The following is a 51,240-nucleotide window of genomic DNA, read 5'->3' as shown; positions in this document are numbered from 1 at the left end:
TGCCCGGAGGTGGCGGTGTCGGTGCCGGACGGGTCGACGGTCCAGCCGGTCGCCGTCTCGAAGTCGTCGGCGTAGACCGTCGTCGCCGGCGGGCCGCCCGCCGAGCAGTACTGCGAGTCCTTGCCGATGATCCGGTAGACGCAGTCGGAGTACTCCAGGAAGCGCAGGACCGCCTCCTTGTTACGGCTGGTCTGCGGGCCGATCTGCTCGTCCGGCGGGTAGAAGCCGGGCGAGCCGGTCGGGTACATCTCGAAGGTGTAGCTGAAGATCTTGTGGACGCCCCACATCCAGTCGTCGATCGAGCCGTCGGTGATGTACAGGTCGCTCGCCTGCTGGGGGGTGTAGCCGTTGGTGGAGGCCATGTCCCGGCCCAGGGCCTCGAAGGCGTCGTGGTCGTCCTGGGTGAGCCCGGGTGCGGTGTCGCTGTAGGTGTAGCCGTACGGCCACAGGATCAGCTCGCCGTAGGTGTGCCAGTCGATGTGCGACCTGATCTGCTGCTCGCCGCCGACGACCCTGCTGTTCACCCAGTTCGCCACCGCCCTGACCTCGGGCGCCGAGGCGGCCGAGGGGCCGCGGTAGGTGTCGCTGGAGGCCGAGCCGGACGAGCCGCCGCAGCAGCCCCACTGGTAGGCCCAGTTCCGGTTCAGGTCGGTGCCGACGTAGGAGGAGCCGGAGTTGGGCTGCCGGTTCTTCCGCCAGGAGCGGTAGGAGCCGGTCGCGATGTCGTACTCGCCGCCGTCGGGGTTGAGGTCCGGCATGATCCAGATCTCGCGGCCGTCCACCAGGCCGGTGATCCGGCTGTCGGTGCCGTAGCCGTCGGTGAGCATGTTCATGATGTAGATCGCCATCTCGACGGTCAGGTGCTCCCGGGCGTGCTGGTGGTGGGTGAACAGCACCTCCGGCTCGTCCTCGTCGACGGCGGCGTTGTCGCTGATCTTCACGGCGATCAGGTCGCGCCCCTCGTGCGAGGTGCCGTAGCTGATCTTCCGGGCGATGGCCGGATGGTCCGCGATGATCTTGTTCACCGCGGCGGTCATCTCGGCGTAGTTGTGGTAGGCGGAGTCGGCCGGCGGGAAGTCCGCCAGCGACGACGGCGCCGACGAGGGGTCGGCGATCTTCGTGACCGCGTACCCGAGCTTCTCGATCTCGGCGATCTCGGCTTCCGTGGCGGTGACCACGACCGAGGTCCGGTCCACCTGGTCGATCGCGGCCCCGGTGGCCGCGACCGCGCTGCGCTGCCGGGCGTCACTGGGGCCCTCGACCTTGTAGCGGCCACCGGGCGGCGGCTCGGCCGAGGCTGCCACTCCGGTCGCGCCCAGGCACAGCAGCGCCAGGGCGGCGATTCCGACGATCAGACGGCGTCTCACCCGTGTCCTCCTCAGACGCGCTGTCGGGGGGCGCGCGTCTGAACCGAGGGTCGGGCAGGCGGATCGATCGGCAAAGAGCCCAGATGACCCATCATGGAGGAGGTATGGCCTCCGCCGGAGGCCCTCCGGCGGGCCCCGCGGGCCCGCCGGCGTCAGAAGGGGACCTCGAACCAGAGCGTCCTGAGCCCGCGGGGGCCGTCCTCCCGGACCCCCCAGCGGCTGGCGAGCAGGTCCACCAGGAACATGCCGCGCCCGTTCTCGGCGTCGGGCTCGTGGCGCACGTGCGGCGCGCTGCGCCCCGACCCGGCGTCGTGCACCTCCACCAGCACGACCCCCGCGCCCACCGCCACGGTCATCGCCACCTGGCCGCCGCCGCCGGAGCCGGAGTGCACCACGGAGTTGGTGACGACCTCGCTGACCAGCAGGGTCACGTCGTCGCAGGCGGGGTGGGCCTCACCCAGCAGCTCCCTGACCCGGCGCCGGGCCACCGCGACGGACTCCGGCACGCCGCGGAGGGTGACCGTCGATCGTGGTGGAACGGTCTGCTGCCCGGTCGTCATGATCGCCTCGTTCCCCGGTGAATGCATTCCCATGCGGATGGCGCTCCGAGATGGCACACTCACTCACGGTGAACCTTTCTACCAAGGACTGCAATAGCTCATATTGAAATTCCACAGTTTCCTTTGCCTGACGATCGGAGGTACCGGTGTGGCGTCCCGGCGCAGTCCCACCGCCCGGCATCGCCGTCTGATGGCCGAGCTGAACCGTCTGCGGGAGAGCAGCGGCCTGTCGCGGCTGGAGGTGGCGGAGCGGATCGGCTCCACCGACACCACCATCTGGAGGTACGAGACGGGTCTGAGCCGTCCCAAGCCCTCCGACGTGGCGGCCCTCACCGAGGTGTACGGCGTGACCGGGCAGGAGCGCGCCTCCCTGATCGAGATGGCCAAGGAGGCCCGGAAAAGGGGGTGGTGGCACCGCCACCGCCAGGCGCTCAAACCCGGGTTCGACTCCTACATCGGGCTGGAGGCCGAGGCCTCCGTCGTGCGGTGCTACGAGCCGCTCGTCGTTCCCGGCCTGATGCAGACCCAGCCGTACGCGCGCGCCGTCATCGAGGCGACCTCCGTCACCCACACCCCTTCCGAGGTCGACGAGAAGGTCGCCGTGCGCATCTCGCGCCAGCGGTTGCTGCACGGCACCGGCGGCGGCGATCCCATCCACCTCGTCGCGGTGCTCGACGAGGCGGTCCTCCGGCGGCAGGTGGGCGGCCGCGAGGTGATGCGCGAGCAGTTGGAGCACCTCGTCGGCCTGGCCGCGCTGCCCAACGTGGAGATCCGGGTGATCCCGTTCTCCGCGGGGGCGCACGCCGCGGTCGACGGCAAGTTCTGCCTGCTCGGCTTCCCCGAGCCCGACGCCGCCGACCTGGTCTACCTGGAGCAGGCCGCGAGCGGGCTCGTCCTGGAGGACCCCGAGGAGGTGCGCCGGTACACGCTGATGTTCGGAAGCCTGACGGCACTGGCCTTCGGCACGGAGGCGTCGGCCGCCCTCGTCGCCCAGGTGGCGAAAGAGTTGTGACAACCGACACGAAGAGGAGAAATGCGGGTGTCCATCGTGGATCCGTCCCGCGTCATGTGGCGCAAGAGCAGTCTCAGCACCGGAGGCGACTGCGTGGAGGTGGCCGTCGTGCCCGGTGACCCGGCTCTGGCCCGGCACAAGGCCGGCGCCGACGAGCTCTACCTCGTGCGCGACTCCAAGGACCCCGACGGTCCGGCGCTGGCGTTCACCCGGAGCGAGTGGGCCGCCTTCGTCGGAGGGGTCAAGGCCGGCGAGTTCGGCTGACGTGCCGGGAGATCCCGGGGGCCGGCCACCGGCCCCCGGGGGCTCCCTCCCCGGGTCCTCAGCGACCCGCACGGTCGTCCCCGTGGTAGCCCAGCACGCGCATCGCGAGCTCCGGGTCCATCACGGCGGCCAGGAACTGGGCCCGCTCCACCGCGCGGTCGCGCTCCGCCTCCGCCCTGGCCCGGGCGGCCTGGACGCTCCGGAGCGCCAGGAAGGCCAGGACCGCCAGCACGCAGGCGACCACCGCGACGGCGAAGACGGCCACCGACGCACCCGCGGCCCCGCCGGTCGGACCGGTCCCGGCGGTGCCCCTCCCCCCGGTCAGCACGTCCGCCCCGAGCAGTGTGAACGCCGCCAGCGCGGCCAGGCCGGCCGCGACCGCTCCGGCCGAGCGCAGCGCCCCGCGGAACCGCCCGCCCGCGCGGGCCCCCGATGACCCGGCCGCGCCGTGCCGCTCCCCGGGCGTGCCGTCCGCACCCGCTCCGGGGGCCGTTCCGGGGCGCCGCCCTCCGGCGGGTCCTCCGTACGCTCCCGCCGCCACGGCACGATGCCCGGCCCGCCCGCGGCCGCCGACCCGGGCGGCGCGAAGCCCGGCGCCGGCACGACGTCCGGACCGCCCGGCGGCACGGCGGGCGGGGGCCGGAGGGCCCCGGCGGGGACGGGCAGCGCGCGCGCCACCCGGTCGTGCTCGCGGTGCGCCCGGGCCGCCTCCCGGTGATACTCCTCGATCTCGGCGTAGAAGCCGTCCGAGGCGTAGACCGAGCCGTCGACCAGCGGCCCCCGGCGCAGCTCGATGACCGCCACCACGTCGTCGCCGTTGAGCGTCTTGTGCGTCTCCAGCGCGTGGGCCAGGCAGAGGACCTCCCTGCGGTGCTCCCGCAGCAGCGCCTCGGTCCGCTCCAGCAGCCGCACCAGGTTGTACTCGATGCGCTCGCCGAGCACGTCGGGGGCGGGGACCGCCCCGCCAGGGGGCTGCGCCGTACCGGCGGCGCCGCCGGAGCGGGGCAGCGCCTTGCCGCCCATGATCTCCAGCTCCTGGAGCGCGGCGACCGAGGTCACGCCGCGGCCCATCCCCCAGTGCGCCGGGGTCGACGAAGACGTACGGCTTGCCGGTCTCGCCGGCCACCGCCTCGGCCATCAGGGTCTTGCCGGTGCCCGGCGGCCCCCACAGCAGCAGGCCGCCGGGCACGTAGCCGCCGCGGTCCTCGATCTCGTCCGGCCGCTCCAGGAAGACGATGTTCTCCTTGACCCGCTCGACCACGTGGTCCTGGCCCCACACGTCGGAGAAGCGGGTCCTGATGTCGTCGGGGAAGTAGGTCTCGATCCCGCCGCGGGACAGGAACCAGAACAGCCCCACGAACTGGAAGACGCTGAAGAAGAACGCGAAGGCCAGCTGCGCCGCGTACGGCAGCGCCCGCCAGAGCAGCGCAGGGGCCTGGAACAGGGCGAGGGCGGGCGAGGTGTCCAGCACCTCGCCGAGGACGAGCGCCAGCAGCGCGATCCAGAGCAGCCACTTGAGCGCGCGGGCCAGCCGGAAGCGGGTCCAGTCGGAGAATCGGCGGTGGCTCCAGCGCTCGAAGCCGCCGAACACCTGCCGGGTCCAGAAGCGGTGGTAGCCGGCGGAGCGCTCGCTGACGAGGAAGTGGGCCTGCCGGACCAGCTCGGCGCCGAGCAGCCAGAAGACCCACGGCGCCTCGGCCGCCGTGATGATCACCGCGTCCCGGAGCGTGATGACGCCCTCGTAGGAGGCCATCCGGCTCCAGACCAGGACGGCGTGGACGAGCGCCAGGGCGAGCACGAACTTGGCCCGGTCCCACAGCGGCATGCGCTTGCGGGTCAGGGCGCGGAGGTCGTCCGGGCCGCTGCCCGGCGGGCGCAGGCCCTCCGGGTGGCCGCGGAGGGGGACGTGGCGTCCGCAGTGTCCACAGACGGGCTCCTTCTCACCCGAAGGCTTTTCTGACCGTGAAGGACCGGGTGACCCCGTCGAGTTCGGCGGCGCGCTCGCGGTAGCACGCCGCCGAGCGGCGGACCAGGATCGTGGACAGGCGCCGGGCGTCCTCACTCAGGTAGGAGGTGAGGTCGAAGGTCTGCACCCCGGCGCCCTTGACGGCGTAGTTGAACCGGACGTGCACTCCGCGCACCCCGTCGCCGGGATGGAGCACCTCGTCGGCGAGCAGCTCGAAGCCGGTCAGCGGGTAGCCGGGCAGTTGCGCCACCCGGGCGCGCAGCCCCTCGCTGACCGGCAGGATCGCGTCGCGCATGCCGTTCAGGGAGAGCGCGTCGCGCTCGGAGGGCAGGAGCGTGACGACCCGGGCGAAGAGGAACGGCTCGTCGGTGGTGCCGAGGCCGTACAGGTGGCGGGCCGCCGGGCGGGCGTGGGCGTCGTAGGCGACCGCCCAGACGAGCCGTCTGCGCAGCCGCGCGGTGGCCGACTCGGGGTCGCCGGCCGACATCGCCTGGTCCAGGGCCTTCTGGTCGACCTGGTGCCAGGCGGCCGGCACCTTGAAGTAGGTGTTCCCGTCGTCGTTGCGGACGTAGGTGAACTCGGGACTCGCGCATCCGGCCGCACCGGCGGCGAGCACCGCCGTCACCGCGGCGAGCCGCACCCTCGATCTCCGCACCAGGGCTGCACCTCCGCTTCGCGGACGGACAAGAGGTTGGTGCCCGTTTTCGAGTATCCCTCCCGTTTCTTTACGTGACCATCCTGGAAATCCCGCTCGAACCCCGCCGGGAGACCGGCTCCGCCCGGTACGGACGGACGGGGACGGTCACGCTCTGTGAACGCACCACCCCGGACGCCCCGGTCACGGGCACCTCGAACGGGACGGGCAACGTGGATGCAACCCCGGACATGCGATCTTGGGGGAGACCGGGCGCCCGGGGGCCCGTACGGCGCCGCGCCCGCGACGGGGCCCCACCATGAGACGATCTTGGTGTGGAGCGCCCATCCGTGTCATGACTACTGGCGGGAAGGAGCTATCGCTCGTGCCGCAATCGGCCAAGGATGGGAGAAGGCGGCTCCGCCCGTCGTGTTCACCCCTGACCGGTCGACCCGGAGTTGCCATGAACGAGCACGCTGACGACACCACCCCCGACCGCCGGATCCGTGGATTGGAGATCATGAGGCAGGTCAACGGCGAGGGCGGCGACGACGGTCCCGGCGACTTCTTCGGCATGACCGTCGAGCACCTGTTCGCCGACATCTGGTCACGCGACGGGCTGAGCCTGCGCGACCGGCGGCTGCTCCTGCTCGGCCTGCTCGTCGGGCAGGGGATGGGCGAGGAGATCGAGCTCCAGCTCGACGCGGCGCTGCGGACCGGGGAGCTGACCCCCGACGAGCTCCGCGAGATCGTCATCTTCCTGACCCACTACGCGGGCTGGCCGCGCGGCGCCCGGCTCAACACGCAGGTCGAGGAGCTGATCGCCCGGTTCATGAAGGACTAGGGCCTCCCCGGCCGGGCGGCGGGGCCCCCGGCCGGGGAGGCGGCGGGACGGGGCGTGTCAGAGCCGGTGCCCGCGGAGCCGGTCCAGCAGGCCGGCCGCCTCCCGGCGGCCGGTGCGGATCCGCGTCAGGAGCTCGTGCCGCGCGGCGTCGGCCACCGACCACGGCAGCGCGGCGAGGCGGGGGACGCCCAGCGCGGAGCCGAGCACCGAGGCCCCCACCGCCAGGGCCCGGCCCGCGGTGGCGAGGAACAGCGGCGTGCCGATCTCGTCGGCGAAGCGCTCCTGCCCGGTCCCCGCACCGGCGAAGGCGGCGAACAGGTACTCCGCCGACGGCCGGGACGGCCTGTCCCGCCAGATCTCCAGGAAGCGGTGGCCGACGGAGTCGCGGCGGGCACCCGCCTCCAGGTCCTCCCGGACGGCCTCGGCCAGCCCGGCCAGCTCCTCGGCGAGGATCTCCGCGTGCAGCCGGCGCACGACCGCGAGCACGGTGGCCGTCAGCTCCGCCGGGACCTCCGTCTCCGGCCCCTCCCCTGCGTCCAGGAAGGCGAGCTCCCGTTCGATCCGCTCGCGGTCGCCGTCGAAGCGCTCCCCCAGCTCCCCGGCGAACGCGCCGCCCACCGCGGCACGGCGCAGCCGCCGCAGGACCTCCGGCGAGGAGAGCCCGAGCTGGAGCAGGCGCGCCGGGTCGAGCACCGCCTGGACCATGCGGGTCGCCCCGTCCAGGCGGCCCCAGATCCAGTCGCCGACCCGCCAGGACTTCTTGTAGAAGGCGCCGAACTGGCCGAGCCGGATCCCCGCGAGCTTGCCCGGCTCCGCAGGGCCTCCGAAGGGGTTCGGGGTGCGGGCGCTGATCTGCTGGAGCACGACCTCCTGCTCGACCTCCGGCGGTTCGCCGCCGGCGGCGAGCCTGCAGACGTCGGCGGCGAGCATCCGGCGGAGCACCGCGGCGGGCGGCCGTTCCCCGTCCCGGGGCACCAGCGCGCGCAGCAGGGCGCGCAGGCGCGCGGCCTCGCGGGCCGCGGCCGGGACGGTGGTCCGCGGCGGGCCGTCCGGGTGCCCTGCGCCCTGTGGGACGCCTCCGCCCGCCGGGGCGTCCCCGCCCGCCGGAAGGGCCGCGTCCGCCGGAGGGGTCCCGCCGTCCGGAGGGGCCGCGTCCGCGGCACGCCAGAGATCGTCGCGGGCCCCGGCCAGCAGGGCCGCGATCCGCAGCGCGATCCGGCCCCGGCGCGCCGCCTCCGCCGCGGGCGCCGACGGCCCGCCGTCCGGAGCCGTCCTGGCCAGCGCCCCGGTCAGCAGATCGCGCAGCGCCCGCCGCCGGTGCGCTCCGGGCGGCGGGGCGGGGAGCGGCACGGTCCCCCAGAACGCCTCCTCCACCCGGCGGGAGTCCCGCAGCTCCGCGAGCGCCTCGTGGAGCTCGCCTCTGCGCTTCCGGAGCCGCCGGCGGAGCCCCCCGTCGGCGGGGGGAGCCAGCCAGACGGCGCGCTTGAGGACGTCGACGGCCGCCCTGCCGAGCTGCTCGACGGCTTCGAGGCCCCAGTCCCAGTCCGCGGCGGCCTGCCCGTCACCCGGCAGCCCGGCGGGCACGTAGCGGACCACGTCCTCACCCGGGAACCCCTCGGCGAGCAGCTCCGCGATCTCCTCCGGGCGCCAGCCGCCCGGGGGCGGGGGCTCGTTGGCCCAGCGCCCCGCCCGGTCCTGCGGACCCTGGGCCGCGCGCCCCGCGGCGTCCCCGGGCTCCTGGCCGCTCCGGCCCGCCGTCCGGAGCCCCGTACGGCCGACCGGCTCGGTGCCGCTCCGGGCGGTGAGGGCGGCGTGGATCCGGGCGGCCTCCCGGTGCGCCCGGGCCCGCGCGTACCCGGGCATGAGCCGTACGGCCAGCTCCTCGTCCAGCGCGCCCGCCTGGTCCGGCCGCCGCGCCCGGTACGCGCGCACCCGCGCGTTGTTCTCCCGGATGCGCCGGAACTCCTCGGCGGCCGACTGCTCGAAGGGCAGCCGGAACAGCGTCTCCAGGACGTCCCCCAGCGGCGGCGGGTCACCGGGGTCGGCGGCCTCCTCGGGGACGGCGCCGGCGGGGTTCGGGTCGACGTACATCAGCAGCCGCCGCACCTGGCGCTCCGCGGGCTGCCGGTAGACCGCCTCGAGGGCCGGTTCCACGGGCCGGTTCCGCAGGATGGCGCCGTCCAGCACGTGGCGGCTGGGGGCGAAGGAGGCGACCGCCGGCCGCCGGCCGGACCCGCCCAGGTCGGGGTGGAGGCCGTCCGGCCCGTCGGCGCCGACCGGGGCGAAGGCCGGCTCGAAGGCGACGGGGAAGGAGGAGGTGCACCGGCCGGCGAGCGCCAGGCGGCGGGCGACGTCGTGGGAGAAATGGAACGGGTCCTCCTCCGGGGGCGTGTCCGCCTCGCGGGTGAAGCGGAACACGGCCGCGGAGGAGGTCTCGGTGATGCTGTTGCCGAAGTCGTCGTGGAACGTCTCCTGCTCGCCGGCCATCAGGGTCGCCGTGATCATCAGATCGAGGGGCCGCCGCCGGGGCGGGACGTACCGGCCCGGCCGCAGGGAGGCGGGGACCAGCCGGTCGAACGCGCCGGCCAGCTCGGGCAGGAGGTGGCCGTCGCCGCGCAGCAGGGAGGGCGCCGGCGGGCCCAGGGGGCTGCGCAGCAGCTTCGCGAACGACCCCGTCTCGGCCCACACCCGGCCCAGCGGCCGCAGGTCGGCCCGGTACACCTGGGCGTAGGCCAGCGCGGCTCCGTTGACGCCCCCGGCGGAGGTGCCCGCGATCACGTCCACCCGGACCGTCGCGCCCACGGTCTCCAGCAGCTCCCGGTAGACCTCGCAGCGCCCGGCGGAGTCGTCGGGCCCGTCGGGCGAGCTCCCCGCCAGCCGGTTGATCTCGGTGGTCACCCCGCCCATCCACACGGCGAGGCTGACGCCCCCGTTCATCACGACGGCGATCCGGATGTCCTCGCGGTCGTCGTCGGGAACGGCGGCGGGCGTGTCCCGTTCTTCCATGGCGCTCCCCCGGGTCGAGGCCGCCCTGACCCGCGGCCGGTTCCCATGACAGCCGACCCGCGGGGGGCTCCTCCGCCGGTCGCGGTGCCCGTCCCCGAAAGCTGACCGGTCCGGGAGGCGGATTTCACCTCTCCTTTGCCGCCCCGGGCGCTCCGGGAGCCGGGCGGCGCGGGAACCGGCGTCCGGGAGCCGAGCGCGCGAGAGCCGGGCGGCGCGCGAGCCGCCGTCCGGGAGCCGGGCGGCGCGCGGGGAGCCCTGCGCGGCCGCGGGCCGGGCCTTCAATAGACTCCGGGCATGCCTTCCGCACTGATCACCGGCGCGACCGTCGGCATCGGCGCCGCGTTCGCCCGCCGCCTGGCCGCCGACGGCTTCTCCCTCGTCCTGGTCGCCCGCGACGAGAAGCGCCTCACCGAGCGCGCCGAGGAGCTGCGCCTGCGCTACGGCGTCACGTCCGAGGTGCTCCCCGCCGACCTGGCCGACCCCGAGGGCCTGGCCGCGGTCGAGCGCCGGCTCCACGAGGGCGTCGACCTGCTGGTCAACAACGCCGGGTTCGGCCTGGCCGGCTCCTTTCCCGACGCCCCGGTCGACGAGGAGGTGCGCATGCTCCGGGTGCACTGCGAGGCGGTGCTGCGGCTGACCCTGGCCGCGCTGCCGGGGATGCGGGAGCGCGGCCGGGGCGCGGTGGTCAACGTGGCCTCGGTGGCCGCGTTCTTCGCCCGGGGCACCTACAGCGCCTCCAAGGCGTGGGTGGTCAACTTCAGCGAGTCCGCGGCGCTGGAGACGGCCGGGAGCGGGGTCCGGGTGATGGCACTCTGCCCGGGGTTCGTCCGCACCGAGTTCCACCGGCGCGCCTCGATGAACACCTCCGGCATCCCCGGCTTCCTGTGGCTGTCGGCGGACGACGTCGTCGCCGAGGCCATGCGCGACCTGGCCCGCGGCGTGCGGGTGAGCGTGCCCGACCTGCGCTACAAGGCGATCGTCGCGGTCGGGCGGCGCCTGCCGCTCAACCTGACCGCCCGCGTCTCCCAGCGCATCGGCCGCCGGTAGCGGCCCGGCCCGCCGTACGGCGCCGCTCCCGCCGGCCGGGCGGCGGGGCGCGCGGAAGGGCCCGTGCCACGGGAGGGGGTCGTGGCACGGGCCCGTCCGGTCCTACCGGGTTGGTCAGACGCCGACGTTGGCCTTGTGGCCGATCGCCAGGCCGGAGGCCGAGTCGAAGAAGTGCAGGTTGTGGGTGTCCACGACCAGCTCGATGTTCTGGCCGGGGCGGACGTGGCTGCGGGCGTTCACCCGGGCGGTCCACAGCGACTTGTCGCCGACCAGCGGGAGGGTGGCGTCCTCGTCGTCACCGGCGTCGGCGGCGGCCACGGTGTCCTGGTGCTGGACCGGCGGGGCGTCGATCAGGAACAGGACGTTGATCTCGGAGCCCAGCTCCTCGGTGACCTCGGCGCGGACCGGCAGGCGGACCCAGCCGCCGGCGTGGCCGTTGGCGGCCACGGAGTCCTCGAAGTCGGACGGGCGGATGCCCAGGATGATCTTCTTGCCGATGTACTGGTCGAGGCCCGGCTTCTCGGTGAAGGTCGCGTCCGGGACCGGCAGCTTGTAGCCGGCGAAGGCCACGGCGGCGCCGCCGTCGGCGCGGACCAGCTCGGCGTTGACGAAGTTCATGGACGGGGAGCCCATGAAGCCCGCGACGAAGAGGTTCACCGGGTTGTCGAAGAGGTTCTGCGGGGTGTCGACCTGCTGGAGCAGGCCGTCGCGCAGGACGCAGACCCGGTCGCCGAGGGTCATCGCCTCGACCTGGTCGTGGGTGACGTAGACGGTGGTCACGCCGAGGCGCTCGTGCATCGTGTTGAGCGAGGCGCGCATGGAGACGCGGAGCTTGGCGTCCAGGTTGGACAGCGGCTCGTCCATGAGGAAGGCCTGCGGCTCGCGCACGATGGCGCGGCCCATCGCGACACGCTGGCGCTGACCACCGGAGAGGGCGGCCGGCTTGCGCTTGAGGTACTGCTCCAGGCCGAGCATCTTGGCGGCCTCGTTGACGCGCTTGGCGATCTCCGTCTTCGGCATCTTGCGGAGCTTCAGACCGAAGGCGAGGTTCTCCTCGACGGTCATGTGCGGGTAGAGCGCGTAGTTCTGGAAGACCATGGCGATGTCGCGGTCCTTCGGCGGCAGGTGGTTGACCACCCGGTCGCCGATCAGGATCTCGCCCCCGCTGATGTCCTCAAGGCCGGCGATCATCCGCAGCGCGGTGGACTTACCGCACCCGGACGGGCCGACCAGCACCATGAACTCGCCGTCCTTGATCTCAAGGTTCAGGCCGTTCACGGCTTTCACGCCGCCCGCGTAGATCTTGTCGACGTTGTTGAGAACGATGGATGCCATGGATGATCCTTAGCGCCTCGGGCCAACCCCGCGTTCGCCCGAAAGTGGATACGTTTTCACGAATCTCACCTGACACCGACCCTCGATGTCAAGCAAAAGGACCATTTTCTCCATCAACCAGGACTTTCGTGACCCCTCTGCGCTGTACGCGGAACGGAAAGCATGATGGAATCGTTTCCATGAACATGCGCAGGGCGACCATCAAGGACGTGGCGGAGGCGGCGGGCGTCGGGGTGGCGACGGTCTCGCGGGTCCTGTCCGGCGGCTCGGCCAGCCCCGAGACCAGGGAGCGGGTGCTGACCGTCGCCGCCCAGCTCGACTACCGGCCCAGCGCGCTCGGGCGCAACCTGCGCCAGCAGCGCGCGGGCGGGATCGGGCTGCTGCTCCCCGACGTCACCGACAGCTTCTACGGCCGGCTGGCCGACGGCGTGCTCTCCTGCGCGCGCGCCGCGGGGGAGCCGGTGATCCTGGGCACCACCGGCGACGACGCCGAGCGCGAGGCCGACCAGATCGGCATCCTGCTGGAGCAGGGCGTGGAGCGGGTGGTCGCGGTCCCCTCCGGGGACGCGGAGGTCTGGGCGCCGGCCCGGCGGACCGGTCTCACCGCGGTGTTCGCCCACCGCTCCGCCCCGGGGCACGGCGACGTGCCGGCCGTGCTCGCCGACGACCGGGGCGGGGTGCGGACCGCGGTGGACTATCTGACGGGCCTGGGCCACCGGCGCATCGCCTATCTCGGCGGCCCCGGCCAGGAGCAGCGCGTGGCGGCCTTCCGGCAGGCGCTGGGCGCGCTCGTGGACGAGGAGCTCGTCGTCTTCGCCCGGGGCAGCCGCGACTCCGCCTACGCCGCGGCGGCCGGGCTCTTCCAGCGCCGCCCCGACCTGACGGCCGTGCTGGCCGGCGGCAACCTGCTGGGCGAGGCGGCGGTGCTGGCCGCCCGGGAGCTGGACCTGCGGGTGCCCAAGGACCTGTCGCTGATCATGTTCGACGACGTGCCCTGGGCGGAGCTGTGCGCTCCCCCGCTGACCGTGGTCGCCCAGCCGGCCGAGGACATCGGCTACCGCGCGGCCGAGCTGGTGCTGCGCGCGGGCGGGCGCCGCCCGCGCGGCGTGCTGCTGCCCACCGAGCTGATCGTCAGGGGCAGCTGCGGCCCCCGGCGCGCCTCCTGACGGTCAGGAGGCGCGCCGGGGGCCCTCAGGTGCGGGCGGCTCAGAGGGACTTCTCGATGGCGGCCGTCACGGCCTCGTCCTCGGGCTCGATCCGCGGGCGGAACCGCGCCAGCACCTCGCCCTCCCGGGAGACCAGGAACTTCTCGAAGTTCCACTGCACGTCCCCGGCCTCGCCCTCGGCGTCGGCGGCCCGCGTCAATTCGGCGTAGAGCGGGTGCCGCCCCTCGCCGTTGACCTCGCTCTTGGCCAGCAGCGGGAAGTCCACCCCGTAGTTGGCCGCGCAGAACTCCTGGATCTCCTCGGCCGTGCCCGGCTCCTGGCCCATGAACTGGTTGCAGGGCACGCCGACGACCGTGAACCCGCGCTCGCCGTAGGTCTGCTGGAGGCGGACCAGGCCCGCGTACTGCGGCGTGAGACCGCATCTGGAGGCCACGTTCACGACGAGGACGGATTTGTCGCCCGCCAGCTCGGCCAAGGTGGTGGGCGTGCCGTCGAGGGTCTCCACCGGGATGTCACGAATGCTCATGGAAGGCAGCCTAACCGGCCCGTTCCGGTGGGAGGACGGGCGTTCCCGCGGCGTACGGCGGGGGACGCGGGAGGCGGGCCGGAGCGCCCGGCGAGGGCACGGCAGCGGCACGGCAGCGGCACGGCAGTGGCACGGCGGAGGTGGTGCCGGGGCACGGCGCAGGGCGGCAGCGGGGGCCTGCCGGGGGTGCGGCGGGGGTGCGGCGGGGCGCGACGCGCCGGGGCGGAGGCGCCCGCCGGGCTCCGCTCCCACGGACGGGGGCGATCCAAACCCCATACCGGGGTGATCTTTGCGCCAGTCCCCCGCCTCGGTGCCCGCCCGCCGGTCAGCCCGGTCCCCTCGAACCGCCCCTCAACCGAGAAGATCGCGCAAACAGCCTTCCGTGCCGTGTCGCAGCGGCCGTCCGGCGTCTCCCCCGCGTACTAGAAACCGCGTAGGAAGACCGCCGCGGCGTCCTGCCGGAACCAGGCCGGTGAGGACCAGCGGGCATCCTTCGTGCGAGCCACGGACGCGGGATCGACAAGCACGCCGGGTGTCACGGCGCCCTCGCGTGCCTCCCGCGCGCGGCCCTACGAAAGGACGGTTTTGGACAGTAACCGCGCTTTACGCGCCGCAGCCGTGACCGTGGTCGCCGTCTCCGCCGTGGTGGGTTCCACGGCGACGGGGACGACCGAGACGATCCTCACGACGGCCGTGGAGGACACGGCCCCGGAGGACCCGACCGTGGAGGGGACGGCGGAGAGGGTCTACCTGGCCACCTGGTCCACCGGTGCCAGACCCAGGCCGAAGTCCCTCGCGAGGACCGCCAAGGGCAGGAACAGGGCGATCGCGTTCCGCCTCGTCTCCCGCCGCGCGTGGTCCCACGACCAGTTCCGCTGCCTGGACAGCCTCTGGACCAGGGAGAGCAACTGGAACCACCGGGCGCACAACCGTCACACGGGTGCCTACGGCATCCCCCAGGCGCTGCCGGGCTCGAAGATGAGCGACAGCGGCAGGGACTGGCGGTCCAGCCCGGTCACGCAGATCCGCTGGGGTCTGCGGTACATCAAGCAGCGCTACGGCTCGCCGTGCGGTGCATGGGGTCATTTCCGGTCGGCGAACTGGTACTGACCCCTTCGTCCGGGAGTGTCCAGGGGAAGGGCACACTCCCGGCGGACGCCCGGGGCGGCCGGCCCCGGGCGTCGCCCTCCGTCCCGACACCCTCCGTCCCGACGCCCTCCGTCCCGACGCCCTCCGTCCCGACGCCCTCCGTCCCGACGCCCTCCCCCGCACCGCCCGGCCCGCTCCCCGCTCCCGTGCCGCCGTCCCCGCCGCACCGCCGTACGGCCGCTCCGCCCCACCGGCCGCGGCGTCCGCGCTGGACGGGCCCGCTCCGCCCTACCGGCCGCGGCGTCCGCGCTGGACGGCGACCGCCTGGATGAGCATCTCCAGCCCGAACTCGAACTCGGCCTCGTGGTCGCACGCGGCCAGCTCCGGAAGCAGCGAACTCGTCTCGGGGAACAGCACCGGGTCCACCTTCGCGGTGTCCACCTCGGACCGGTGGACCGGGGCGAAGGTCGGGGTGACGCCGACCTCGCGCAGCAGCGAGCCCACGATGTAGGCGATGAACATGCGCAGGACGCGCACCGCCTCCGCGCCGTCGAACCCTGCGCCGCGCAGCGTGGCGAGCGCCCGCTCGACCGGGAGCAGCCCGGCGGTCGACCGGAGCTGGCGGCTGACCACCACCATCGTGCAGCGGGGGTAGTGGTGGGCGATCTGCCGGAACGCCCGTGCCTGCATGCGCACCCGGTCGGTCCAGTCGGCGTCGGGGTCGTCGGTGAACTCGATCTCCGACAGCACGCTCTCGGCCACCGCGTCGAGCAGCGCCGCCTTGCTGGGCACGTGGTTGTACAGGGACATGACGCCCACGCCCAGGTCGGCCGCGATCCTGCGCATGGAGACCGCGTCGGCGCCCTCGCGCTCGATCAGGTCGATGGCGGCGGCGACGATGCGGGGGCGGGACAGCGGCTCGGCGGGCATGACCCCATTCTCCTTCAGGCCATTGACGGACGTACACCGTACGTGCGACGCTCCGAGCGTATACGTACGGTGTACGTCCCCGGGAGGCCGCATGTCGACGCACGATCTGTACACGATCCCGGCCGGGCTCTCCACGTGGGACGTGGAGGCCTCCGGCGCCGCCCGCTTCACCTGGGAGTACGACGAGGGCCGCGACCGCATGCTGGCCCTCTACCAGAAGGGCAAGGACAAGCAGTGGGACTCGGTCAAGCGCATCGACTGGGACCTCGAGGTCGACCCGTACGACGTGCTCGGCATCCCCGACACCACCATCGCCATCTACGGCACCCCGCTGTGGGAGCGGATGGACGACAGGCAGCGCGCCGAGGTACGGCGGCACGGCGCGGCCTGGCAGTTCTCCCAGTTCCTCCACGGCGAGCAGGGCGCGATGATCTGCTCGGCCCGGATCGTCGAGTCGGTGCCGGACCTGGACTCCAAGTTCTACGCGGCCACGCAGACCATGGACGAGGCCCGGCACGCCGAGACCTACGCCCGCTTCCTGCAGGAGAAGGTCGGCCTCGCCTACCCCATCAACGAGCACCTCAAGGCGCTGCTGGACAGCACGCTGAGCGACTCCCGCTGGGACATGCCCTACCTCGGCATGCAGGTGCTCATCGAGGGCCTGGCCCTGGCCGCCTTCGGCGTGATGCGCGACATCACCACCAAGCCGCTGCCCAAGCAGATCCTCGCCTACGTGATGCAGGACGAGGCCAGGCACGTCGCCTTCGGCCGCATGGCGCTGCGCGACCACTACCGCGGCCTCAGCGAGAGCGAGCTGCGCGAACGCGAGGACTTCGTCATCGAGGGCTGCTACCTGATGCGCGACCGCCTGCGCGGCAGGGAGACCTGGGAGAACCTCGGCCTGAGCAGGGCGGAGGTCGCCGAGGCCATGGAGGCCGTCGACCGCTCCGAGTACCTGCGGCTCTTCCGCTCCCTGCTGTTCAGCCGCATCGTGCCCTGCGTCAAGGACATCGGACTGTGGAGCCCCCGCCTGCAGCAGGCCTACGCCGACATGGGCGTGCTGGAGATGGCCGGGCAGAGCCTGGACGCGCTGATGCGGCAGGACGAGGAGATCGCCGACAGGCTCGACGCCGAGCGCTTCGCCGCCGAGGAGGCCGAGCGCCACGCCGAGGTCACCGAGACCATCGCCCTCGGCACCGCCGACTCCTGACCCCGCCTCGGCGGACGGCCTCCGGGACCGGACCGCGCCTCCGGGACCGGACCGCGCCTCCGCCCCGCACGTGGGCTCCGGGCCGGAGGCCACGGGCCTGCGCTCCCCTCCCTCCGGCGGGGACCGCCGGGCCGCGGCGGGGTGCACGGCGCGCTCCATACGCCCCGGCCGCGGCACGACGGCCGAAGACCCGGGCGGCCCCCCTCCTTGACATGCAAGTGGCGGCTTGCCTATAACGGTGTCCATGGACGCCGACCCCGAGCTGTTCAAGGCCATCGGCGACGCGACACGGCGCATCATCCTGGACGAGCTGACCGACAAGGACGGCCAGACGCTGTTCGAGATCTGCGGCCGACTGACCATGAAGCACGGCCTGGCCTCCTCCCGCCAGGCCATCTCGCAGCACCTCGCGGTGCTCGAGCAGGCCGGCCTGGTGCACACCCGGCGGCAGGGCCGGTACAAGTTCCACCACATCGACACGAGTCCGCTGCGCTCGATCGTCGAGCGGTGGCCCATCGACCGAGAGGGAACGAACCCGTGATCCGCATCAACATCACCAGCGTGCTCGTCGACGACCAGGCCAAGGCGCTGGCCTTCTACACCGAGAAGCTGGGGTTCGTCAAGAAGACCGACGTGCCCGCCGGTGAGGCCCGATGGCTCACCGTGGTCTCCCCCGCCGACCCGGACGGCGTCGAGCTGCTCCTGGAGCCGGACGGCCACCCGGCGGCGGGCCCGTTCAAGGAGGCCCTGGTCGCCGACGGCATCCCGTTCACCCAGTTCGCCGTCGACGACGTGTACGCCGAGGTCGAGCGGCTCAAAGGGCTGGGCGTCGAGTTCACCCAGGACGCGACCGACCTCGGCCCGGTGGTCACCGCCGTCTTCGACGACACCTGCGGCAACCTGATCCAGATCGCCGCCATGAAGTAGTCGCCCGCCCCGCCGGCGGACGCCGTCAGGCCTTGCCACTGGGCTGGACCGGGCGTACCGTCCGGCCATGGGTGTCGTTCACCGGCCCCGCACGGCCTGGGACAGTGCGCGCGTGTTCGTCGCCGCGGCGGAGTGCGACGTCTACTGGTGGCTCACCGGTGAGGTCGGGCGCCGCCTCGGCCTCGCCTACCAGGAGAGCCTGGCCCGGACCCGCCTGCGTGTCCAGCGGCGCGGGGACGCGGTGCCCGCCGAGGCCGGCGCCTGGCGGGCGCGGCTGGAGGACCTGCTCCACGACCGCCCGGATCTCACCCCGGTCCTGCTCCGGCTGACCGAGGAGACCGCCGCCCGCCTGTCCCGCTGAGCGCCCCGCCCCGGCCGCCTTCCGCGCACTCGGAGGGGATCACACCGGCGGCGTCCCCGGAGAGCCCGGCCCCAGGAAGGCGCGCAGTTCGGCTGCGAGCCGTTCCGGGGCCTCCTCGGCCATGTGGTGCCCGCTCTCGATCGGGCCGCCGCGCACGTCGCCGGCCCAGTCCCGCCAGATCGCGAGCACGTCGCCGTAGAGGTCCTCCATGTCGTCGCGGGCCGCCCAGAGCACGAGGAGGGGGCAGCCGATCCGGCGGCCCGCCGCGCGGTCGGCGTCGTCGGCGGCGCGGTCGACGCCCAGCCCCGCCCGGTAGTCCTCGCACATCGCGTGCACGGTCTCCGGGTCGTGAAGCGCCCTTCCGCCGTGCCGCACCCGCAGTCGCGCCTCTCCCGCATCGACGCGCGCATCGGCGAAGTCCTCGAACATCCCGTCCGCGCTTCCCCGGATCCGGCCGTTCAGTACAGCGGGCACGGACGCCTGCCGCCGTACCGCCGGGCCGGTGGAGCTACCGCGACAGGACGAAGACGAGGGAGCCGGCGACGGCGGCGAGGGTGGCGGACCAGGCGAGGAGGGCGTCGGTGCGCTCGTCGAGGGGGCGTCCGGCGTGCAGGGCCTCCTGGACGCGGCGGTAGCGCACACCGGTGCGGGCCAGCAGGACGGCCCCGCCCAGGGCCGCCAGCGCGAACAGGACGGCGACGGCCGGACCGGCCCCGGCGCGCAGGGCCATCCCGCCCAGCCCCAGGCCGCCGGCGGCCAGCACGGTGGCGGTGCGGACCCAGGCCAGCCGGGTCCGCTCGCTCTGCAGGCCCTCGTCCCAGAGCACGGTCACCGCCCGCTCCGCCGCGCCCTGTCTCCCGGCGCTCCGGTCCCGCGGGCCCCGGCCGGGTCCGGCCGGGCTCCTCCGGGGAGCCGTCACCGGGCCGTCAGGATGAGCACGAGCGCCAGTACGGCCACGGCCGCCACGCCGTACCCGAACAGGGCGGCCAGGGCGGGCGGCGGGAGGGGCGCGCCGGTGCGCAGGGCCCGCTGGACCCTGCGCCAGCGCGGGTAGGCCAGCGCGGCGGCCAGCGCGGACAGGGAGACCAGGACGACGGCGAGCAGCGTGCGCATCCAGGGCACGAAGACGTCGGGCGAGACGGCCGCCATGGCGACCCCGCCCGCCGTCAGCGCGAGGGACGTGCTCAGCCAGGTCAGGAAGGTGCGTTCGTTCGCCAGTGTGAACCGGGGATCCGGTTCCTTCTCGGGGGCCTCCATGGAACCGACGCTAGTTCAGCGACATTTCCCCTGGAGAAGGCGGGATTGCGGGAACGCCCCGCCCTTTCCGGAAGGGCTCCGGCGCGGCCGGGCGAAGGGCCGCGGAGGGCCGGATCAGCCGCAGGCGCTGGTGAGGTCCTGGGTCCACTTCACGCCGTCGGCGGCGACCTTCTGCGCCGCGTCGACGGCGTCGTTGGCGTTCTGCACGTCGAAGCCGGCCAGGGTGCCCGACACCCCGTCGGCGGCCTCCTTCAGGGAGGTGTTGGCGGCCTTGTCCGCCAGGTCCCCGAGCTTGGCGGCCCCGTCGTTCAGCGCCTGCTCCATCGCGGCGGGGTCCTGGATCGTGCTCGCGACCTTCGACATGGTGTCGGTCACGATGCCGGCGGCCTCGATGCACTGCTGGGCCTTGTCGACGCCGTCGCTCACCTGCTGGAGCTCGGCGCAGCCGGTGGTCAGGAGGGCGGCGGCCAGGGCGGAGGCGGCGAGGGGGAGAACCCGTCGCGGAAGGAGACGCATGTCCCGACTCTACCCAACGGGTACGGCCCCGCGGCGGCCGCGACGGCGCGGGGCCGTACGCTCGTTCTCGGGTGCCCGGGAACGCGCCGGTCGAGGGGCCGTCCCCGCGCCCGTGGACGACAGCGGCGCCTCGGAGCGCCGGCGGAGGGAGGACCATGACGACCTGCAGGCACCTCGGTGAGGCGCAGGACCCGCCGGCGCGCACGCCCGAGGGCTGCGAGGAGTGCCTGGCGGAAGGGCGCGGCTGGGTGCACCTGCGCCGCTGCCTGACCTGCGGGCACATCGGCTGCTGCGACTCCTCGCCGGGCAGGCACGCCACCGCCCACTACGACCGGGAGGGCCACCCGGTCATCTCCTCCTTCCAGCCCGGCGAGAGCTGGCGCTGGTGCTACGTCGACCAGCTCCTCGGCTGAGGCCGGGCCCCGGCCGCCCCTCGCGGCGCGTCCGGTCCGCCCGTACGGCCCGCCGCCCCGGACCACGCCCGGCCCGCGCGCCGGGCGGGGTCAGTCGCGTCCCAGGGTGGCCTCCTCGAAGTCGATCTCGATCATCGCCCTGCGGAGCACCTCGTCGTCGATGCGCCGCTCGTCGCGGAACCGGACGAGCACCTCGCGCTCGGCCGCCAGCATCTCCCGGCGGAGCCGCCGGTAGACGGTGCCCGGCGTCTCCTCGCCGCCGGAGCCGGTGCCGCCGCCGAGGCGCTCCCAGGCGGTGAGCGCGCGGCGCTCGGCCCGCATCCTCAGCTGCTCCACGACCTCCTCGTGCACGTCGACGATCCCGTCGGCGACCAGCTCGTCCAGGCGGGCGAGCGCGGCCGAGGCAGCCGCCTGCTGCGCGGCGGCCTCGGCCAGGTCGTCGGCGAACGCCTCCTGCTCGTTGGAGATCCGCAGCCTCCTGATCAGCGCCGGGAACGACAGCCCCTGGAGCAGGAGCGTGCCGATCACCGCCGTGAAGGTGAGGAAGAGCAGCGTGGGCCGTTCGGGGAAGTCCTCCGGGATGGCGAAGGCCGCGGCGAGGGAGACCACGCCGCGCATCCCGGCCCAGGAGATGACGGCGACGTTCCGCCAGGAGGGCGGGTCGGCCTCGTGCCGGCGGACCGCGCGGGACAGCAGGCGCGGCAGGTGGAGGGCGGGCACCACCCAGACGACCCGGGCCGCGACGGCGGTGGCGAAGACGGCCAGCGCCATGCCGGCCGGCTCCAGCGGGTGCGCCCAGTCGATCGCCTCGACGATCGGCCACATCTGCAGGCCGATCAGCGCGAAGACGATCGACTCCAGGAAGAAGTCGATGATCTTCCAGACCGTGCGGGACATCAGCCGGGTGCCGAAGCCGCTGCGCGGCATGCGGTGGCCGATGTAGAGGCCGGCGACCACCACGGAGACCACTCCGGAGGCGTGCACGAGCTCGGCCGCGAGGTAGGCCCCGAACGGGGTGAGCAGCAGGACGGTGTTCTCCACGAGCGCGTCCCGCAGCGCCCGCAGCCCCTTCGACAGCAGCCACGCGAGCGCCAGGCCGATCACCGCGCCGCCCGCGGCGGCGTAGAGGAACTGGCCGAGCACGCCCAGCCAGGTGATCCCCTCCCCCACCACCGCGGCGACCGCCACCCGGTAGGCGGTGAGCGCGGTGGCGTCGTTGAACAGGCTCTCCCCCACCAGGATGGTGATCACCTTGCGGGGCAGTCCCAGCCTGCGGGCCACCGCGACCGCGGCGACCGCGTCGGGCGGGGCCACGACCGCGCCCAGCGCGAAGGCCGCGGCGAGCGGCAGGCCGGGCAGGAGCAGGTGGGTGACCCAGCCGATCGCCAGCGTGCTGAACAGCACCAGCCCGACCGAGAGCAGCAGGACGGGCCTGCGGACGACCCGGAGCCCCAGGTAGGAGCTGTCGACCGCGGCGGAGTACAGCAGCGGCGGGAGGAGGACCAGCAGGACGATCTCGGGGTCCAGCGCGTACCCCGGCACGAACGGGGAGAGCACCAGCCCGGCCAGCACGAGGATCAGCGGCGAGGGCCACCCCCGGCGCCGGGACACGGCCGCCACCGCGACCGCCACGGCCGGGACGATCAGCAGGTGCAGCGCGGTCGACCGGTCCATCCCGCCCCGCCCTCAGGAAGGTCCCGCGGAGCGGCCCGGGCGGCACCCGGCGGGACCCGGGAGCGGGGCGGGGCACCCCGTGGGGCACCCGGGTCCGGCGGGCCGCGCGGACGTCACGGATCCGGCGGCCTGGAACACCGCCCGGCGGGCACGGGTCACGCGGCGGTCACCAGTCGCGGCGCTCGCCCCGTTCGTCGTAGGCCTGCTCGGGGCGGAGCCGCTCGCCGGTGGAGTGCGGGTGGTCCTGGACGTACGGGCGGGACATGCGCTGCTCGGGCTGCTGCCCGCGGAGGTTCAGCGGGTCGTTGGGGTCCAGCCCGCCCTGCTGGTCGTAGGCCGGCGGGGTGCCGTACAGGTCGCGCGGGTCGGCCGGATGACCGGGCGCCGGGGCCTGCCGGTTGCCGAAGGCGTAGGGGTCGGGCTGGGCCGGGGCCGGGTAACCGTAGGGCTCGCGGTCCACGGGCGGGATGCCGTAGGGGTCGGTGGACTGCGCCTGGGCGGGGTAGCCGTCGGAGTGCCCGGGGGTGAACGCGTCGGCCTGCCGGGTCTGCGCGTACGGGTCGGCCTGCCGGTGCGCCCCGGCCGCGAACGGATCCGCCCCCTGCGGGCCCGCCGGGGTGAACAGGTCGGACGCCGGCCCGCCCGGCCGGCCGCCGTAGGCGTCGGGCTGCGGGGCCGCCGGGGTGAACAGGTCGGCCTGCTGGGGCTGGGCGTAGGGATCGGCCTGCTGGGGCTGGGCGTACGGGTCGGCCTGCCGGTGCGCCCCGGCCGCGAACGGATCCGCCCCCTGCGGGCCCGCCGGGGCGAACGGGTCGGACACCGGCCCGCCCGCGCCCGGCCGCCCGGCGTAGGGGTCCTCCGGCGTCTGGTTCTGGTACGGCTGCTCGCCCGGCGGCCCGGCGGAGGGCAGGGAGTCGCCCACGATCATGTTCTCGGGCGGGACCACGTCGGCCGTGCCGTACCCCGGCATGCGGCCGGGGCCGGCGGTGTCCTGCGGGGGCACGCCGCCCCGCGCCACGAGCACGTCGTTGGGGCCGAGCGCGGGAGCCGGGCGCGGCTCCTCCACCGGGGGCGTGACCTGGGTGGCCGCGGGGTCGGCGTAGTGCTGCGGCTGGGCGGGCGGCGCGTAGTCCTCGGGCCGGGGCCGGGCGTACTGCCCGGTGCCGGGGAACGACGAGGGGTCGGCGTGCTCCGGGTGCCCGGCGGGACCGGCGGCGGGGGCGCCGCCCTCCTCGTCCACCTCGTCGGGGTAGCGTCCGCCGGCCTCGACGAAGCCCTCGTCGAGGGTGTCGACCAGACGGGCGACGTCGTCCAGGGGCATGCGGAAACTCGCGGTGCACATCTCACCGCGCCACAGGCTCAGCACCAGCGTGCCGTCGTGCCAGGTGACCCGGAGCACCCGCTCCTGGCCACGCTCGTCAAAGAACACTTCGCCGAACGACGGCAGCGGGACAACTTCCGACATGGAGGACATAGTGCTTTAACCAGCCTTTATTCGTCCACTCGACCTCAGGAAACCCTACCGAACCCGTCTTTCCATCCCCATCCTCAACCCCGGGAACACCCACGGAAAAATCTTGGATGATCTCTCACGTGCGCAGCGGATGGTCCCGCCAGTTTGCCATGGGACGCGAACGGGAGCTCCCCGAATCCCAGGACGAGTCCGCGCGATGACTCTCCGGAGCCGGGCACGTCTGTCGGACCGAGCGGGTACGGTTGGCTGTCGTGCCGACCGACTCCCTCACCCCCGCCGAGACCCCGCCCGGGAGCCCTCCGGAGGCCCCGTCCGGGACCTTGTCCGAGCGCCCGACCGCGTCCCCGGCGTCTCCGCCGCCCGCGGCCCCGCCCGCCGGGCGCCGCGCCGGGGAGCGTGCGGGTGAGCGTGCGGGGGGCCGCGCCCGGACCCGCTCCGGGTCCGCGGAGGCGGCGCCCCCGGTCGAGGAGCTGCTCGCCCTGGCGGTCAAGGCCGTCGGCGGCGTCGAGCGCCCCGGCCAGCTCGCGATGGCCCGCGCCGTCCAGCACGCGATCGACTCCGGCGACCACCTGGCCGTCCAGGCGGGCACCGGCACCGGCAAGTCCCTGGCCTACCTCGTCCCGTCGATCCGGCACGCGATGACCTCCGAGGGCTCCGTCGTCGTCTCGACCGCGACGATCGCCCTCCAGCGCCAGCTCGTCGACCGCGACCTGCCCCGCCTGGCCGAGGCGCTGGCCCCCCTGCTCCCGCGCGAGCCGACCTTCGCGATCCTCAAGGGCCGGCGCAACTACCTGTGCCGCTACAAGGCCAGCGCCGGCTGGCCCGACGACGAGCAGGAGCAGCTGTTCGACCCGGGCGAGGTGAGCGTCACCGGGCGGATGGTCCAGCGCATCCAGGAGTGGGCGGACGAGACCGAGACCGGCGACCGCGACGAGCTGGTGCCCGGCGTCAACGAGCAGGCCTGGCGGCAGTTCTCGGTGAGCGCCCGCGAGTGCCTGGGCGCGCAGCGCTGCCCCAGCGGCACGGACTGCTTCGCCGAGCTGGCCCGTGCCCGCGCCGCCGAGTCGGACATCGTGGTGACCAACCACGCACTGCTGGCGATCGACGCGATGGAGGACATCCCGCTCCTGCCCGAGCATGACGTCGTCGTGGTGGACGAGGCCCACGAGCTGGTCGACCGGGTCACCTCCGTGGCGGCGGGCGAGCTGTCGGAGAGCGGCATCGCGATGGCGGTGCGCCGGGTCGGCCGCCTGGTCGAGCAGGGCATCGCCGACCGGCTCCTGCAGGCGGGCGAGGACCTCAAGGCCCTGCTCGCGGTCGCGCCGCCGGGACGGATCGACGAGCTGCCGCAGGTGCTCGGCCTGACGCTCGCGCTGATCCGCGACGCGGCCTCGGCCTGCGTCACCGCCCTGGGTCCCCGCACCGGGGGCGACAAGGACGATCCGGAGGGCGCGGGCCTGCGCAAGGCCGCCTTCACCGCCCTGGACGAGGTGCGCGACACCGCCCAGCGCATGCTGGACGCCTTCGGCCACGCCGAGGAGGTCGACCGGGCCGAGGTGGTCTGGCTGGACGCGGGCACCGAGCGCCGCCCGCCGACCCTGCGGATCGCCCCGCTGACCGTCGCCGGCATGCTCCGCGAGAAGCTCTTCGGCGACCGCACGGTCGTGCTGACGTCGGCGACGCTCGCCCTGGGCGGCGCCTTCGACGGCCTGGCCCGCCAGTGGGGGCTGAGCGCCGCCCCCGGCGACCGGTCCGGCTGGTCCGGTCTGGACGTCGGCTCCCCCTTCGACCACCCGCGCAGCGGCATCCTCTACGTCGCCGAGCACCTGCCCCAGCCGGGCCGCGACGGCCTGCCCGAGGCCTACCTGGAGGAGATCACCGAGCTGATCGAGGCGGCCGGGGGCCGGACCCTCGGCCTGTTCTCCTCGATGCGCGCGGCCAAGGCCGCCACCGAGGCGCTGCGCGAGCGGCTGAGCGTGCCGCTGCTCTGCCAGGGCGACGACTCCACGATGCAGCTGGTCAAGCGGTTCGCCGAGGACGAGCCGACCTGCCTGTTCGGCACGCTCTCGCTCTGGCAGGGCGTGGACGTGCCGGGCCCGTCGCTCCGGCTGGTCATCATCGACCGCATCCCCTTCCCCCGGCCCGACGACCCGCTGAGCTCCGCCCGCCAGCGCCACGTCGCCGCCAAGGGCGGCAACGGCTTCATGGCGGTGGCCGCCACGCACGCCGCGCTGCTGCTCGCGCAGGGCGCGGGCCGGCTGCTGCGCAGCCAGCACGACAAGGGCGTGGTCGCGGTCCTCGACCCCCGGCTGGCCACCGCCCGCTACGCGGGGTTCCTTCGCGCCTCGCTGCCGCCCTTCTGGCCGACGAACGACCCGGCCAAGGTCCGCGACGCGCTGCGCCGCCTGGCGGCGTCCTAGCCTCCCCGGTCAGGCGAGGGGCTGGAGGTCCGGGCGCTTGGGGTCGAGGTCGTCCCCGGAGGAACGGCCGCGCAGGCGGCGCACCACCCACGGGCCGAGGTGCGCGCGGGCCCACTGGAGGTCCTCGCGGCGCTTGGCCCGCGGGTCGATCCGCTCCCGGGGCGGCCAGGTCACCCGCCAGTCGTCGTCGCACGGGACGCCGAGCACCTCGCACACCTTGGCGGCCACCATCCGGTGCCCGGCCTCGTTCATGTGCAGGCGGTCGTCGCTCCACGCCCGCCAGTCGCGCAGGCCCTGCATCGACCACTGGTCGACCAGGCGGCAGCCGTACAGGTCGGCGATGGAGCGCACGTGCATGTAGAAGATCGCGAAGGTGCCGCGGGCGCGGCGCATGATCGGGGTGTCGCGCGGGTCCACGCCGGTGAACAGCAGCACCTCCGCCCCGGTGGCCCGCAGCTCCCGTACGGCTCCGGCGAGCTTCTTGGCCATGCGGTCCGGGTCGCTGCCGGGGCGCAGCAGGTCGTTGCCGCCCGCGCAGAGGCTGACCAGGTCGGGCCGCATCCGCACGGCGAGCGGCACCTGGTCGGCGACGATCTGGTCGATGAGCTTGCCCCGCACGGCCAGGTTGGCGTAGCGGAAGTCCTCATCGAGCGCGGCCAGGCGTTCGGCCACCCGGTCGGCCCAGCCGCGGAAGCGCCCGCCCGGGACGGGCGGCCCGCCGTCGACGGCGGGGTCGTTCAGGCCTTCGGTGAAGCTGTCGCCGAGCGCGACGAACGAGCGGTAGCGGCTCACCGCGCCTCCTCCTTGCGGAGCATGCCGGCCAGGGCGTGCAGCGCCAGCGTGTAGGAGCCGAGGCCGAAGCCGGCGATGGTGCCGGTGGCGACGGCGGCGACCACCGAGGTGTGCCGGAACTCCTCACGCGCGGCCGGGTTGGAGATGTGCACCTCGATCAGGGGCGCGGTCCGCTGGGCGATGGCGTCGCGCAGCGCGTAGGAGTAGTGGGTGAAGGCCAAGTCGGATCGTAGCCATGTCGTTCTGTGAGCCAAGGAGTTGGATTCCGTCCTTGTCTTCCTAAGACCGCTTGGCCTCCGACTTGGCCCAGCTCCCGGCCGGTCTGCCGGCACAGCGCGGCCAGGTCGGCGAAGGTCTCGGCACCGTAGACGTCCGGCTCCCTGGTGCCGAGCCGGGACAGGTTGGGGCCGTTGAGAACGTGGACGGTCCTCATCGCGTCGTGTCACTCCTCACTCACCGCAGCGGCGGGCGCGCCGCCCGCCGTACCGGGCCCGTCCTCGGGCCCTGCCGCCGGGCCCGCGCCCGGCCGTGCCATCCCGTCCGGCTCACCTGGCGATCTCGCCGTAGGCGGCCTCCAGCAGCGCCTCCGGCGGGTCCTCCAGCGCGGACACCTGCGCCAGGCCGTCCAGGACGACGAAGCGCAGCGTGGCGCCCCGGCTCTTCTTGTCCAGCCGCATGTGGTCGCGGAGCGCCGGCCAGGCGTCCCTGCGGTAGGACGTGGGCAGTCCGACCGAGGTCAGGATGGCGCGGGTCCGGTCCACCAGGTCGATGCCGATCCTGCCGTCCAGGCGGGACAGCTCGGCGGCGTAGACCATGCCGATGGCGACGGCCTCGCCGTGGCGCATGCGGTAGTCCTCGGCCCGCTCGATGGCGTGCGCCAGCGTGTGCCCGTAGTTGAGGATCTCCCGCAGGCCGCTCTCCCGCAGGTCGGCGCCGACGACCCGGGCCTTGACCCGGATCTTCCGCTCGATCAGCTCGCGGGTGTGCCGCCCCTCCGGGTGGCGGGCCCCCTCCGGGTCCTCCTCGATGAGCCGCAGGATCTCCGGATCGGCGATGAAACCGCCCTTGACGATCTCCGCGAGCCCGCCGACGTAGTCGTCGCGGGGCACCGACATCAGCGTGGCCAGGTCGCACAGGACCCCGGCGGGCGGGTGGAAGGCGCCGACGAGGTTCTTGCCCTCGGGGGTGTTGATGCCGGTCTTGCCGCCGACCGCGGCGTCCACCATGCCGAGCAGGGTGGTGGGGACCTGCACGACCTTGACGCCGCGCAGCCAGGTCGCGGCGGCGAACCCGGCCAGGTCGGTGGTGGCGCCGCCGCCGACGCCGACCACCGCGTCGGAGCGGGTCATGCCGTGGCGGCCGAAGGCCGACCAGAGCCCGGCGGCGACCTCCGCCGTCTTGGCCTGCTCGGCGTCGGGCACCGGGAGCCGGACGACCTCGTAGCCGGCCGACTCGACCGCGCCGCAGACCGGCCGCGCGATCTCCGGCAGTCCCTCCGGGTGCACGACCGCGACGGTCCGCACCCGGGGCCCGAGCAGGCCGGGCAGCTCGCCGAGGACGCCGGTGCCGACCACGACCTCGTAGGGGGACTCCCCGCCGACGTCGATCCTGGTGACGCTCACGGGGCCTCCTCCGTCTCGCGCGTGGGCGGCTCCGCCGTGCCCGTGGTCCGGCTCACGCTCCCAGCCCCTTCACGATCTCGTCGGCGACCTGCTCGGCGTCGCGCTCGTCGGTCTTGACCGTCAGGACGGCCAGCGCCTCGTAGATCGGGCGGCGGGCGTCCATGAGCTTCTTCAGCTGGCTGCGCGGGTTGAGCACCAGCAGCGGGCGGGCCGAGGCCAGGCCCACCCGGGAGACGGCCTGGGAGAGGCCGACCTCCAGGTAGACGACGGTGTGGCCGTCCAGCAGCCGCCGCGTCTCCTCGTCGAGGACCGCGCCGCCGCCGAGCGAGAGCACGCCGTCGTGCTCGTCCAGCGCCCGCCGTACGGCGCCGGCCTCCAGCTCGCGGAAGCGCTCCTCGCCGTCCTCGATGAAGATGTCGCTGACGGCCTTGCCCGCCACGGACTCCACGTCGTCGTCGGTGTCGCGGAACCCGACGCCGAGCCGCTCGGCCAGCAGCCTGCCCACGGTCGACTTGCCCGACCCGGGAGCACCGATCAGTACGGCGCGCGGTCTCATCACAACCCCCGATCCGCTCATTGCTCGATCGATCCGGTCAACTACTTGATCACCAGGGAGGAGAGGTATCCCGACAGGTTGCGGGCGACCTCCTCCACGGAGTCTCCGCCGAACTTCTCCACCGCGGCGTCGGCCAGGACGAGCGCGACCATCGCCTCGGCGACGATCGCGGCGGCCGGGACGGCGCAGACGTCGGAGCGCTCGTGGTGGGCCTTGGCGGGCTCGCCGGTCAGCACGTCGACGGTGGCCAGCGCCCGGGGCACGGTGGAGATCGGCTTCATCGCGGCGCTGACGCGCAGCGCCTCGCCGTTGGTCATGCCGCCCTCGACGCCGCCGGCCCGGTTGGTGGTCCGGCGCACGCCGTCGGGGGTGTTCTCGATCTCGTCGTGGGCGCGGGAGCCGGGGCGGCGCGCGGTCTCGAAGCCGTCGCCGACGGCGACGCCCTTGATCGCCTGGATGCCCATCAGCGCGGCGGCGAGGCGGGCGTCGAGGCGGCGGTCCCAGTGGGTGTAGCTGCCCAGGCCCGGCGGGAGCCCGTAGGCGACGACCTCGACGACGCCGCCGAGGGTGTCGCCGTCCTTGTGGGCCCTGTCGATCTCGGCGACCATCGCGGCGCTGCCGGCCGGGTCGGCGCAGCGGACCGGGTCGGCGTCGACGGCGTCCATGTCGCCGGGGCCGGGGACGACGCCGGCCGCGGCCTGGGCCGAGCCGATGGACAGCACGTGGCTGACGATGTCGACGCCGAGCGCCTGCTTGAGGAAGTTCTTGGCGACCTGGCCGAGGGCGACGCGGGCGGCGGTCTCGCGGGCGCTGGCCCGGTCGAGCACCGGGCGGGCGTCGTCGAAGCCGTACTTCTGCATGCCGGCGAGGTCGGCGTGGCCGGGGCGGGGGCGCGAGCGCGGCGCGTTGCGGGCCTGGCCCTCCAGCACCGCCGGGTCGACCGGGTCGGCCGCCATCACGGTCTCCCACTTGGGCCACTCGGTGTTGCCGACGCGGATGGCGACGGGGCTGCCGAGGGTGCGGCCGTGCCGTACGCCGCCGACGATCGTGACCACGTCCTGCTCGAACTTCATCCGGGCGCCGCGGCCGTATCCCAGACGGCGCCTGGCCAGGGCCCTGTCGATGTCTGCCGTGGTCACCTCCACCCCGGCGGGCAGTCCTTCGAGGATCGCGACGAGTTCGGGGCCGTGGGACTCTCCGGCGGTCAACCAGCGCAACATGGGGACCAGTCTTCCACGTGCCGCCCACTGGAATGGCCGCAGCTCACCAGGTGAGACGGGCGCGGGAACGGCCTTGTACGCCGATTCCCGGCGTTCCGGGCGGGGCCGCAGCCGCCCGCCGCGGCGGGTTCCACCGGGCGATAACCGGTTGCCCGGCGACGGTGACGCCTCTGTAGGGTGCGCGGCATGACAGCGTCGCTCCGCCTGGAGAAGGTCACGCCCGACAACGTCCGCGCCGCCTGCGACATGAGGCTCCGCCCCGGCCAGGAGCGGTTCGTCGCCCCGGTCGCGCAGTCGCTGGCCGAGGCGTACGTGCACCCCGAGATCGCCTGGCCGCGGCTGGTCGTCGACGGCGACCGGATCGTGGGCTTCGTGATGCTCTTCCTGGACGTGCGCCTCCTGCCCGGCGATCCGGAGGACCGCCTCCGCTCCGGGCTCTGGCGGCTGGCCGTCGCCGCCGGCGAGCAGGGCAAGGGGTACGGCCGCTTCACGGTGGGGGCCGTCTGCGAGGAGCTCCGCAACCGCGGGAAGAAGCGGATCACGGTGACCTGGAAGCCCGGCGAGGACGGGCCCGAGGAGTTCTACCTGAAGCTCGGCTTCCGGCGGACCGGCGAGATGAGCGACGACGAGGTCGTCGGCGAGATGGACCTCTGACCGGGGCCGCACCGGCGCGCCCCGCGACGCGGCACGCGGATGCGGCACGCGGATGCGGCACGCGGATGCGGCACGCCGCCTACGGCGCGCGCCGGGACGAGGCTACGGGCAGGAGGCCGTAGCGGGCAGGGTCAGCCGGACCCGGGTGCCGTGCCCGGGCCGGCTGTCGATCCGCACGTCGCCGCCGTGCATGCGGGCGATCTTCTCCGCGATGGACAGGCCGATCCCGGCGCCGCCGATCGCGCGGTCCTCCGCGCCGCTGCCGCGGTAGAAGTCGTCGCGGACGCGGTCGAGCTCGCCCGGGTCGATGCCGATGCCGGTGTCGCGCACCTCCACCGCCGGGACCGGGCCGGCGTGCGCGACGACGTCGATGCGGCCGCCCGGCGGGGTGAACTTCACGGCGTTGTCCAGCAGCTGCTCGATCGCGTGCCGCATGCGGGTGGCATCGGCGCACACCGGCACCGGGGCGGAAGCGTGCACGGTCACGGTCAGATCCCCGGCGCGGGCCCGCTCGGCCAGGGCCTCGGCCGCTCGGCGGACCAGGTCGGCCAGATCGGTGGAGACCAGGGCGAAGGGCACGGTGCGGGCGTTGAGGGCGGCGACCAGCAGCAGCCGGTCCAGCAGCTCGCCGAGGCGGGCGCTGTTGCGGTCGATGACGCTCAGGAACCGCCGCTCGGTGACCTCGTCCAGGTCGCCGTCCTGCAGAAGCTGCAGGTAGGAGCGGATGGAGGTCAGCGGGGTGCGCAGCTCGTGGTTGACGGTGCGCAGGAACTGGTTCTTCAGCTCCTCCAGTTCCCTCAACCGGTGCTCGACCAGCCGGGCGCGGCGGACGTGGTGGTGCAGCTCGGCCAGGTGCGCGACGCCGGCCGCGAGCGTGGGCAGGATCGCACGCTGGTCGGGCGTCAGGCGGCGGGGGCGGTGGTCGGCCACGAACACGGCGCCCAGGGCGTGGCCGCGGCTGGTGACGACGGGGGCGCCGGCGTAGAAGCGCACGTACGGCTCGCCCCGGACGGCCGGGTCGCGGCGGAAGCGTTCGTCGGCCAGCGCGTCGTGGACTTCCAGCACGTCGCGTCCGCGGATGGCGTGGGAGCAGAACGACATCTGCCGCCGGCCGATACCGGCCAGGTCGATGCCGTGTCGCCCCTTGAAGTGCTGATGGTCGGCGTCCAGGAGGTTGACCACGCCGATCGGGGTGCGGCAGACGTGGGCGGCCACGTCGGCGATGGCGCAGTAGTCCGCCTCGAGCACGACGTCCAGGGCCTGCAGCTCGTGCAGCTCCTGAAGGCGCTCGGCCTCGTCGCTCGGCCACGGTGGAGAGGCCATCACCCCTCGCCTCACTTTCCCGGGAGCACCCGGCCGGTGTGGTGGACGGTCCCGTCGCGGTGTCGGCGGAGCGGGATACCGCCTGTCGTTCTACCCGGGTATCCGGGCGGCTCACAGCGGCGGCGCGAGGAACCCGGGCGGTGCGGTGCCGTCACCCAGGCGGCGCGCACCCCGTCCCCGCGCCCGGGCGCGCCGGCGGAGGCCCGGTCGGGATGGGTCACGCATCGGCCGGCAGCGGTTCGCCGGTCTCCAGCAGCGTCTTCAGGCTGGCCACCACGTTCGGCCAGCCGTGGCCCGACCATCTCGGCCAGGCCCGATCGCGGACCAGTCCGCGGTGAACTCCGTGGCCCAGTAGCGGCGGGTGAAGGCGGGCTCGGTCAGCGCCTGCCAGAGCTTCTGCGGGGTGGTGCGGATGTAGGTGGTGTAGACGAAGGCCGGCGCGCCCATCGGGGTCTCCTCCAGGGCGAGTCCCAGGTCCGCCAGGGCTTGGACCCCGGCCCGGTCGTAGCGGCTGATCCACCGGTGGGCGATCTCGTGCACGGGCGCTCCGCTGACCGGCCTGCGCGACCGGCTCACCAGGACCCGCTGGGCCCGGAGCCGGCCGGCGGCGACCAGGGCTACGGCGTCCCGCTCGTCCGGGTGCGGAAACTGGCCGAGCACTGGCGCGACCGCTACGACTGGCGCGCCTGGGAGGCCCGGCTCAACGCCCACCCCCAATACACCACCATCGACGGCGCCAACGTGCACTTCCTGCACGTCCGCTCCACCGAACCGGGCGCCCTGCCGCTCGTGCCCAGCCACGGCTGGCCCGGTTCGGTCGCCGAGTACCTGGACGTCCTCGGCCCGCTCAGCGATCCGCGCCGGCACGGCCTCGATCCGGCGATCGCCTTCGACCTCGTGGTGCCCCCACCCCGGTTCCGGTTTCTCCGGCCCGGCTCCCGACACCGGCTGGGGCCCCGGGAGGATCGCCCGGGCCTGGGCCGTCCTGATGCGGCGACTCGGCTACCACCGGTACGGCGCGGCGGGCAACGAGCGGGCAGCGGCTGGGGGTCGTTCATCTCCCCCGAACTCGGCCGCACCGCCCCGGAGGCGGTGACGGGCGTGCACGTGACCCGGCTGTGGCGCCCGCCCCCGGACGACGATCCGGACCGGCCGGACCGGCTGTCACTGCGCGAACGGGCCGCGCTGGAGGCCTTCCGCCACTGCCTCGACAAGGAGGCCTCCTACGGCGCCGTGCAGGCTCAGCAGCCCCAGACCCTCGCCCCCGCCCTGACGGATCCCCCGGCCGGTCTGCTCGGCCGGAACGCCCAGGCGATGGAGGGGCCGGCCGCCGAGGCGCTGTTGACCCACGTCACGATCCACCGGCTCAGCGGCGCTCCGCCCTTGACGGGCCCCATGCCCGCCGTGCCTGCCGACGGTCCCGCGGTCGATCGGCGGATTCGGACCCGCCGGCCCGGCACCGCTCGTACGCGGTCTCCTGGTGGTCGCTCGCCGCCGCCTTCGAGGCGTGCCCGGCCCTCCGGGCACTGCTGCCGGGGCTTCTCCACGCAGTCCTCGACCTCGACAGGCGCACCTTCGGCCGGGGCCCGGCGGGTGGGAGGCCGGCGCGGGCGCCCGGAGCGCAGCGGGCGGAAAGCCCGGTGGCCCCGGAGACGCCTCAGGTGGCCTGCTCACCGCCGAGGAGCCGCTGGACCCACTCCAGGGAGCCGGTGCGCAGCACCTCCTCGGCCAGGCGCTTGGCCGAGGAGGTGGTGAGCGCGGCCAGGGAGCTGTCGATCCACGGCCGGACGTTCCCGTTGCCCTGCTCGCGGTACTCCACCGCCTGCACCAGGCACTCCAGCTTGTCGGCGTCGCGTGCGCAGACCGCCTCCAGGCTGGCCCGCTCCTCGTACTCGCCGACCGCACCGGTGATCATCTCGGCCACGGGCCCGGGCACGCCGCGCACCTGGTCGGCGGTGACCTCCTCGTTCGGGGTGGCCCTCAGGTAGCGCTTGCCGAGGTGGTGGATGTCGGTGGTGCGCGTCTCCTGGGTGTCGTGGAACAGGCTCATGAACGCCGCCCGCTCGGGATTCCCGCCCTCCATCGCGGTGATCACCGCGGCGATGACCGCCGTACGGAAGGAGTGGTCGGCGATGCTCTCCGGGTCGCGCACCCCCGCGACCAGCCAGCCCGTGCGCCGGTAGCGCTTGAGCAGGCCGATCTCGTACAGCAGGCCGGTCACCCCCGCCAGTTCCTCCGCCATGGGGATCCTCTCTCCTCGTCCTCGCGCGGTCGCGGCGCCCTCCGGGTCCTACCCCCGCCGGAGCCGGCCCCACCGGCCGCCTGTGAGGCCGCGGGCCTGGACCTCGATCCGGTAGCGCCGTACGGGACCGTGCTCGCCGGCCCGCACGGGGTCGCACCGGAGCGCGCGGGAGCACCGTCAGCCACCCGGACCGGCGAGGAGGACGGCGAAGGCAGAAATGATCATGAAGGGGCCGAAGGGGATCTCGCTGTCGCGGCGGGCGCGGCGCGCGGCGACCAGCACCGCGGCGTACAGGCCCGCCAGCAGGTGGGTCAGGACCAGTCCGGCCAGCACCTGCCCCCAGCCGAGCCAGCCCAGGGCGCCGCCCAGGGCCAGGCCGAGCTTGGCGTCGCCCAGACCGATCCCGGCCGGGTGCACGAGGAACAGCGCCAGGTAGAACGCGGCCACCGCGCACCCGCCGAGCAGCGCCCGCAGCAGGTCGCCGGGGCGGTGCAGGACCGCGGCGGTGACCGCCAGGATCGCCAGGGTGCCCGCCCAGGCGGGCAGGGTCAACCGGTCGGGGAGCCGGTGCACGGCGAGGTCGACGAAGGCGAGCGGGACGGCCAGGACGGCCAGCCAGGAGAAGGCGGCCAGCTCCCCGGGGGACCAGCCGGCAGGGCCGCCGATCCCCGTGGACGCCCCGGCCGGGTCGCCGGGGCCGCCGGCCGTACCGGCCCGCGCCGCCAGGGCGGCCAGCAGCAGCGCGGTGATCAGTTCCGCGGAGAACGGCGGAGGGCCGAGGGCTGCGGCGCAGGACGGGCAGTTCCCCGAAGGCGGCAGGACGGCGAGTCGCCCCGCGGCGAGGCGGGCGGCGCAGGACGGGCAGTGCGTGCGCGGCGGCCGGCCGTGGTCGACCGAGTGGCGGAGGACGGCGGCGCGCTGCGGCCCGCCGGCGAGCGCGCCGAGCACCGCCAGGACGAGGATCCACCAGGGGGAGACCACCGGCCGACCATAGCCTGACCGGTCCCGCCGTGTCCGGACATCGGCGGCCATGACCTCCGAGGTCATTGACGGCGCTACCACCGATCATGGAAGCTGGAGGCCCCCTCATACCCCCTGGAGGAATGGATCGCGTGGACACGGACCGCTTCGCACGGCTGCCGGCCGTCATCGCGACGCTGGTCCTGCTCCCGGTCCTGCTGGAGTTCCTCGCCTGGTACATCCAGGGTGAGGACTACGACGGCGCCCGCGCCGCCACGGTCGTCGGGGTGATCGTCTCCCTCGCCGGCATCGCCACGGTGATCGGCAGGCTGCGGGCCCGGCTTCCGGCGCTGATGGTGACCGCGCTGACGGTTCTCGCGGCGGGCGAGGCGGTGCTCGGCTTCGCCGCCGCCTTCGGCCCGGTGCTCTGGCGCGGCGGGGTCCCCGGGGAGCTGCACGGCCTGGTCACCACGGGCGTCAGCCTCTTCGCCGTCGTCACCGGCGTCTACCTGCTCGTCCTCTACGGCAGGGGCCTGTACCTGCCGTACCTGGAGGCCGGGACGGGCCCGCCGCCCACCGCCACCAAGCGGAAGGTGCTCGGCGAGTCGGAGATCCTGATCCGGACCGTGCCGGACGCCGGCCCGGCGGTGGAGAAGGCGCTCGACAGCTGCGTCGCCATGCTCGACCAGGACGACCTGCACTTCGTCGCCTACTACGCGGGCGAGCGCTGCTGCTTCTACGCCGACGTGCTCGACGACGTCGATCTGGCGCACTTCTTCCACGACACCACCCAGGAGGAGCGCCGGGCGCTCTATCTGAAGGCCGGCAACCAGCTGAACTGGCTCACCGGGCGGCTCGACCGGCAGTTCCGGCGGCTCGAGGGCGGCGCCCTCATCCGCACCGTGCTCGACGTCGAGCGCGGCGGCATGTACCTGTACCGGGTCGACAGGTCCCGCTATCTGGTCGGGGTGACGCTCGACGAGCGCAAGACGGACGTCGCCGACGACAAGATGGCCGCGCTCGTGGACATGATCCGCGGCCACTTCACCCTGCCTCCCCTCAACCGGCGGGCGCACCGCCCGCCACCGGGCGGAGGGCGGCTGCGGCCCGTGGCGGAGAGCGAGCACCGGTCCGCGTCGGGCTCCTGAGCGCCGCCGCCGGAGGCCCGGCGGCGCGGGCCGGACCGGCGGGCGCGGACCGGCTCAGCCCGCGCGGACCGGACCGCGCGCGGTTCCGGGGGTCAGTCCCGGCCGCGTAGCGGCCAGCCGAACCTCCGGCGCCTGGGGGCCGGGGCGGGTTCGGAGGCCTGTGCCATCCGCGCCACGGTGACGCCGCTGTCCGGGCCGAGCCGGTCCAGCGTCCCCGAGTGCACGGCGGCGAACGCCGCCAGCACCCCGCCCTCGATCACGAACGGCACCGGCCCGGCGACGTCGACCACCACGGCCGCGGCGCCCTCGGCCGCGGCGGCCTGGCAGACCTGCGGGGTGCCCGCCTGGATGGGCCGGGCGTCCGGGCGCCAGAGCCTCAGCGACTCGGTCCCGGTGAAGGCGAGCACCGCCTCGCGGCCGTCCTTGCCGACGAGCTTCGGCAGGGCCATCTCGCTCTCCTTCTCCTGCCTGAGGCCGTGCTCGCCGACCTCGGAGGAGGTCAGCAGCGCCACGACCGGGACCAGGAGCCGGGCCCCGCTCAGCGCGGCGACCACCTCGGTCGCGTCCGCCGTGCCGGCGGAGAAGGCGGCGAGGGCGGACGCGAGGGCGGCGTCGCAGGTGCCGTCGTCGTCGGGGACCAGAGGTTGCGGGATGGTCAGCACGAACATTCACCCTACCCGCGGCGTCATAAGGGCCGGGAGCCGCGGTCGGGGCGTCCCGGGCGGGCCGGGAACGCCGGCCCGTGCGCCCGGGACCGGAGACGGCGGCGATCCCCGTACCGGAGGAGGAGAGAGGAAGGGCGATGCTGGACACGGTCGGAGACGGGACCCGGATCGGCGAGCCGTGGATCACCCGGGCGGTGCGCTACACGGTCGAGGTCCTGTCCTTCGCCGCGACCCTCGCCGTCGCCTACGCGATCTGGGGTTGAGGGCGCCTCCCCGCCCGGTACGGCCCCGGGGGGGGCGGGCCGTACCGGGCGGGGAGGCGGGGACCGGCCGGGTCCGCGGATCAGCCGAGGTCGGCGATGGCGGCCACCGGTCCGCCGCCGCTGGGGCCCTGGTGGACCGCGGCGACGCTGACGAAGACGGCCGGGTCGCCGGTGACGGCGGCCGCGACACCGCCGACGGTGGCCTTGATCTGGCGGTGCCAGTGCACGTCGGAGTCGTCGAGCATGATGTTGCGCCGGCCCCGGACGCGGCCCGACGGATCGGCCTCGCACTTCATGAAGACGTTGACCAGCCGGCCCCTCAGGTCGGACGGGTGCGGGCGCTCGGGCAGGTCGATGCCGCTGGAGCGGATCGCCTCCCAGATGCCGTCGGCGTCCAGCGCGTCCTTCATGACCGAGTGGCCGATGCGGTAGCGGCCGCCGATGCCGCGGACGTTGCCGACGACCACGATCTGCGCCCGGTCGAGCTCGACGCCGCTGGAGCAGGAGGCCACCGACGAGTACAGCGACAGGTCGCGGTGGATCTGGTCGGCCCGGGGCGTCTCGATCTCGCCGAGCGCGACGGCGATGCCGAGCGCGGTGGTGGAGTTGGAGATGTCCATCGACGGGCCGGTGTCCTCGGTCACCACGTCCTTGCCGCGGGACTTGGCGTCGTTGATGGTGGCCAGGGTCAGCAGCGGCGTCTTGGTCTGCACGTAGTGCACGTCGGCGGGGTCGTCGATCCCGGCGGCCTTCATGGCCTCGCGCACCCCGGCGGCGACCTTCTCCACCATGGCGGGCCGGCCGATGTCCTCGGGCAGGATGACGTCGCTCATCGCGATGCCGACGCTGAGCCGCGGCTCGTCGCCCGGCTCGGCGCCCGGCGGGAGGGACGTCGTCGCGAAGATCGTGGCGTGCGGGCTGAGCACGCCGTCGGTGCCGCCGGACCACACCAGCGGGACGCTCTGCGGGTCCGGGTGGCCCTTGGCGGCGAGCACCTCGCGGAAGGCCCGGTCGGCGAGGATGCGGGTGTAGTCGTTGACGCCGCCGTTCCCCTCGGTCTTGCCGATCACCGCGAGCACCCGGTGCGCCTCGATCACCCCGTCGTCGATCAGCCTCTCCAGCCCGGAGGCGTCGGTCACGCTCTCGATGGGCACCTTGCGCACTTCAATCGGTTCCGGCATTCCGGCCGCCTTTCCGTTCGGTTTCCCTTACGCGCCGGGCTCCGCGGAGGCCCGCGCTCGCTCGCCGCGCCAGACTCACCCGCCGCGCCACGCTCACCTGCGCACCACGGTCCCGGTCTCCCCGGCGAGCGCCGCTCCGATGCCCTCCAGAGAGGTGATCACCGCCCGGTCGCCGCCGTGCTCGACGAAGCGCAGGGCGGCCTCGACCTTCGGCCCCATGCTGCCGCCGGCGAAGTGCCCCGCCGCCTGGAGGTCGCGGAGCCCGCCGGCGGTGATCGCGCCGATCGGGCGGGCGGCGGGCGTGCCGAAGCCGGTCCAGGCGCAGGGCACGTCGGTGGCGATGACCAGGGTCCCAGCGCGGACGGTCCGGGCCAGCAGGGCCGCGGCGAGGTCCTTGTCGATGACGGCCTCGACCCCGGCGAGCCTCCCCTCGGCGGTGCGGACCACGGGCACTCCCCCGCCGCCGGCCGCCACGACGACGAACCCGGCGGTCATCAGCGCGGCCACGGCGGGCGCGTCGAGGATCTGCAGCGGCTCCGGGGAGGGGACCACCCGGCGCCAGCCGCGCTCGAAGCGGCGCCAGGTCTGGCCGAGCCGCTCGAACCGGCGGGCCTCCCCCTCGGTGAAGTAGCGGCCGATCGGCTTGACCGGGTCGGCGAAGGCCGGGTCGGCGGGGTCGACGAGCGTGCGGGTCACCACGACCGCGGCGCGGCCCTCCAGCGCGTTGAGGACGAGCGTGCCGATCGTGGCCTGGGTCTGCGCGCCGCACCAGTCGAGCGGCACCGGGGGGACCACGTCCGCGGCGAGCTGGTTCTTCAGCACGAGGTTGCCCACCTGGGGGCCGTTGCCGTGCGTGAGGACCACCTGGTGGCCGGCCGCGAGCAGCGCGGCGACGTGGCCCATCGCCCCCTCGACCGCGCGGCGCTGGTCGCCGGGGGAGGCGCTCCCGTCGGAGGCGGTCATGGCGTTGCCGCCGAGCGCGATCAGCACGCGTTCTCCCACAGGGGCGACGGTAACCGTCCGGTCGGTCCCGGCTCATGGGCACTCATTGCCCAAGGAGCGGCTGTTCTTCGACAGAACTCACCCGGCCGTACGGCGGGCGGCCCGGTCCGCGCGGCCCCGGGCGGGATGCCGGGGCGGGTCCGGGGCGGGGCCGTACGGCGGTGCCCGCGGGACGGCGGCGCGGGAGCGGGACGGCGGGACGGCGGCGCGGGAGCGGGACGGCGGGACGGCGGCGCGGGGGTGCGGTTGTCCGGCGGCGCGGGGGGTGCGGTTGTCCGGCGGTGCCAAAACCCGCGGGGAACCGGCGCGGGGCGGACCTAGCGGCCGGGCGGGTGCGCGGGGGAGGGTCGGTCCGACCGCCCGTCCGGAGGAGGGATCGCGTGGGCCGGTTCCGGCTCGGCCGCGTCGCCGTGGTCGCCGTGGTCGCCGTGTGCGCCGCGGCGGGGCTCGCGGCCCTCGTCCTGCTGGCCGACACGCTGGTCCGCCAGGCGGCGGGGCCGTCCGGCGCGCCCCCCTCCCCGGAGATCGACTACATCGCCGAGGCCCGGCGACTGGCCTCCGAGGGGCTGGCGGACGCCAACGACTTCGGCTGCCGCCCCCGCGAGGCGGCGCCGTACCCGGTGGTCCTGGTGCACGGGGCGCGGAGCACCGGGGCGGTGACCTGGCCGGTGGCGGCGGCCTACCTGGACAAGCAGGGCTACTGCGTCTTCGCGCTCGACTACGGGTGGAGCCGGTCGGTCCGGGAGTCGGCGCGGACATTGGAGGTCTTCGTCGAGGGGGTGCTGCAGGCCACCGGGGCCGGCAGGGCGGCGATCGTCGGGCACAGCCTCGGCGGGCTGGTCCCCCGGGCGTACATGCGCTTCGAGGGCGGGGCGGCGAAGGTGTCCGAGCTGGTCACGCTGGGCGCGCCGCACCACAGCCCGGCGGAGGGGCTGAGCGCGGGCTGCGGGCGGGAGACCGTCTGCGCGGAGCTTGCGCCGGGATCGGCGCTGTTCGAGGAGCTGAACTCCCCGGCCATGGTCGAGCCGGGCGTCGACTACACCGCCCTCGGCCTGAGGGCGGAGCAGAAGGCCGCCTCGACGTTCCTGGAGGGCCCGGCCGGCCAGGTGGGCAACCGCATGCTCCAGGACGACTGCCCGCTCAAGGGCCTCGTCGAGGGGGCGGCCGGGCACAACCTGGAGACGATGGACCCGGTGATGCTCTCCTACGTCAACAAGGCGCTGGAGGTCCCCGGCCCGCTGCCCGAGGACTACCGGCCGGACTGCTTCGCGCTCGTCCTGTGAGGGCCGGACCCGGGCGGCGCGGTCCGGACGACGGCCCGTCCCCGCCGGCCGGCGGGGTGACGGCGGTACCGGTCACCGCGCCCCCGCCGGGCGGGCGCCCCGGTCCCACGCGCCCCGATCAGAGGGGCTCGTCGGCGAGGTACGGCGGGGCCGGGTCGTACTGGATCTCCCGGCGCACGGCACGCGCGTGCTCGCGGCCGTGCAGGCGGCCGACGAGCCACAGCGCGCCGTCGATGCCGGCGGAGACCCCCTGGGTGGTGAGCAGGTCGCCGTCCACGACGTAGCGGGCGTCGCGGACGACGGTGACGTCCCCGCGTGCTTCGAGAGCGTCCTCGTAGTCCCGGTGCGTGGCCACGCGGCGCCCGCGGGCGGGCCCGGCGGCGTGGAGCAGGAAGGCGCCGGTGCACACGCCGACGACCCAGGACGCCTGCGCCGCGGTCTCGGCGATCCAGCCGGTGATCGCAGGATTGCGCGGCTCGATCTCGCGGGCGCCGCGACCGCCGGGAACCAGCAGCACGTCCAGGGGCGGGTGGTCGCCCAGGGTCCGATCGGGCACCACGTGCATGCCCTTGCTGCACCGGACGGGGTCGGGGTGTTCGGCGATGAGCAGCGTGGTGTCGGCGTCGCCGCGCAGGATGGACGAGGTGGTGAAGACCTCCCAGGGCCCGGCGAAGTCGAGCTCCTCGGCGACGTCGAAGAGCAGCAGTCCGTACGTGGTCACAGGTGTTCTCCCGAGGTGGATCGGAATCGGTCGCGGTAGTCGGAGGGGGTGACGCCCAGGCGGCGCTGGAAACTGCGTCGCAGGGTCTCGGCGGTGCCGAAGCCGTAGCGGCGGGCGATGACGTCGACGGGATCGACGCCGTTCTCCAGGGCCCGCTGCGCCGCCTCCACCCGGACCCGTTCGACGTAGGCGGCGGGCGGGATGCCGAGTTCGGCGGTGAAGCGGCGTTGCAGGTGGCGGGGGCTGAGCCCGGCGTGCGCGGCGAGGCCGGCGATGTCGTGCCTGGCCCCGGGGTCGGCGTGGACGGCCGCCACGGCCCGGCGGACGGGGTCGGAGGAGGGCTGCATGGACCACAGGCCCACGCTGAACTGGGACTGGTTGCCGGGCCTGCGCAGGAACAGCACCAGGTGGCGGGCGACCTCCAGCGCCGCCTTCTGCCCCTGGTCCTCCTCCACGAGGGCCAGCGCGAGGTCCATTCCCGCGGTCACCCCGGCGGAGGACCAGAGGTGACCGTCGCGGATGAAGATCGGGTCCGGCTGGACGGTGACGGCGGGATACTCCCGCGCGAGCCGTCCGGCCCTGGCCCAGTGGGTGGTGACGCGGCGGCCGTCCAGCAGACCGGCCTCGGCCAGCAGGAAGGCTCCGGTGCAGACCGAGGCGACCCGCCGGGCTCCCCGGGCGGCGGCGGCGATCCAGCCGGTCAGGCGCGGGTCACGCCTGGCCGCGTAGACGCCTGTCCCTCCGGCGACGACCAGCGTGTCGACGCCGGTCGGCCGCAGCCCCGCCACGCCGTGCCCGGCGTGCACCGGCAGACCGCTCTCGGCGGGCACCGGCCCCGGCTCGGGGGCCACGACCGTGCAGTCGTAGCCTCCGGCCCGCTGGAACACCTCGTGCGGCCCGGCGAGGTCGAGCGACTGGAAGCCATCGAAGATCACGAAGACGATGCGGCGTGAGTGCACGCCGCCACATTCCGGCCTGGGGGTCGATGGCGTCAACGACGCACATCCAACAGATCGCGCCATCGGTCTCCCCATCCGGCGGACGGAGGTCGGCTGGAGCGGTCCCGCACACCGCCCGACCTCGGCGGACCCGCACGAGCCGCCTCGGCCGGGCTTCGGGCCCCCCGGCTTTCAGGGCGCCTGAAACTCCATTTAAGCTTCAGAGCGGCTGAAGCTCAGCGCGGCCACGACGGCCACCGGCCCGGCATCTCCCCCTCACCCGCGAAGGACATCTCATGACCAGCCCATCCACAGAACGACGGAGCACCGCGGCGAAGGGCGGTGGCGGCTCCGCCGTCTCCCGGCGAGCCCTGATCACCTCGCTCGCGGTGGCCGCGGGCGCGGGCGCGGGCGCCGTGCTCGCCTTCCGCGGGGACGACGCCCCGGCCTCGCCGGCACCCGCCACGTCGGCCGATCCCCCGCTCCCGGAACCGTCCCACGGGACCTACCAGGCCGGCATCGCCACCCCCCAGCAGCGTTACGCCTGCTTCGCGGCCTTCGACCTGGACGTCGGCGCCCCCGCGGGAAAGGCGCCGTCCACGGCGCAGACCGCCGTCGGCTTCCAGGAGCTCATGGAGCGCTGGAGCGGGGCGGCCGAGCGTCTCATGCGCGGCCGGCCCGCAGGCCCGCTGCCCGTCAACCGTCCCGGCGCGCCCGCCGACAGCGGCATCGCCGACGGCCTGCAGGCCTCCGGGCTCACCGTGACGTTCGGGCTGGGACCTGAGCTGTTCGACCGGATCGGCAGGAAGGACCTGCGCCCGCGGCACCTGCGCGAGCTGCCCGCCTTCTCCACCGACCGGCTCGAGCCCGCCTGGAGCGGCGGACAGCTCTTCGTGCAGATCTGCGGCGACGACCCACAGATCGTCAGCCACGCCTTCCGCTCGCTGCGCGGCCGCGCCCCCGGCCTGGCCCGGTTGCGCTGGAGCCAGCAGGGATTCCTCGGCCGGTTCGGCGACGCCACCCCCCGCAACCTGTTCGGCCACAAGGACGGCACCGCCAACCCGCGGCCGGGAACCGCCGCCTTCGACGACGCCGTCCGGGTCACCGCCGCGGACGAGCCGTCCTGGTTCACCGGCGGCACCTACCTGGTCTTCCGTAAGATCCGCATGGACCTGCCGAAGTGGGACACCTCCACCGCGCAGCAGCAGGACCAGACCATCGGCCGGCGCCGTGACACCGGCGCCCCGCTCAGCGGCGGCCACGAGTTCACCCCGCTGGACCTCACCAGGACAGGACCGGACGGCGAGCCCCTGATCCCGGCCGACTCCCACCTGGCCCTGGTACGCGACATCCCCATGCTGCGCCGCTCCTACAACTACGACTACGCCTTCCAGGCGGCGCCGTCCGCCGAGCACCGCCACGACGGCGACGACCGGCCGGGCCACAGCCATGACGACCCCCTGCACGACCACGCGGGGACCGGACACGACACCTACGACACCGGCATGCTGTTCTGCGCCTATCTCCGGGACCCCGCCGACTTCATCCGCGCCCAGCGGAAGATGGCCGCCGCCGACCGGCTCAACGCCTTCATCCAGCACACCGGCAGCGCCGTCTTCGCCATCCCGCCGGCCGCCGAGCCCGGACGGCACCTCGCGGCCGCCCTGTTCCCCGCGCATTGACCCGAAGGGCAGCATGTACACCGCCTACCTCATCGTCACCGTCACCACGATCGCGGCCAACGCCGTGATCGCCGTCCTCGACCTCGCGCGGGTCCCCTGGGTCCTGGGCAACTCCGCCGCGGTGAACGTCGACCCGTCCTGGGTCCCGCTGCTGGGCGTGCTGAAGGCGGCCGGAGCCCTCGGGCTGCTCCTCGGGATCGCGGGGATCCCGTACGTCGGTCTCGCCGCCGCCATCGGGCTCGTCCTGTTCTTCCTCGGCGCGCTCGTCGCCCACGTCCGCGCCGGGGTCTTCCACAACATCGCCGCACCGGGAGCCTACTTCGCCCTGGCCGTCGCGTCCGCCGTCCTCGCCGCCGGGCGGTGACGGCGCCGTCGGACACTCACCGGCGGGAGGGCCACCGATGCGCACGAGCATCCGCAGGCCCGCCGCCGGCGGCCTGAAGGCACTTGCCGCACCGGAGGCCCGCCTCGACGACAGCCCTGCCCGCCCCGGCCGGGAGCGGGGGCGGGCGGGGGCGGGCGGCGGGGTCAGGCGCCCGGCCGGCAAGGCCCGGGATGGCGCATCCGCCAGACGGTGCCGCGCGTGACGGCCTCCTTGTAGCGGGCGGAGGCCCGGCCGGTCAGGACGGGCCCGAGCGGGCTGTCATCGGCGCGGGAGAACTGGGTGACGCCGTCACGGCGGCCCAGGCTGATGTTCTGCCAGAGGTGGCGGATTCCGGCGGGCCGCAGGTCTCGCCCGGACACCAGGCGGGCCACGGCGTCGCCCGCTCGCAGCCCCATCGGCAGGCTGGTCTGGCAGGACATCCGCGCCACCCCGCCCGCGACGTGCGCCGCCGCGGCATCCCCGGCGCCGAACACCTCGGGGTGCGAGCGCGAACGCAGGGTCGCGTCGACCAGGATGCGGCCCTGCTCGTCGGTGGCCAGCCCCGCGGCCGCGGCCAGGCCGGCGACGCGGAAGCCGGCGGCCCACACGACGACGTCGGCGGGCAGCTCGCCGCCGTCCTCCAGGAGCAGCCCGTCGGGGCCGACCTCGGCGACCGGGGTGTGTTCGCGCACGGTGACGTCCAGCCGGTGGAAGGCGCGGTGGAGGTGGCGGCGGGCCCTCGCGACCAGGCCGTCCCCGACAGGGCCGGCGCAGACCAGCTGGACCTCCAGCCGCGGTTGCGTCTCCTTGAACTCGGCGGCGGCCTCGATCCCGGTCAGCCCACCGCCTACCACGGCGACCGAACGTGCCGCGGGCAGGGCGGCCAGGCGGGATCGCAGCCGGGCCGCTCCCTCCGCGGTGGCGAGGGTGAAGGCGTGCTCGGCCGCGCCCGGCACCGCGTCCACGTCGGCACCGCTGCCGAGCGCGTAGACCAGCACGTCGTAGCCCACTTCGTGCGGCGCCGCGTCCAGCCGCACCACCCGCTCCCCGGGATCGATCCCCGTCACCCCGGCCACCACCAGCTCCACGCCGGTGCCGCCGAGCAGGCCGCGCAGGGGGAGGTCGGCGAGCTCCTGCCCGGCCGCGAACTGGTGGAGCCGTACCCGCTCCACGAACCGCTCGCTCATGTTCACCAACGTCACCCGGGCGTCGGTGCCGCGCAGCCGCCGGGCGGCCCGCTTGGCGGCGCCCAGCCCGGCGTAGCCGGCGCCCAGCACCACGATGTGCATCGTCATGGTTCCTCCGATCGAGTCCCCACTTGAACCGGAGAACCGGCCGATTCGTGACACCGCGCGGGTGTGAGCACCGTCACGTGAGCTGAGCCGCGGCGAACGCGAGCTTGGCCGGGTTCACCAGCGTCCGCACAGCGCTGATCCGGCCGTCGCCGACCTCCACCGCCATGACCGCGCGCAGGTCGCCCCCGTACCGCAGGAGCACGGCCGGTGCGCCGTTGACCTCCGCGATCACGGCCGTCACCGCCGGCGCCTCGGGCCGCGCACTGAGACCGCGCAGGTAGCGCAGCACCCGCTCGCGTCCGGACACGGGCCGCCGCGCCGCGGTCGAGCCGCCGCCGTCCGTCCAGGCGACCACCTCGGTGGCGAGCAGCCGTTCCAGCCCGGCCACGTCACCGTGCACCGTCGCGGCCAGGAAGCTCTCGACGATGCGGCGATGCTGCTCCCGGTCGGCGTCGAACCGCTTGCGGGCCTCTCCGACGTGCGCCCGGGCCCGGCGGTGGAGCTGCCGGGAGTACGCCTCGCCGATGCCGAGGACGTCACCGATCTCGGCGTGGCTGTGCCCGAACGCCTCCCGCAGCACGAAGACGGCCCGCTCGGCCGGGCTCAGGCGCTCCAGCAGGACCAGCAGGCCCAGCGACACCGACTCGCGCTGCTCGACGGTCTCCAGCGGGCCGAGGACGCCGTCACCGGTGAGCACGGGCTCGGGCAGCCACGGCCCCACGTAGCTCTCCCGCTGCCGCCGCGCGGAAGCGAGCTGGTTGAGGCACAGATTGGTGATCACCTTGGTCAGCCAGGCGGCCGGCACGTCGACGGGGCCGGCCCGGCTCCAGCGCAGGAACGTCTCCTGCACCAGGTCCTCGGCCTCGGTGGCCGAGCCGAGCAGCCGGTAGGCCAGCCCGAACAACCGGGGCCGCTGCTTCTCGAACACGCTCACCGGCGTCGGCGGCCGCTCCTCCGCGTCCGCCCCCAGGAGATCCACACGCCCGATGCTAGGTGCCCGCGACCGCCCCGCCGCACCCGGCCTCGGCCGAGGACTCACGACCTCGGACAAGGAGATCCCCGGCGAGATCCCCGGCGCCCCCGCCTCGTGCCGCCGGCGGATCACCGACCCGGCGCACCGGAGACGCCGGGTGGGGCCACTCGGCCGCGCCCGGCGCGTTCCCCGGGCTGGAGCCGCCGGGCGACCTCGGCGACGACCCGGTCCCGGAGCGGCTGCAGGTAGAAGTGGCCGCCGGGGAAGACGGTCAGTGAGAAGTCCGCGGCCGTGAGCGTCTCCCAGGACCCGGCCTGGGCGGGGGTGACGACCGGGTCGGCGTCGCCGACGAGCGCGGAGACCGGGGTGCGCAGCGGCGGTCCGGGCCGGTGGCGGTGGGCGTCGACCAGCCGGAAGTCGCCGCGGACGTACGGCAGGACGATCTCGCGCAGCTCCTCGTGGGCCAGGATCTCCGACTCGGTGCCGCCGAGCCGCGTGAGCTGGGCGACCAGGGCGTCGTCGTCGTGGCCGGAGAAGTCGTACTCGGGGCGCTCGTGCGGCGCCGCGCAGCCCGACGCGAACAGCCGCGCCGGGCCGAGGCCGCGCTCCTCCAGCAGCCGGGTCACCTCGTAGGCGACCAGCGCGCCCATGCTGTGGCCGAACAGCGCGAAGCGCCGGTCCAGCAGCGGGACCAGCTCCTCGGTGACCGCGGCGGCCAGGGCGTCCAGGCTCTCCGGGAGCGGCTCGCCGTACCGGTCGGCCCGGCCGGGCAGCTGCACGCCGTACAGTTCGACGGTCTCCGGCAGCAGCGCGGGCCAGTCGCGGTAGGCGGTGGCCGAGCCGCCCGCGTGCGCGAAGCAGATCAGCCGGGTGGTCGCCGCCGGGCGGGGGTCGGGGCAGCGCAGCCAGGTCATCGTTCCCTCCAGTGCGGTGACCCCGGACCTCGGGCCGGGGCCCCTGACGCGGTCTCCCCCCGGCGCGGGGGGACCGCTCATTCTCCCATCGCCTCGATCAGGCTCCGCGGGCGCATGTCGGTCCAGCGGGCCTCGATGTGCTCCAGGCAGGCCTGCCGGGTGTCCTCGCCGAAGGCGACGGTCCAGCCGGGCGGGACCTCGGCCCAGGCGGGCCAGAGCGAGTACTGGCCCTCGTCGTTGACCAGGGCGAGGTAGGTGCCGTCGGGGTCCTCGAAGGGGTTGGCGGTCATGGCAGCTCCTTTCTCAGCAGTGCGGCGATCTGCGCGACCGGTCCGGGGTTCAGCATGCTCTCGTGGTCGCAGTCGACGGCGTGGTCGGTGATGCTCCCGGTGACGTACGGCTTCCAGTCGGCGGCGGTGGGGGCGTGCGCCTCGCGGCCGCGGGCGGCGGTGAAGAAGAGCACGTCCCCGTCGAAGACGCGCGGCGTGTGCTCGCGGGAGATCCGCACGCCGTCGCGGTAGTGGTGGTGGACCGCGCGCAGGGTCGGCTCGTCGAGCGTGGCGTACCGGCCGCCGCGGGCGCGTACGAACGCCATGATGTCGTCCTCCTCCCCCGGCCCGCGGTAGCCGATCGCGGCCAGCAGGCCGGACAGGACCTCGTCCCGCTCCGGACCGGCGGGGGCGTCCCGCCCGCCGGGTTCCGCGTCCTCCGGGACGGCGCCGGGTCCCCCGGTCCCGGGGGCGCCCGCCCCGGTGCCGTTCCCGGCAGCGCCCGCCCCGGCGCCGGGGTAGGCGTCGAGCAGCGCCAGCAGCGCGACCTCCTCGCCGCGCCCGCGCAGCTCGACGGCCATGGCGTGGGCGATCAGGCCGCCCATCGACCAGCCCGCCAGCCGGTACGGCCCGCGCGGCTGGACCTGGCGGACCCGCTCCAGGTAGTCCAGGGCCGCGGCCTCGATCGACGGGCAGGTGTGGCCGGGCTCGGTCAGCGCCCGCGCCTGGAGGGCGTAGACGGGCTGGTCGGGGCCGAGGTGGCGGAGCAGGCCGGAGTACGGCCAGCCGAGCCCGGCGCCGGGGTGCACGCAGAACAGCGGGGGCTTCCCGCCCCCGGCGCGGAGCGGGAGCAGCACCTCCCTGCCGGTGGAGCCCGCGTGGCCGCCCGCCGCCAGGGCCTCGGGCGTCTGGCGGGCGAACACCTCGCGGGGGCTGATCTCCAGTCCCTCGCTCCGGGCGCGGGAGACGAGCCGGATGACCGCGATGCTGTCGCCGCCCAGGTCGAAGAAACCGTCGTCGGCGCCGACCCGGTCCAGACCGAGGACCTCGCCGAACAGGCGGCAGAACCGCTCCTCGGCGGGTGTGCGGGGGTCCCGTCCGGACGCCGGCGCCTCCGGCCCGGGGAGGGCGGCCCGGTCGACCTTCCCGTTCGGGGTGAGCGGGAGGGCGTCCAGGACCACGACCGCCTGCGGGACCATGTACTCCGGCAGGATCCGCGCCAGATGCGCCCGCAGCCCGCCGGGATCGACGCCGCCGGGGGTGTCCTCCGGCGCTCGCCCGGCGCCGGTGCGGTCCGCGGGGCCGGTGACGTAGGCGACCAGCCGGCCGTCCCGTGCGACCACCACCGCCTGCCCGACCTCCGGGTGCCGGGCCAGCGCCGCCTCGACCTCCCCCGGCTCGATCCGGAACCCCCGGATCTTCACCTGCGCGTCGGCCCGGCCGGCGTACTCCAGCTCGCCGCCGGCCGTCCACCTGGCCAGGTCCCCGGTCCGGTACATCCGCTCGCCCGTGCCGTACGGGCAGGCGACGAACCGCTCGGCGGTCAGCCCGGGGCGGCCCAGGTAGCCGCGGGCCAGTCCCGCGCCCGACAGGTACAGCTCGCCGACCGCGCCGGGCGGGACCGGCCGGAGCATGCCGTCGAGCAGGAGGGCGCGCGTGCCGTCCAGGGCCCGGCCGATGGGCGGCGCGGCACCGCCCTCGGGGACGGCCCCGACGGCGTGGTAGGTGGCGTAGGTGGTGGTCTCGGTCGGGCCGTAGACGTGCCCGAGCACGGTGCCCGGGCAGGCCCGCAGCACGCGGCGCATCGCCTCGGGCGAGGCGGCCTCACCGCCGGTCAGCACCTCCTCCAGGGCGCCGAACGCGCCCGGGTCCTCCTCGGCGACCACGTTGAACAGCGCCGTCGTGATGAACAGGGCGGTCGGCCGGTGCCGCGCCACCAGGTCGCGCAGGCGGGCGGGGTCCAGCTCGCCGGGCGGCGCGACGACGACCGTCCCGCCGGTCAGCAGCGGCACCCACAGCTCGTAGGTGGAGGCGTCGAAGGCGTGCGGGGAGTGCAGCAGCAGCCGCCGGTGCCGCCCGGCCCACCGGTGGTCGGCGGCGAGGGCGAGGACGTCGCGGTGCCGTACGGCCACGCCCTTGGGGGTGCCGGTCGAACCCGAGGTGTACATCACGTAGGCGAGCCGGTCGGGGTGGATCCGGGGCCGCCGGAGAGCGTGGTCCGGCCCGGCCTCCGGCTCCCCGGCCGCGGTCGGAGCGGCCGCGGTCTCGGGGGGTCCGTCCTCCGGGACGCCGAGACGGAGCACCGCGGCGTCGCAGTCGAAGCCCGGGTCGCGGTCGGCGACCAGGACGGGCGCGCCGGTGTCGGCCACGACCCAGCGCATCCGGCCGGGCGGGTGGCCGTGGTGGAGCGGCACGTACGCCCCGCCGGCCTTGGTGATCGCCAGGGTCGTCACGACCGCCTCCACCGACCGCTCCAGCAGGACCGCCACCGGCGTCTCCGCCCGCACGCCCAGCGCGGCCAGCCGGCGGGCGAGCCGGTCGGAGCGCCGGTCGAGCTCGGCGTAGGTCAGGCTCGTCCCGTCCGCCACGACCGCCTCGGCGTCCGGGGTCCGCGCGGCCTGCGCGGCGAAGGCGTCCGCCACACCCCCGTCCGGTGCGGGCACCGGGCGCTCCGGTCCCGCCAGGACGAGGGCGCGCTCGTCGCCGGTCAGCAGGTCGAGGCGGGCCAGCGGCAGGTCCGGGTCGGCGGCCACGGCCCCGAGCACGCGGACGAGCCGGTCCAGGAGCCGCCGGGCCTCGGTGGAGGAGAAGGCGTCGGACCGGTGGTCCAGGCGCAGGGAGACGGTCCGCCCGCCGGTGACGGCCAGCGCGAGCGGGTAGTGCGTGGCGTCGGTCCCGCCGGTCCCGGTGAGCCGCAGCCCGTCGGCGAGTTCCGTCGCCGCGGCGCCCTCGGGGTAGTTCTCCAGGACCGTCATGGTGTCGAAGAGCCGGCCCGCGCCGTGCAGTCCCTGGATCTCGGCCAGGCCGAGGTGGTGGTGGGGCAGCAGCTCGGCCTGCTCCGCCTGGATTCGCGTCAGCAGGCCGGACAGGGTCTCGCCGGGGCGGAGCCGTACCCGGACGGGGAGCGTGTTGACGAACAGGCCGACCATGCGCTCGACGCCGGGCAGGTCGGCCG

At 74.7% G+C, this 51,240-nt stretch carries 52 protein-coding genes; 19 read left to right on the top strand and 33 right to left on the bottom strand.

Annotation, left to right across the window (positions count from 1 at the left end):
* Nucleotides 1–1,367 (bottom strand): M14 family metallopeptidase (locus ABD823_RS26425; protein ID WP_344864143.1); only part of this gene is annotated, 1,367 nt, incomplete at its 3' end.
* Between the two features lie 152 nt (nt 1,368–1,519).
* Complete coding sequence (locus ABD823_RS26420) at nt 1,520–1,960, bottom strand: ATP-binding protein (RefSeq protein WP_344864141.1); 441 nt, start codon at nt 1,958–1,960, stop codon at nt 1,520–1,522.
* 157 nt (nt 1,961–2,117) lie between these two features.
* Between ABD823_RS26420 and ABD823_RS26415 the strand changes: the two genes are divergently transcribed.
* Together ABD823_RS26415 and ABD823_RS26410 are read left to right on the top strand one after the other, a co-directional pair.
* Nucleotides 2,118–2,939 carry a helix-turn-helix domain-containing protein gene (locus ABD823_RS26415; RefSeq protein WP_344864139.1) on the top strand — a complete coding sequence of 274 codons (822 nt, stop codon included), beginning with the start codon at nt 2,118–2,120 and terminating at the stop codon, nt 2,937–2,939.
* 27 nt (nt 2,940–2,966) lie between these two features.
* Complete coding sequence (locus tag ABD823_RS26410) at nt 2,967–3,203, top strand: DUF397 domain-containing protein (protein ID WP_425566661.1); 237 nt, start codon at nt 2,967–2,969, stop codon at nt 3,201–3,203.
* A 58-nt stretch (nt 3,204–3,261) separates the two neighbouring features.
* Here the strand turns inward: ABD823_RS26410 and ABD823_RS26405 are convergent, their stop codons facing one another.
* The 3 genes from ABD823_RS26405 to ABD823_RS26395 all read right to left on the bottom strand — a co-directional run bounded on the left by ABD823_RS26405 (nt 3,262) and on the right by ABD823_RS26395 (nt 5,824).
* On the bottom strand, nt 3,262–3,468 hold the full coding sequence (locus ABD823_RS26405; RefSeq protein ID WP_344864159.1) for a hypothetical protein: 207 nt from the start codon (nt 3,466–3,468) through the stop codon (nt 3,262–3,264).
* 56 nt (nt 3,469–3,524) lie between these two features.
* Nucleotides 3,525–4,262: a hypothetical protein gene (locus ABD823_RS26400; protein ID WP_344864157.1), complete on the bottom strand. Its 738-nt coding sequence runs from the start codon at nt 4,260–4,262 to the stop codon at nt 3,525–3,527.
* Nucleotides 4,263–5,143: 881 nt separating this feature from the next.
* Nucleotides 5,144–5,824 carry a hypothetical protein gene (locus ABD823_RS26395; RefSeq protein ID WP_344864137.1) on the bottom strand — a complete coding sequence of 227 codons (681 nt, stop codon included), beginning with the start codon at nt 5,822–5,824 and terminating at the stop codon, nt 5,144–5,146.
* A 442-nt stretch (nt 5,825–6,266) separates the two neighbouring features.
* Between ABD823_RS26395 and ABD823_RS26390 the strand changes: the two genes are divergently transcribed.
* On the top strand, nt 6,267–6,647 hold the full coding sequence (locus ABD823_RS26390; protein WP_344864135.1) for a carboxymuconolactone decarboxylase family protein: 381 nt from the start codon (nt 6,267–6,269) through the stop codon (nt 6,645–6,647).
* Between the two features lie 57 nt (nt 6,648–6,704).
* Here the strand turns inward: ABD823_RS26390 and ABD823_RS26385 are convergent, their stop codons facing one another.
* Nucleotides 6,705–9,653, bottom strand: coding sequence for a patatin-like protein (locus ABD823_RS26385; protein ID WP_344864133.1), 2,949 nt, complete (start codon nt 9,651–9,653; stop codon nt 6,705–6,707).
* A 294-nt stretch (nt 9,654–9,947) separates the two neighbouring features.
* Here ABD823_RS26385 and ABD823_RS26380 point away from each other — a divergent pair, with 294 nt between their 5' ends.
* Entirely contained in the window at nt 9,948–10,700 is a 753-nt protein-coding gene (locus ABD823_RS26380; protein WP_344864131.1) for an SDR family NAD(P)-dependent oxidoreductase, read from the top strand.
* A 114-nt stretch (nt 10,701–10,814) separates the two neighbouring features.
* Here ABD823_RS26380 and ABD823_RS26375 read toward each other — a convergent pair whose 3' ends face one another.
* On the bottom strand, nt 10,815–12,035 hold the full coding sequence (locus tag ABD823_RS26375) for an ABC transporter ATP-binding protein (protein WP_344864129.1): 1,221 nt from the start codon (nt 12,033–12,035) through the stop codon (nt 10,815–10,817).
* 179 nt (nt 12,036–12,214) lie between these two features.
* On the opposite strand from ABD823_RS26375, the gene ABD823_RS26370 reads away from it, so the two are divergent.
* Nucleotides 12,215–13,201 carry a LacI family DNA-binding transcriptional regulator gene (locus tag ABD823_RS26370; RefSeq protein WP_344864127.1) on the top strand — a complete coding sequence of 329 codons (987 nt, stop codon included), beginning with the start codon at nt 12,215–12,217 and terminating at the stop codon, nt 13,199–13,201.
* A gap of 40 nt (nt 13,202–13,241) precedes the next feature.
* On the opposite strand, the gene ABD823_RS26365 is transcribed toward ABD823_RS26370, so the two are convergent.
* A complete protein-coding gene (locus tag ABD823_RS26365) occupies nt 13,242–13,727 on the bottom strand; it encodes a glutathione peroxidase (RefSeq protein ID WP_344864125.1) in 486 nt (161 codons plus the stop codon).
* 618 nt (nt 13,728–14,345) lie between these two features.
* Between ABD823_RS26365 and ABD823_RS26360 the strand changes: the two genes are divergently transcribed.
* The gene (locus ABD823_RS26360; protein ID WP_344864123.1) at nt 14,346–14,837 is read left to right on the top strand and encodes an aggregation-promoting factor C-terminal-like domain-containing protein; all 492 of its coding nucleotides are present in this window, start codon (nt 14,346–14,348) and stop codon (nt 14,835–14,837) included.
* Between the two features lie 267 nt (nt 14,838–15,104).
* Here ABD823_RS26360 and ABD823_RS26355 read toward each other — a convergent pair whose 3' ends face one another.
* Nucleotides 15,105–15,746 (bottom strand): TetR/AcrR family transcriptional regulator, encoded by a 642-nt coding sequence (locus ABD823_RS26355; RefSeq protein WP_344864121.1) that lies wholly within the window; start codon nt 15,744–15,746, stop codon nt 15,105–15,107.
* A 91-nt stretch (nt 15,747–15,837) separates the two neighbouring features.
* Here ABD823_RS26355 and ABD823_RS26350 point away from each other — a divergent pair, with 91 nt between their 5' ends.
* The 4 genes from ABD823_RS26350 to ABD823_RS26335 all read left to right on the top strand — a co-directional run bounded on the left by ABD823_RS26350 (nt 15,838) and on the right by ABD823_RS26335 (nt 18,244).
* Complete coding sequence (locus ABD823_RS26350; RefSeq protein ID WP_344864119.1) at nt 15,838–16,956, top strand: ferritin-like domain-containing protein; 1,119 nt, start codon at nt 15,838–15,840, stop codon at nt 16,954–16,956.
* A 244-nt stretch (nt 16,957–17,200) separates the two neighbouring features.
* Nucleotides 17,201–17,497: an ArsR/SmtB family transcription factor gene (locus ABD823_RS26345; RefSeq protein ID WP_344864116.1), complete on the top strand. Its 297-nt coding sequence runs from the start codon at nt 17,201–17,203 to the stop codon at nt 17,495–17,497.
* Nucleotides 17,497–17,883: a VOC family protein gene (locus tag ABD823_RS26340; protein ID WP_344864151.1), complete on the top strand. Its 387-nt coding sequence runs from the start codon at nt 17,497–17,499 to the stop codon at nt 17,881–17,883. Before ABD823_RS26345 ends, ABD823_RS26340 begins: the two co-directional genes overlap by 1 nt.
* A gap of 67 nt (nt 17,884–17,950) precedes the next feature.
* Nucleotides 17,951–18,244, top strand: coding sequence for a hypothetical protein (locus tag ABD823_RS26335; protein ID WP_344864114.1), 294 nt, complete (start codon nt 17,951–17,953; stop codon nt 18,242–18,244).
* Between the two features lie 39 nt (nt 18,245–18,283).
* Here ABD823_RS26335 and ABD823_RS26330 read toward each other — a convergent pair whose 3' ends face one another.
* The 4 genes from ABD823_RS26330 to ABD823_RS26315 form a co-directional block, all read right to left on the bottom strand.
* Entirely contained in the window at nt 18,284–18,718 is a 435-nt protein-coding gene (locus ABD823_RS26330; RefSeq protein WP_344864112.1) for an alpha/beta fold hydrolase, read from the bottom strand.
* Between the two features lie 34 nt (nt 18,719–18,752).
* The gene (locus ABD823_RS26325; RefSeq protein ID WP_344864110.1) at nt 18,753–19,076 is read right to left on the bottom strand and encodes a DUF202 domain-containing protein; all 324 of its coding nucleotides are present in this window, start codon (nt 19,074–19,076) and stop codon (nt 18,753–18,755) included.
* Between the two features lie 83 nt (nt 19,077–19,159).
* Nucleotides 19,160–19,501, bottom strand: a complete 342-nt coding sequence (locus ABD823_RS26320; protein ID WP_344864108.1) for a YidH family protein — start codon at nt 19,499–19,501, stop codon at nt 19,160–19,162.
* A gap of 114 nt (nt 19,502–19,615) precedes the next feature.
* Nucleotides 19,616–20,017, bottom strand: a complete 402-nt coding sequence (locus ABD823_RS26315) for a hypothetical protein (RefSeq protein WP_344864106.1) — start codon at nt 20,015–20,017, stop codon at nt 19,616–19,618.
* A 155-nt stretch (nt 20,018–20,172) separates the two neighbouring features.
* Between ABD823_RS26315 and ABD823_RS26310 the strand changes: the two genes are divergently transcribed.
* Complete coding sequence (locus ABD823_RS26310) at nt 20,173–20,430, top strand: ubiquitin carboxyl-terminal hydrolase 14 (RefSeq protein WP_344864104.1); 258 nt, start codon at nt 20,173–20,175, stop codon at nt 20,428–20,430.
* Between the two features lie 90 nt (nt 20,431–20,520).
* Here the strand turns inward: ABD823_RS26310 and ABD823_RS26305 are convergent, their stop codons facing one another.
* Entirely contained in the window at nt 20,521–22,104 is a 1,584-nt protein-coding gene (locus ABD823_RS26305; protein ID WP_344864102.1) for a Na+/H+ antiporter, read from the bottom strand.
* 166 nt (nt 22,105–22,270) lie between these two features.
* Nucleotides 22,271–23,569 carry a hypothetical protein gene (locus ABD823_RS26300; protein WP_344864100.1) on the bottom strand — a complete coding sequence of 433 codons (1,299 nt, stop codon included), beginning with the start codon at nt 23,567–23,569 and terminating at the stop codon, nt 22,271–22,273.
* A 479-nt stretch (nt 23,570–24,048) separates the two neighbouring features.
* On the opposite strand from ABD823_RS26300, the gene ABD823_RS26295 reads away from it, so the two are divergent.
* Nucleotides 24,049–25,998 (top strand): ATP-dependent DNA helicase, encoded by a 1,950-nt coding sequence (locus tag ABD823_RS26295; RefSeq protein ID WP_344864149.1) that lies wholly within the window; start codon nt 24,049–24,051, stop codon nt 25,996–25,998.
* 9 nt (nt 25,999–26,007) lie between these two features.
* On the opposite strand, the gene ABD823_RS26290 is transcribed toward ABD823_RS26295, so the two are convergent.
* From ABD823_RS26290 to aroC, 4 genes are all read right to left on the bottom strand, one after another.
* Nucleotides 26,008–26,790, bottom strand: a complete 783-nt coding sequence (locus ABD823_RS26290) for an SGNH/GDSL hydrolase family protein (protein ID WP_344864098.1) — start codon at nt 26,788–26,790, stop codon at nt 26,008–26,010.
* 545 nt (nt 26,791–27,335) lie between these two features.
* On the bottom strand, nt 27,336–28,412 hold the full coding sequence (aroB, locus tag ABD823_RS26275) for a 3-dehydroquinate synthase (RefSeq protein WP_344864092.1): 1,077 nt from the start codon (nt 28,410–28,412) through the stop codon (nt 27,336–27,338).
* A 52-nt stretch (nt 28,413–28,464) separates the two neighbouring features.
* Nucleotides 28,465–28,968, bottom strand: a complete 504-nt coding sequence (locus tag ABD823_RS26270; protein WP_344864147.1) for a shikimate kinase — start codon at nt 28,966–28,968, stop codon at nt 28,465–28,467.
* Between the two features lie 41 nt (nt 28,969–29,009).
* Nucleotides 29,010–30,188 carry a chorismate synthase gene (gene aroC / locus ABD823_RS26265; protein ID WP_344864090.1) on the bottom strand — a complete coding sequence of 393 codons (1,179 nt, stop codon included), beginning with the start codon at nt 30,186–30,188 and terminating at the stop codon, nt 29,010–29,012.
* A gap of 186 nt (nt 30,189–30,374) precedes the next feature.
* Between aroC and ABD823_RS26260 the strand changes: the two genes are divergently transcribed.
* Entirely contained in the window at nt 30,375–30,842 is a 468-nt protein-coding gene (locus ABD823_RS26260) for a GNAT family N-acetyltransferase (protein WP_344864089.1), read from the top strand.
* 102 nt (nt 30,843–30,944) lie between these two features.
* Here ABD823_RS26260 and ABD823_RS26255 read toward each other — a convergent pair whose 3' ends face one another.
* Nucleotides 30,945–32,165, bottom strand: a complete 1,221-nt coding sequence (locus ABD823_RS26255) for a GAF domain-containing sensor histidine kinase (protein WP_344864087.1) — start codon at nt 32,163–32,165, stop codon at nt 30,945–30,947.
* A 261-nt stretch (nt 32,166–32,426) separates the two neighbouring features.
* A complete protein-coding gene (locus tag ABD823_RS26250) occupies nt 32,427–32,825 on the bottom strand; it encodes an SRPBCC family protein (protein WP_344864155.1) in 399 nt (132 codons plus the stop codon).
* On the opposite strand from ABD823_RS26250, the gene ABD823_RS26245 reads away from it, so the two are divergent.
* Nucleotides 32,805–33,920: an epoxide hydrolase N-terminal domain-containing protein gene (locus tag ABD823_RS26245; RefSeq protein ID WP_344864145.1), complete on the top strand. Its 1,116-nt coding sequence runs from the start codon at nt 32,805–32,807 to the stop codon at nt 33,918–33,920. The two genes, ABD823_RS26250 and ABD823_RS26245, sit on opposite strands and share 21 nt — an antisense overlap.
* Here ABD823_RS26245 and ABD823_RS26240 read toward each other — a convergent pair.
* Both ABD823_RS26240 and ABD823_RS26235 read right to left on the bottom strand, forming a co-directional pair.
* Entirely contained in the window at nt 33,823–34,407 is a 585-nt protein-coding gene (locus ABD823_RS26240; RefSeq protein ID WP_344864085.1) for an HD domain-containing protein, read from the bottom strand. The two genes, ABD823_RS26245 and ABD823_RS26240, sit on opposite strands and share 98 nt — an antisense overlap.
* Before the next feature lie 177 nt (nt 34,408–34,584).
* Entirely contained in the window at nt 34,585–35,388 is an 804-nt protein-coding gene (locus tag ABD823_RS26235; RefSeq protein WP_344864083.1) for a prepilin peptidase, read from the bottom strand.
* Nucleotides 35,389–35,519: 131 nt separating this feature from the next.
* Between ABD823_RS26235 and ABD823_RS26230 the strand changes: the two genes are divergently transcribed.
* Nucleotides 35,520–36,515, top strand: coding sequence for a hypothetical protein (locus ABD823_RS26230; RefSeq protein ID WP_344864081.1), 996 nt, complete (start codon nt 35,520–35,522; stop codon nt 36,513–36,515).
* A gap of 92 nt (nt 36,516–36,607) precedes the next feature.
* Here the strand turns inward: ABD823_RS26230 and ABD823_RS26225 are convergent, their stop codons facing one another.
* Nucleotides 36,608–37,183, bottom strand: a complete 576-nt coding sequence (locus ABD823_RS26225; protein WP_344864079.1) for an SseB family protein — start codon at nt 37,181–37,183, stop codon at nt 36,608–36,610.
* A gap of 134 nt (nt 37,184–37,317) precedes the next feature.
* Between ABD823_RS26225 and ABD823_RS26220 the strand changes: the two genes are divergently transcribed.
* Nucleotides 37,318–37,443 carry a hypothetical protein gene (locus ABD823_RS26220; protein WP_344864077.1) on the top strand — a complete coding sequence of 42 codons (126 nt, stop codon included), beginning with the start codon at nt 37,318–37,320 and terminating at the stop codon, nt 37,441–37,443.
* A gap of 80 nt (nt 37,444–37,523) precedes the next feature.
* On the opposite strand, the gene bar is transcribed toward ABD823_RS26220, so the two are convergent.
* Both bar and ABD823_RS26210 read right to left on the bottom strand, forming a co-directional pair.
* Entirely contained in the window at nt 37,524–38,624 is a 1,101-nt protein-coding gene (gene bar / locus ABD823_RS26215; protein ID WP_344864075.1) for a barbiturase, read from the bottom strand.
* Nucleotides 38,625–38,717: 93 nt separating this feature from the next.
* Entirely contained in the window at nt 38,718–39,626 is a 909-nt protein-coding gene (locus tag ABD823_RS26210) for a carbamate kinase (RefSeq protein ID WP_344864073.1), read from the bottom strand.
* A 380-nt stretch (nt 39,627–40,006) separates the two neighbouring features.
* On the opposite strand from ABD823_RS26210, the gene ABD823_RS26205 reads away from it, so the two are divergent.
* Nucleotides 40,007–40,909 carry an esterase/lipase family protein gene (locus ABD823_RS26205; protein WP_344864071.1) on the top strand — a complete coding sequence of 301 codons (903 nt, stop codon included), beginning with the start codon at nt 40,007–40,009 and terminating at the stop codon, nt 40,907–40,909.
* A gap of 118 nt (nt 40,910–41,027) precedes the next feature.
* On the opposite strand, the gene ABD823_RS26200 is transcribed toward ABD823_RS26205, so the two are convergent.
* Together ABD823_RS26200 and ABD823_RS26195 are read right to left on the bottom strand one after the other, a co-directional pair.
* Nucleotides 41,028–41,630 (bottom strand): DJ-1/PfpI family protein, encoded by a 603-nt coding sequence (locus tag ABD823_RS26200; protein ID WP_344864068.1) that lies wholly within the window; start codon nt 41,628–41,630, stop codon nt 41,028–41,030.
* Nucleotides 41,627–42,589, bottom strand: a complete 963-nt coding sequence (locus ABD823_RS26195; protein ID WP_344864066.1) for a GlxA family transcriptional regulator — start codon at nt 42,587–42,589, stop codon at nt 41,627–41,629. The genes ABD823_RS26200 and ABD823_RS26195 overlap by 4 nt, the downstream gene beginning before the upstream one ends.
* Nucleotides 42,590–42,864: 275 nt before the next feature.
* Between ABD823_RS26195 and ABD823_RS26190 the strand changes: the two genes are divergently transcribed.
* Together ABD823_RS26190 and ABD823_RS26185 are read left to right on the top strand one after the other, a co-directional pair.
* Nucleotides 42,865–44,250 (top strand): Dyp-type peroxidase, encoded by a 1,386-nt coding sequence (locus ABD823_RS26190; protein WP_344864064.1) that lies wholly within the window; start codon nt 42,865–42,867, stop codon nt 44,248–44,250.
* A 13-nt stretch (nt 44,251–44,263) separates the two neighbouring features.
* Nucleotides 44,264–44,614, top strand: a complete 351-nt coding sequence (locus ABD823_RS26185) for a DoxX family protein (RefSeq protein ID WP_344864062.1) — start codon at nt 44,264–44,266, stop codon at nt 44,612–44,614.
* 164 nt (nt 44,615–44,778) lie between these two features.
* Here the strand turns inward: ABD823_RS26185 and ABD823_RS26180 are convergent, their stop codons facing one another.
* The 5 genes from ABD823_RS26180 to ABD823_RS26160 form a co-directional block, all read right to left on the bottom strand.
* Complete coding sequence (locus tag ABD823_RS26180) at nt 44,779–45,909, bottom strand: NAD(P)/FAD-dependent oxidoreductase (protein ID WP_344864060.1); 1,131 nt, start codon at nt 45,907–45,909, stop codon at nt 44,779–44,781.
* Between the two features lie 73 nt (nt 45,910–45,982).
* Nucleotides 45,983–46,888, bottom strand: coding sequence for an RNA polymerase sigma factor SigJ (sigJ, locus tag ABD823_RS26175; RefSeq protein WP_344864058.1), 906 nt, complete (start codon nt 46,886–46,888; stop codon nt 45,983–45,985).
* A 122-nt stretch (nt 46,889–47,010) separates the two neighbouring features.
* Complete coding sequence (locus ABD823_RS26170; RefSeq protein WP_344864056.1) at nt 47,011–47,796, bottom strand: thioesterase II family protein; 786 nt, start codon at nt 47,794–47,796, stop codon at nt 47,011–47,013.
* Nucleotides 47,797–47,873: 77 nt separating this feature from the next.
* Nucleotides 47,874–48,086 (bottom strand): MbtH family protein, encoded by a 213-nt coding sequence (locus ABD823_RS26165; protein WP_344864054.1) that lies wholly within the window; start codon nt 48,084–48,086, stop codon nt 47,874–47,876.
* Nucleotides 48,083–51,240, bottom strand: a 3,158-nt coding sequence (locus ABD823_RS26160; RefSeq protein ID WP_344864052.1) for a non-ribosomal peptide synthetase, incomplete at its 5' end; no start/stop codon positions are given. The genes ABD823_RS26160 and ABD823_RS26165, both read right to left, overlap by 4 nt.

Origin of the sequence: Planomonospora alba (assembly GCF_039534085.1) — a bacterium.
Lineage (GTDB): Bacteria > Actinomycetota > Actinomycetes > Streptosporangiales > Streptosporangiaceae > Planomonospora_B > Planomonospora_B alba.
The sequence above is the reverse complement of the archived record's forward strand: the minus strand, read 5'-3'. Positions and strand labels throughout refer to the sequence as shown.

Coding starts and splice junctions, on each gene's coding strand:
- ABD823_RS26260 (WP_344864089.1), top strand. CDS start 30,375: ATGACAGCGTCGCTCCGCCTGGAGAAGGTCACGCCCGACAACGTCCGC.
- ABD823_RS26345 (WP_344864116.1), top strand. CDS start 17,201: ATGGACGCCGACCCCGAGCTGTTCAAGGCCATCGGCGACGCGACACGG.
- ABD823_RS26310 (WP_344864104.1), top strand. CDS start 20,173: ATGACGACCTGCAGGCACCTCGGTGAGGCGCAGGACCCGCCGGCGCGC.
- ABD823_RS26270 (WP_344864147.1), bottom strand. CDS start 28,968: ATGAGACCGCGCGCCGTACTGATCGGTGCTCCCGGGTCGGGCAAGTCG.
- ABD823_RS26170 (WP_344864056.1), bottom strand. CDS start 47,796: ATGACCTGGCTGCGCTGCCCCGACCCCCGCCCGGCGGCGACCACCCGG.
- ABD823_RS26365 (WP_344864125.1), bottom strand. CDS start 13,727: ATGAGCATTCGTGACATCCCGGTGGAGACCCTCGACGGCACGCCCACC.
- ABD823_RS26390 (WP_344864135.1), top strand. CDS start 6,267: ATGAACGAGCACGCTGACGACACCACCCCCGACCGCCGGATCCGTGGA.
- ABD823_RS26185 (WP_344864062.1), top strand. CDS start 44,264: ATGTACACCGCCTACCTCATCGTCACCGTCACCACGATCGCGGCCAAC.
- aroC (WP_344864090.1), bottom strand. CDS start 30,188: ATGTTGCGCTGGTTGACCGCCGGAGAGTCCCACGGCCCCGAACTCGTC.
- ABD823_RS26165 (WP_344864054.1), bottom strand. CDS start 48,086: ATGACCGCCAACCCCTTCGAGGACCCCGACGGCACCTACCTCGCCCTG.
- ABD823_RS26350 (WP_344864119.1), top strand. CDS start 15,838: ATGTCGACGCACGATCTGTACACGATCCCGGCCGGGCTCTCCACGTGG.
- ABD823_RS26190 (WP_344864064.1), top strand. CDS start 42,865: ATGACCAGCCCATCCACAGAACGACGGAGCACCGCGGCGAAGGGCGGT.
- ABD823_RS26355 (WP_344864121.1), bottom strand. CDS start 15,746: ATGCCCGCCGAGCCGCTGTCCCGCCCCCGCATCGTCGCCGCCGCCATC.
- ABD823_RS26335 (WP_344864114.1), top strand. CDS start 17,951: ATGGGTGTCGTTCACCGGCCCCGCACGGCCTGGGACAGTGCGCGCGTG.
- ABD823_RS26320 (WP_344864108.1), bottom strand. CDS start 19,501: ATGGAGGCCCCCGAGAAGGAACCGGATCCCCGGTTCACACTGGCGAAC.
- ABD823_RS26255 (WP_344864087.1), bottom strand. CDS start 32,165: ATGGCCTCTCCACCGTGGCCGAGCGACGAGGCCGAGCGCCTTCAGGAG.
- ABD823_RS26305 (WP_344864102.1), bottom strand. CDS start 22,104: ATGGACCGGTCGACCGCGCTGCACCTGCTGATCGTCCCGGCCGTGGCG.
- ABD823_RS26415 (WP_344864139.1), top strand. CDS start 2,118: ATGGCCGAGCTGAACCGTCTGCGGGAGAGCAGCGGCCTGTCGCGGCTG.
- ABD823_RS26375 (WP_344864129.1), bottom strand. CDS start 12,035: ATGGCATCCATCGTTCTCAACAACGTCGACAAGATCTACGCGGGCGGC.
- ABD823_RS26225 (WP_344864079.1), bottom strand. CDS start 37,183: ATGTTCGTGCTGACCATCCCGCAACCTCTGGTCCCCGACGACGACGGC.
- ABD823_RS26420 (WP_344864141.1), bottom strand. CDS start 1,960: ATGGGAATGCATTCACCGGGGAACGAGGCGATCATGACGACCGGGCAG.
- ABD823_RS26220 (WP_344864077.1), top strand. CDS start 37,318: ATGCTGGACACGGTCGGAGACGGGACCCGGATCGGCGAGCCGTGGATC.
- ABD823_RS26380 (WP_344864131.1), top strand. CDS start 9,948: ATGCCTTCCGCACTGATCACCGGCGCGACCGTCGGCATCGGCGCCGCG.
- ABD823_RS26300 (WP_344864100.1), bottom strand. CDS start 23,569: ATGTCGGAAGTTGTCCCGCTGCCGTCGTTCGGCGAAGTGTTCTTTGAC.
- ABD823_RS26370 (WP_344864127.1), top strand. CDS start 12,215: ATGAACATGCGCAGGGCGACCATCAAGGACGTGGCGGAGGCGGCGGGC.
- ABD823_RS26180 (WP_344864060.1), bottom strand. CDS start 45,909: ATGACGATGCACATCGTGGTGCTGGGCGCCGGCTACGCCGGGCTGGGC.
- ABD823_RS26240 (WP_344864085.1), bottom strand. CDS start 34,407: ATGGCGGAGGAACTGGCGGGGGTGACCGGCCTGCTGTACGAGATCGGC.
- ABD823_RS26385 (WP_344864133.1), bottom strand. CDS start 9,653: ATGGAAGAACGGGACACGCCCGCCGCCGTTCCCGACGACGACCGCGAG.
- bar (WP_344864075.1), bottom strand. CDS start 38,624: ATGCCGGAACCGATTGAAGTGCGCAAGGTGCCCATCGAGAGCGTGACC.
- ABD823_RS26315 (WP_344864106.1), bottom strand. CDS start 20,017: ATGCGTCTCCTTCCGCGACGGGTTCTCCCCCTCGCCGCCTCCGCCCTG.